The organism is Streptomyces sp. RGM 3693 (genome assembly GCF_050471125.1).
Classification (GTDB): Bacteria; Actinomycetota; Actinomycetes; order Streptomycetales; family Streptomycetaceae; genus Streptomyces.
Genome location: NZ_JBMPPQ010000001.1, coordinates 1 through 57,671, shown reverse-complemented (window position 1 = coordinate 57,671; position 57,671 = coordinate 1). Strand labels below are relative to the sequence as shown.

Sequence of the window (57,671 nt, the reverse complement as noted above, 5' to 3'; positions counted from 1 at the left end):
CAGCCCGTACTCGGTGTCGTTGGCGAGCGCGACGGCCTCGTCCTCGGTGGCGAAGGTCTCGACGGTGAGGATCGGCCCGAAGGTCTCCTCCCGGACGACCTTCATCCCGCGGTGGCAGCCGTCCAGCACGGTCGGCAGGTAGAAGTAGCCGCCGGCCGGCCGGACGTCATTGGGCTCGGGGCGGGCACCGCCGCAGCGCAGGTCGGCACCCTCGGCCAGCGCGGAGGCGACGTACGCCTCGACCTTGTCCAGCTGCTGCTGGGAGACCAGCGGGCCGCACTCCACGCCCTGCTCGGTCCCCCGGCCCAGCTTGATCTTCTCGGCGCGGCGGGCGAGTTCGGCGACGAAGCGGTCCCGCACCGACTCCTCGATGATCAGCCGTGCGCCGGCCGAGCAGACCTGCCCGCTGTGGATGAACGCCGCGTTCAGCGCCTGGTCGACGGCGGTGTCGAAGCCCTCGTCGGTCGCGCAGGCGTCGGCGAAGACCACGTTGGGGTTCTTGCCGCCCAGTTCCAGGGCGATCTTCTTGGCGCCGGAGACCGCGGCCGCGCCCGCCTTCGTACCGCTGGCCAGCCCACCGGTGAACGAGAAGAGGTCCACGTCCGGGTGCTCGGCCAGCCGCTGGCCGACGGGCAGCCCGGCGCCCGTGACGATGTTGGCGACCCCCTCCGGCAGACCCGCCTCGACCAGCAGCCGGATCAGGTACACCGTCGAGAGCGGGGTGACCTCACTCGGCTTGATCACGAAGGTGTTGCCGGTCGCCAGCGCCGGGGCGACCTTCCAACTCGCCTGGAGCAGCGGGTAGTTCCACGGGGTGATCAGCGCGCACACGCCGACCGGCTCGTGCACCACGACGCTGTGCACGTCCGCGGAGCCGGCATCCACCACCCGGCCGCCGGTCTCGTTCACCACGAGGTCGGCGAAGTACCGGAAGGCGTTGGTGACGTCGTCGACGTCGACCCGGCCCTCCTCCAGGGTCTTGCCGGTGTCCCGGCTCTCGATCAGCGCGATCTGCTCGCGGTCACGCTGGAGCAGGTCGGCGACCCGGCGCAGCAGCGCCGCCCGCTCGACCGCCGGCGTACGGGGCCACACCCCGGCGCCGCCGTCGAAGGCCCCCTTGGCCGCCGCGACCGCCGCGTCGGCGTCCTCGGCACCGCCCTCGGCGACCACCTGGAGGGTCGTGGCGTCGGCGGGGTCCAGGACCTCGCGCGTGGCCCCGGATGCAGCCGCCCGCCACACCCCGGCTACGTGAATGGTCTCGCTTGTCTCGGTTGCCGACACGACGTCCTTCTGCCTTCCGCTTACCGGTGTCTTCCGTGGCGGGCCGGGCCGGGCCGATATTCCTCATGGGTTCGACCATTGGCCAGCCAGCAACGGGGACCCCTAACCCAAAGCCGCGGTCCTATGCCCAAACATTCATCGAAAGTGACCCGAGTCACCCAAAGGTGCCCGACAGCTCCACATGCGCCCGAATAGACCGGAAAGTACGCTGAATAGCCGTATGCCCACCGGGAGCCTTCCGGAGGGCCCGCCGCGGTCCCCGGGGAGCCCCTCCCGACCGGAGGTGCCGAGATGCTCCGCAGACGCCGCTCCCTCACCGCGCTGACCTGCGGTGCGGCAGGTGTGGTCCTGGCCGCCACCTGCGCCGCCGTCGCCCCGGCCGACGACCCGGGCGACGAGGGCGACCTCGCCGGCAAGTCGGCCCAGCAGATCTCCGACGACGCCCTGCACGCCCTCCTCGGCGCGAAATCGCTGCGGCTGCGCACCGAGACCTCCACCGACGCCACCAAGCTCGACCTCACCCTCGACCGGGCAGGGAACTGCACCGGCAACATCAGCAAGGGCGAGCAAGGCCGGGTCGACCTGATCAAACGCGGCAAGGACGTCTGGTTGAAGCCCGACGCCGCCTACTGGAAGAGCCAGCTACCCGGCGACGAGGGCAGCACCGCGGCCCGGAACTACCAGGACCGCTACCTCCACGGCACCACCGACGACACCTTCCTCCAGAGCCTCGCCACCGCCTGCGACCTCACCGCCTTCCAGAAGTCGGTGGCGCCGCCGTCCCCCGCCCCCCAGGAACCGTCGTCCCCCTCCGTCACCCTCACCAAGGGCCACCCCACCACCCACGAGGGCACCCGGGTCCTGCCGATCATCAAGAAGGCCCGGGACGCCACCCAGACCGTCTACGTCGCCATCAAGGGCAAGCACTACCCGCTGAAGCTCACCACCAAGGTCGACGACGAGACCAGCACCGTCCTGCTCAGCGACTACGACCACCCGGTCGTCACGCACACCCCACCCCCCGGCCAGACCTCCGACATCTCCGTCCTGGAAAGCGGCCTCCAGGCCGCCTGACCAGACGACCCGAGCATCCGCACCCACGTGACGCTCGTACATACGTATCGTTGAACCGTGCGGCTCCCCGCATCCCGAGGCGGAGCAGGGAGGAGCGGCACGATGACCATCAGCCTTGAACGGACCGACAGGATCGAGATGGCCGAGCCCGGTGAACTGACGTTGGACCAGTGGTTCGAACGCCTGGAGCAGATGCCCGTCCCCGAGGGATACAAGGTCGAGATCGTCGAGGGGACCGTATTCATGACGCCGCAGCGCGACGTCCACTGGCAGACCATTCGCAGGCTTCTGTGGGCGCTCGAAGACCACTTCGGTCGCGACGCCGAGGTGGTGTCGGACGTGAGGATCGACTTCCCGGGCAAAAGCAACGGCTTCTGCCCAGATATCGCCAAGCTCTCTGACGACGCCAAGAAGACGAACGGCTGCTGGCGCTATCAGGACGTCGAGTTCGTGGCAGAGGTCATCTCCCGGGGGACCGCCATGAATGACTACGGCCCCAAAGAGACGGCCTACGCAATCGCCGAAATCCCCGTCTACCTCATCGCCGACCCCTACCTCGGCCGCTGCCGCGTCTTCACCCACCCCCAGGACGGCGCGTACAAGCGTGACCTCACCCTCGCCTACGGCGAACCGATCGACCTCACCGACACCGTCCTCGGCATGACCCTCTCGACGGAGGATTTCCCCCGGGACTGAACGCCGGTCCCCGGCGAGCCGTCCCGGGCCGCCGTACCGTGCGCGAGACACTGCCGCCATGGCGAGCAAGGCACCCAAGGCAGTTCTCCAGGGCGGTCCCGAGGGGATCACCGAGCGGATCGTCGAGGTGGATCCCGGAGGGGGCGACCTGAAGGTCCCGTACCGCGGCGGCTACGAGCACTTCCGGCCGACCCCACGGGAGTGGGACACCGCCGGCGGCCGGCTGCCGGTGTACGAGTGGTGGGAGCGCACCGAGCTGCCCGGATAGCGGCGGCGGTGCGGCCCGGCGCGACCGGGCCGCACCTCAGGCCCTGGGGTCGAACGCCGCCAGGGCGACCCGCTGGATCGCCTCCTGCCGGGGCCAGTCGGATTCCGGACCCAGCACGAGGACCGCGAACTGCCGGCCGTCGGGGACGGTGAACGCGCAGTCGACGGCCTGGACGCGGATGCCCAGCCGGTCGCTGTCGTAGGCGTAGGTGAGTTGGGCGCCGCTCGGGCCGGGCGGGCCCTGGCGCGGCGCGATGCCGAGTTCCTTGTAACCGGGGTTGCCGGCCAGTCCCTTGGACGCCTGCTCCAGGGCCTGCTGCGGGGCGAGGTCGGGCTCGGTGATCTGGAAGATCTGGAGCAGGCTGCGGGTGTCCGGCGAGGTGTAGAAGACCCCGGTGGAGCGGAGTTCGCGCTGCCAGCCGTCGGGGACGGCGAGGGTGAAGCCCTTCTCGTCGTGCACGAGGTGGTAGCCGCTGGGGACGGTCGTGGCGGAGGCTTCCGTGGTGGGCGTCGCGGAGGACGGGCCGGTGCCGGTCGGCGCGGTGGTCGGGGCGGTGCTCACCGAGGCCGTCGGGCGGGCGGCGGACGGGGTGTCCGGGCCGCGGCCCCACAGGAGGTAGGCCCCGCCGGCGCCGGCCGCGACGACGGCGGTCACCGCGGCGGCAATCAGGATCCGGGTCCGACGGCCGGTGTCCGCGGCGGGCACCGGCGCCCCCGCGGTGTCGGCTCCCGGGGGGTACGGCGGCCCGGGAGCGTACTCGGGCACCGCGGGACCGGCCGGGGCCGGGCCGGGGGCGTCCGACGGCGGGGGCGCGGCCGGGCGGGGCGGCATCGGGCCGGTGTACGGGCAGGTGGGACGCGGGGGGCCGGTCTCCCAGGACTGGGTGTCCGGGTTCCAGCGCGGTTCGGGGCCTTGGGGCACGGCCGGTCAGCCCCCCAGGAGGGCGGCGACCGCCTGGACCACCGCCGCACCGGACGCCAGCAGCCCCACCACGGAACCGGCGTCGGAGAGCGCACCGCGCAGCCGGGCCAGCCGGCCGGGGGCGGCGGCGCCGGTGCCGGTGATCTCCTCCTCGGTGTCGGTGAGTTCGGTGGCCAGCGCCCGGACCTCGGGGCTCTCCACGGCCCGGCGGAGGTCCTCGCGCAGGGTGCGGACGGCCTGGAGGAGCTCCTCGTGGGCCGGGTCGACGGCGGGCCCGCCCTGGCCGGCGGCGTTGTTGGTGACGGTGTTGTGGTCGCCGATGGCGAAGGCGCCCTGGACGCTGCCGATGTGGATGCCGTTGCCGGATGCGTCAGCTGAGGCCACGTCAGGACCTGCCCTTCGGGGATGCGGAGTCGCTCGGGGAAGTGGAATCGCCGTTGTTGGTGATCGTGTTGTGGTCGCCGATGCCGATGGCGCCCTGGGCGGACTCGACGTAGACCCCGCCGTCGGCGACGTGCACGATCCGCTGCTCGAACTCGGCGGTCTGGTACCCCGCGTCGTGCAGGGCGCTCTTCACCCCGGCCGCCACCCGCTGCTGAACGGTCTTCAGATAGCGGGCCACGTCCATGTACTGGAAGAGCGACGCCTCATCGTCCGAGCCCAGCTGCCGGACGGACGTGGCGGGGCCCTCCGGGAGGGCGGCGCCGTGCCCCTCGGTGGCCAGGCGCCACCCGCCGCCCAGCCCGCGCAGCAGGGTGAGCAGTGCCTCGCCGGCGGAGCGGGGGCTGTGGGTCAGCGCCCAGACCGCCTTGCCGAAGTGGTGGTGGTGGCGGTACTGGTAGGCGATCCGGTCGGCGTCCTGGAAGAGCGGGCGCAGCGGCCACAGCACGTGCGGGGCCACCTCCATCATCAGCATGCCGCCCTGGGTGTGGACCCGGACGAAGACGGTGGTGACCACGCCTTCGCGCCATCCGCCGACCCGGATCCGCAGGAAGTGCCGGCGGGTCTCCCCGCCCTCCTCCAGGGCGGCGGCGCGGTGCGCCTCGAAGGCGGCGGGGTCGTACGGCGCGGCGGCGCGGGTCGGCAGGCCGTCGACGGGCAGGAAGACGCACTGGTCGATTTCGAGGGCGCGCAGGCGGTCGCGGACCGCGTCCGCCGTCGCCGGTGAGCCGGACGGCACCCGCAGCGCCTCGACCAGCGGGACGATCCGGGCGAGGATCTCGGCGTTGTCCAACGGCACCGCGGCGCCGTCGTCCCGCGGGACCAGCTCCACCGACAGCGACCAGGGCTTGAACGGCTCCCCCGCGCCGCAGAACGGATCGCCGGGGCGGTACATCACCAGCGGCCCGTGCTGCTCGATCCGCACCCGGTCGCGCAGCCGTTGGAAGCGGATGCCCTCGGCCCGCTCGGCCGGGTCGGACATCACGTCGGGGAACCGCTCCCGGGACAGCTCGCGAGCCAGTACGCGGGCGAACTGGCCCCGCTGGAGCGCGACCAGCACGGCCACCAGCACCGGCAGCAGCAGCGCCACCCAGACCGCGAACAGCATGGCGAAGCCCAGGTCCGGGGTGGTGAGGGAGCCGCCCGCTTCGCCCAGATCGCTGCCGTAGGACGACTGGGTGAGGCCGGCGTCCGCGAGGAGCGACTCGATCAGGGCGAGCGGCGACAACGCCGGCAGGATCTTCGGCAGGGTCGAGGAGAAGGCCATCAGCGCCAGTCCCGCCACGAAGACCGCCAGCGAGATCCGGGCGTACCAGCGCAGGAGGAAGGAGAAGGACCGGGCCGGCCAGGCGGTCGCCGACAGCCCGCGGACGAAACGGGCCAGGCCCAGCAGGACGACCGGGGCGAGGTAGCCCCACGCCAGCCCCCGGGACAGCAGGCCGGCCACCAGCCACACCAGCAGGATCGCCGACGACCAGGCGAGTTCGAGCCGGCGGGCGCGCAGGGCGTGGGCGAGCACCCGGGCCGCGTCGATGCCCAGGGACGGCGCGGCGAACCGCTCCTCGTGGACGTACAGCTCGTCGATGACGGCGTCGCGGAAGGTGTCGTCGAGATAGGTCCCGGCGCACAGCAGACGGGTGGCGTCGCTGGCCCCGGGCGGGGTCGGGGGGAGCCGTCCGGGCGTCGGTGGGCCCGCTGAGTCCTTGCGCAGCCGTGGCCGTGCGGCCTGCTCCCCCGGCTGCGCGGGCACCTCGTTACCGCTCATCGGCCTCCCCCGTACCTGCCGTCCATCCCAGCGCGTACCCGTCACAACGCGCCGGCGCGGTGGTGCCATTCCGCCAGCACGCACTCTCACCCGGACGTGTGAAGGGTCCGCAGCATAGAGGAGCGGAGGTCGCGCTGTCAGCGCGTTAGCGGAGTCGATCGGTCTCGCAACGGGCCGAGCCCGCACGGCCGTTGGGGCCGTACGGGCTCGGTGGGGTGGTGCGGCTGGCGCCGGCGCAGGCTCAGATCAGGCCGAGCGCACGGACCGCCTCGCGCTCCTCCGCCAGCTCCTTGACGGAGGCGTCGATGCGCGTGCGGGAGAACTCGTTGATCTCCAGGCCCTGGACGATCTCGTACGTGCCGTCCTTGGTGGTGACGGGGAAGGAGGAGATCAGGCCCTCCGGGACGCCGTAGGAGCCGTCCGAGGGGATGCCCATGGAGGTCCAGTTGCCCTCGGCGGTGCCGTTGACCCAGGTGTGGACGTGGTCGATGGCGGCGTTGGCGGCCGAGGCGGCGGAGGAAGCGCCACGGGCCTCGATGATCGCCGCGCCGCGCTTGGCGACGGTCGGGATGAAGGTGTCGGCCAGCCACTTCTCGTCGCCCACGACCTCGGCGGCGTTCTTGCCGGCGACCGTGGCGTGGAAGATGTCCGGGTACTGGGTGGCGGAGTGGTTGCCCCAGATGGTCAGGCGGTGGATCTCGGACACCGGGGTGCCGGTCTTCTGCGCGAGCTGGGTGATCGCGCGGTTGTGGTCCAGGCGGGTCATCGCGGTGAAGCGCTCCCGCGGGACGTCCGGGGCGGCACCCTGGGCGATCAGCGCGTTGGTGTTGGCGGGGTTGCCGACGACCAGGACCTTGATGTCGTCCGCGGCGTGGTCGTTGATGGCCTTGCCCTGCGGCTTGAAGATGCCACCGTTGGCCTCCAGCAGGTCGCCGCGCTCCATGCCCTTGGTGCGGGGGCGGGCGCCTACGAGCAGGGCGACGTTGGCACCGTCGAAGGCCACGTTCGGGTCGTCGGTGATGTCGATGCCCTGGAGCAGCGGGAAGGCGCAGTCGTCCAGCTCCATCGCGGTGCCCTCGGCGGCCTTGAGGCCCTGCGGGATCTCCAGGAGGCGCAGCTTGACCGGCACGTCCGCGCCGAGCAGCTGACCGGAGGCGATGCGGAAGAGGAGGGCGTAACCGATCTGGCCGGCGGCGCCGGTGACGGTGACGTTGACGGGAGTGCGGGTCATGGCGATCTCCTGCGCGGTATTCCGGGGGCAAGCCCCTGGACCACCTTGGGTGGCGGTGGGTGTCCCTGCCCATCTATCGAGGTCTCTTGGTATCGAGAGACCCGGCCGTCAGGCTATCGGACCCCCGCCCGGCCCACGTGACGGGCTGGTGTGGGACACCTCACCGGCCGTCACGCCGTCCCCGGCCGGACCACCTCGGCGGCCGCCGGGCGGGCCACTGCCGGGGCGGTCCGGTCGGGAGGGGCGACGGCCGCCCGCTCTTGGAGGGGGTGCGCGGGCGGCCGGCTGTTGTGCCACACCCGTGGGGGGTGTGGTGCGCATGCCCGGGATCCGGGAGGGCAATCCCCCCTTTTCCGCGCCGACTTTCCGCGGAGGGCGAATCCCGGCCAGGCACGGGGGGCGCGCGGCCCCGGACTCAGGCGGGCGCCATCGCCTTCTGCAGCCCGGCGTCCAGGGCCTCCAGGAACTGGTCGGTGGTGAGCCAGGGCTGCGCCGGGCCGATGAGCAGGGCCAGGTCCTTGGTCATCTGGCCGCCCTCGACGGTCTCCACGCAGACCCGCTCCAGGGTCTGGGCGAAGCGGGTCACCTCGGGGGTGTCGTCGAGCTTGCCGCGGTGCGCCAGGCCACGGGTCCAGGCGAAGACCGAGGCGATGGGGTTGGTGGAGGTGGCCTTGCCCTGCTGGTGCTGCCGGTAGTGGCGGGTGACCGTGCCGTGCGCCGCCTCGGCCTCGATGGTCCGGCCGTCGGGCGTCATCAGCACCGACGTCATCAGGCCGAGCGAGCCGAAGCCCTGGGCGACGATGTCGGACTGGACGTCGCCGTCGTAGTTCTTGCAGGCCCAGACGTAGCCGCCGGGCGACTTCAGGGCGGCCGCCACCATGTCGTCGATCAGCCGGTGCTCGTAGGTCAGCCCGCGGTCCTCGAAAGCGGTCCGGAACTCGCCGTCGAAGACCTCCTGGAAGAGGTCCTTGAAGCGACCGTCGTACTTCTTCAGGATCGTGTTCTTCGTGGACAGGTAGACCGGATAGCCGCGGTCCAGCCCGTACCGGAACGACGCCCGCGCGAAGTCGCGGATCGAGTCGTCGTGGTTGTACATCGCCAGCGCCACACCGGCGCCCGGGAACTCGTGCACCTCCCACTCGGTCGGCTCGCTGCCGTCCGCCGGGGCGAAGGTCAGGGTGAGGGTGCCGGGGCCGGGGACCTTCAGGTCGGTGGCGCGGTACTGGTCGCCGAAGGCGTGGCGGCCGACGACGACGGGCCTGGTCCAGCCGGGGACCAGCCGGGGCACGTTCTCCATGATGATCGGCTCGCGGAAGATCACGCCGCCGAGGATGTTGCGGATGGTGCCGTTCGGCGAGCGGTACATCGCCTTGAGGTTGAACTCCTCGACCCGGGCCTCGTCGGGGGTGATGGTGGCGCACTTCACTCCGACGCCGTACCGCTGGATGGCGTGCGCCGCGTCGACGGTCACCTGGTCATGGGTGGCGTCCCGGTGCTCGATGCCGAGGTCGAAGTACTTCAACTCGACGTCGAGGTACGGGAGGATCAGCCGGTCCCTGATGGACGACCAGATGATGCGGGTCATCTCGTCGCCGTCGATCTCGACGACGGGGTTGGCAACCTTGATCTTGGCCATGAGATGGACGTCCCTCTCGCGGTTGGGGCACCCCCCGGACGTCGCCAAGTTACCCGCGTCACACATGCGCGCGGCGCTACGGCACGAGGTGTGCCGCAGCGCCGCGGGACGCTTCCGAGACCAGCCCCCAGAGCCTGCCCCGTGGAGCAGGGTCGGACCGGCCCTAGCGGAGCGTGAAGTGGACGATGTCGTCCAGGAACGGGAGGTGGATCCACGGCTTGGGCTGCACCATCATCGCCAGCATCACGATCACGAAGCCCAGTCCGCCGTACGTGATCATGTCGGTGAAGCGGGACCGGACGGCCAGCATCCCCACCGACGGCAGCGCCCACCGCAGCACCGCGCCGCCCAGCAGGGACAGCCCGATCACGATCGTGCCGATCCGGAACGCGTCCAACGTGACCAGCAGCAGCCCGAGGGCGACCCCGCCCAGCACGGTGAGCAGCGGCCACTGCCGGGCCGGCGCCGGATAGTCGCCCGAAGCGGCCCGGCCGCCGCCTTCGGGGCGGGCGGTGTCGCGGGTCAGCTGCGGAAAGCGGCGCGAGGTGCGCTGCGGCTCGGACGCACCCTCCGAGTGCGCTTCGGCAGCCATGTCTGGCGGTCAGCCCCTTCCGGTGTCCAGGTCGGTGTCGAGTTTCGTCGGGTGTGCGGGGCCGCGGACGGCGGCCCCCTTCCAGGCTCGCACGGCCCGGCCGGTCAGGCACCGGCCGGCCGGCGTGCGGCCGCTCAGCCCTCGGCCGCGCGCTCCGCCGCCTCGACGACGTTGACCAGCAGCTGGGCGCGGGTCATCGGGCCGACGCCGCCCGGGTTGGGGGCGACCCAGCCGGCGACCTCGGCGACGCCGGGGTGCACATCGCCGACGATCTTGCCGTGCTCGTCCCGGCTGACGCCGACGTCCAGGACGGCCGCGCCGGGCTTGACGTCCTCGGGCTTGATGATGTGCGGCACACCGGCCGCGGCGACGATGATGTCGGCCTGCTTCAGGTGTGCGGACAGGTCGCGGGTGCCGGTGTGGCACTGGGTGACCGTGGCGTTCTCCGACTTGCGGGTCAGCACCAGCGGCATCGGGCGGCCGATGGTGATGCCGCGGCCGACGACCACCACGTGCGCGCCCTTGATCTCCACCTCGTGCCGGCGCAGCAACTGGACGATGCCGTACGGGGTGCAGGGCAGCGGCCCGTCGATGCCGAGGACCAGGCGACCCAGGCTCATCGGGTGCAGCCCGTCGGCGTCCTTGGCCGGATCCATCAGTTCCAGGACGCGGTTGGCGTCGATGCCCTTGGGGAGCGGGAGTTGGACGATGTAGCCGGTGCAGTCCGGGTTCTCGTTGAGCTCCCGGACGACCGCCTCGATCTCCTCCTGGGTGGCGGTCTCGGGCAGTTCGCGCTGGAGGGACGCGATGCCCACCTGGGCGCAGTCCCGGTGCTTGCCGTTGACGTACCAGCGGCTGCCGGGGTCGTCGCCGACCAGCAGGGTGCCCAGGCCGGGGGTGACACCCTTGGCCTTCAGCGCCTCCACGCGGGTGGTGAGCTCGGACTTGATCGCGGCGGCGGTGGCCTTGCCATCCAGAATCTGGGCAGTCATACCCCCATCCTCCCGGATGGAGGCTCCCGTGTTCCAATCAGGGCGCGCGGACGGCAGTTGTCCGGAAATGATCATTGCGGTTGCACAAAGGCTTACCGCCTTGACTGGACAGACGGAATCCTCACCTAGAAGGATTGACGCGCAGTGCCGCAGGCATCGTCGGGGGCGGGCCATGAAACAACCTGTTTTTCCTCCGAGTCACGCCGCGTCGTCCCCCACTGACACCAACGGAGGAAAGCAGCACCATGAGCTTCGGTGACCCGAACAACCCTTACGGCCAGCAGCCGCCGCAGGCCCCCCAGGGCCCGTACGGCCAGCAGCCGCCGGTCCCGCCGCAGGGCGGCCAGCCGGGCTACGGCTACCCGCAGCAGGGCGCCCCGCAGCAGCCCCAGCAGCCGTACGGCTACCCCCAGCAGGGTCAGGTCCCGCCGCAGGGTCAGCCGGGCTACGGCGGCTACCCGCAGCAGCCGGCGGCCCCGTACGGCCAGCCCGGCATGCCGGGGATGCCGGGCATGCCGCAGGGGTACGCGAGCTGGGGCGCGCGCGTCGGAGCGGCCCTCATCGACGGTCTGATCGTGGGCGCGCTGCCGGGCATCCTGTACGTCATCGCGGGCATCATGGCGGCCAGCTCGGTGAGCTCGGCCACGCCGGACTACTCCAGCTGCCAGCCCGGTGACTACTCCTGCATCCAGAACGCGGCCAACACCGCGGTGTCCTCCAGCACGCCGGTCGGTGCCATCGTGCTCACGGGGCTCGCGTGGCTGATCGGCCTGGCGGGCATCATCTTCGTCCTCATCAAGGAGGGCCAGGGCCAGAGCCCGGGCAAGAAGGTCGTGGGCATCCGCCTGGTCAAGGAGACCACCGGTCAGCCGCTCGGCTTCGGCATGGCGCTGGTCCGCAGGATCTGCCACTTCCTCGACAACTTCTGCTTCATCGGCTACCTCTGGCCGCTGTGGGACGAGAAGTCGCAGACGTTCGCTGACAAGATCGTCGGCACCGTGGTCGTGCGCAGCCAGTAAGGACGCACCGGGCCCTACTGACGCCCTGTACAGCACAGCGAAGGCCCCCTCGCAGCAGCGACCGGGGGCCTTCGTGGCGCTCGCTGATACCGCCTCAAGTCGCCTGAAGGACACCGCTCGTGAGCTATCCCAACCAGAACCCCTACGGTCCTCCCCCGGGCCAGCAACCCGGCTACGGCTATCCCCAGCAACCCCCGCAACCACAGCACCCTCAGCAACCCACAGCCCCGTACGGCGCGTACCCGGGCGGTGCGATGCCCGGGATGCAGGCGCCGTACCCGACGGTGATGCCGGGCAGCGTCAAGGCGGCCCGGGCGATGCTGTTCGTCCTCGCCGGCCTGAACCTCATCGGCCTGATCCTGGCGGTGATCGGGCTGGGCGGCGTCAGCAAGGCGTCGCACGACGCCGCGTCCTCGCCCTACGCGGACATGTCGGCGTTCAACGTCGGCAAGGGCCTGCTGATCGTGGCAATCGTGATCATCGTCGTGTTCACCGGGGCCGCGATCACGCTCGCCGCGCAGTTCGGCAACGGCGGCAAGGGCGTCCGCGTCGGCACCATCGTCTTCGGCGTCGGCAACATCCTGGTGAGCTTGGCCAGCTTCCCGCTCGGCCTGGTCCACACGGTGCTGGGCATTCTGGTGCTGGTCTTCGTCTCCAAGGACGAGGGCAACGCCTGGTTCAACCGGCCGCGTTACTGAGGCCGGCCGGAACCGCACACGGCACAGGGCCGCACCCCGGGCAAGGGGTGCGGCCCTTCGCGCTTACCGGTCCGGTCAGTGGAAGAAGTGCCGGGTGCCGGTGAAGTACATCGTCACGCCGGCCTTCTCGGCGGCCTCGATGACGAGTTCATCACGGATCGAACCACCGGGCTGGACGATCGCCTTGACGCCGGCGGCGATCAGGATCTCCGGGCCGTCGGGGAACGGGAAGAAGGCGTCCGACGCCGCGTAGGAGCCGCGGGCCCGCTCCTCGCCGGCGCGCTCCACGGCGAGCTTGCAGGAGTCGACGCGGTTGACCTGGCCCATACCGACGCCCACCGACGCGCTGTCCTTGGCGAGCAGGATCGCGTTGGACTTCACCGCGCGACACGCCTTCCAGGCGAACGCGAGCTCGGCCAACTCGTCCGCGGACAGCGCCTGTCCGGTGGCGAGGGTCCAGGTGGCCGGGTCGTCGCCCTCGGCCTGGAAGACGTCGGTCTGCTGGAGCACCGCGCCGCCCGAGAGCAGCTTGAGGTCACCGGGCTGGTGCGGGGTGCCGTCGACCTTCAGCACCCGGATGTTCTTCTTGCGGGCGAGCACCTCGACGGCGCCGTCCTCGTACGCCGGGGCGGCGATGACCTCGGTGAAGATCTCCGCGACCTGCTCGGCGAGCGCGACGGTCACCGGGCGGTTCACCGCGATCACCCCGCCGTACGCCGACACCGGGTCACAGGCGTGGGCCTTGCGGTGCGCCTCGGCGACGTCCGCGCCGACGGCGATGCCGCACGGGTTGGCGTGCTTGATGATCGCGACGCAGGGCTCGTCGTGGTCGTAGGCGGCGCGGCGGGCGGCCTCGGTGTCCACGTAGTTGTTGAAGGACATCTCCTTGCCGTGCAGCTGCTCGGCGTTGGCGATGCCGCCCGGCTGGCCGTCGACGTAGAGGGCGGCGGCCTGGTGCGGGTTCTCGCCGTAGCGCAGGGTGCTGCGGCGCTCCCAGGTCTCGCCGAGGAACTCGGGCAGCGCGGCGCCGTCCGCCTCCGGCGCGTAGACGTTGGTCATCCAGGAGGAGACGGCCACGTCGTAGGCGGCGGTGTGCTGGAACGCCTCGGCGGCCAGCCGCTTGCGGGCGGTCAGGTCGAAGCCGCCGCCCTGCGCGGCCGCCAGGACGTCGGCGTACCGCTCGGGGCTGGTGACCACGGCGACCGAGGGGTGGTTCTTGGCGGCGGCGCGGACCATCGAGGGGCCGCCGATGTCGATCTGCTCGACGCACTCGTCGGGGGTGGCGCCGGAGGCGACGGTCTCCCGGAACGGGTAGAGGTTGACGACCACCAGGTCGAACGGCTCGACGCCGAGGTCGGCCAGCTGTCGCTGGTGGTCTTCCAGGCGCAGGTCGGCGAGGATGCCGGCGTGGACCTTGGGGTGCAGGGTCTTGACCCGGCCGTCGAGGCACTCCGGGAAACCGGTGAGCTCCTCGACCTTGGTGACCGGCACCCCGGCGGCGGCGATCTTCCCGGCCGTCGACCCGGTCGAGACCAGCTGGACGCCCGCCGCGTGCAGCCCCTGGGCCAGCTCCTCCAGCCCGGACTTGTCGTAGACGCTGACCAGCGCTCTACGAATGGGGCGGACCTGCAAGGTCCCCGGTTGTGGGTGGTGGTGGGTGGCGGGCGGGCGGATGGGCCGCTGCGTACCTTCGGTGGCGGTCACGAGATACGTACCTTTCGTCCCTCTATGCGGTAGCCGTGACGGGCCAGACGCCCCACGACCTCGACGAGCAGCGATCGCTCGACTTCCTTGATGCGCTCATGCAGCGCGGATTCGTCGTCCTCCTCCCGGACCTCGACCACGCCCTGGGCGATGATCGGGCCGGTGTCGACACCGTCGTCGACGAAGTGGACGGTGCAGCCGGTGACCTTCGCGCCGTACGCGAGCGCATCGCGCACGCCGTGGGCACCGGGAAAGCTGGGCAGTAGCGCCGGGTGGGTGTTGAGCGTCCGGCCGCCGAAGCGGGCCAGGAACTCCTTGCCCAGGATCTTCATGAAGCCGGCCGAGACCACGAGGTCGGGGGCGTGCGCGGCGGTCGCCTCGGTGAGCGCCGCGTCCCAGGCCGCCCGGTCCTCGTAGTCCTTGACCCGGCAGACGAACGTCGGCAGACCGGCCCGCTCGGCGCGCTCCAGGCCGACGATCCCGGTCCGGTCGGCGCCCACGGCCACGATCTCGGCGCCGTACGCCGCGGCGCCCTCCTCGGCGATGGCGTCGAGGAGGGCCTGGAGGTTGGTGCCCGATCCGGAGACGAGTACCACGATCCGGGCCGGCGCGGAGCGAGCGGGAAGAGAAGAGGAGGCCACGATGGGGTCTTTCTCGACAGATCTTGCGGGTCAAAGATGCGGTGTGAGGTTTGTGCGGTCGCACAAAGCGAGGGGTTTCGTGAATACGGGGAACCCTACGAAGGCGCCGACCGTCAGCAACGATACCGGCACACCGAGCGGCCCCCGCGGGACGGGGGCGAGCACGGCAGGTAGCGTCGGGCGGGAGAACGCATGCAGTTCACGGTGACCGTCCGCCCGGCCCACCGGCCGGACGGACGCCCACGACAAGGGGAAGACTCACTCCAGATGCCGGACCGACGCCGCCGCGCGGCTCTCCTCCTCCCTCCCCCCGCTGCCGCTGGGAGGGTCCCCCAGCCCGCCACCACCCCCGGGGCGGTCTTCCTGCCGCGCGAGCGCAAGTCGTCCTCCGCCCCGGATTCACCGCCCGCCGGCACCCCGGGCCGGTCCGCCGCCGACGGCCGGGACGACAACCCGTTCGCGCCGCCGCCGGCCGGCACCCCCGACCAGGAGTGGCGCCCGCGTCCCCAGCCCAACGGGCAGGCGCACGGCGACGACGGCAACGGCGGCGGGGACGGGCGGCCGCAGGACCAGCCCCCGGCCTGGGGCAGTCAGTGGAGCGACCGCCAGCCGGGCCGGCAGGGCGGCGACTTCGGCACCCGGCCGGGCCGGGGCGGCGGCCAGGGCGGTTCCGGCGGACCGGGCGGACCGGGCGGCGGCCCCGGTGGGCTGCGCTGGGACCCCACCGACCCGCTCCAGCGGCGGGCCCGCTACGCACTCCTGGCCGGGATGTGGGCGTTCTTCTTCGTGCTCTTCAGCCTGCCGGAGGTGGCGCTGCTGCTGGGCTCGCTCTCCCTCTACTGGGGCATCAGCGCGCTGCGCGGCAAGTCCGACCCGAAGAAGGCGGCCGCCGCGACCCTGGAGGGGCGCCCGGCCGCCGGCGGCACCCCGCCCCCGCCGGGCCGGCCCGGTGGCACCCCCGGCGCGACGGGCCGGCCGCAGACCACCGCCGCGATCGCCGGTCTGGTGACCGCCTCGTTGGCGCTGATGATGGTGGCCGCGACCTTCACCGTCCAGGTCGTCTACCGCGACTACTTCACCTGCGTGAACGACGCGCTGACCCAGGCGGCGGGCAAGTCCTGCGAGAAGCTCCTCCCGCCGCAGCTCCGGCCGCTGCTCAGCCAGCCGGAGCAGCAGTAGCGGAGCGGTAGTGGTCAGGGGTGCGGGGCGGCCGAAGGGCATGCGCCGCACCCCTGATTGCACCCCTGATTGCGCGCTCAGGCGGCGGGCTCCCGGTTCGGCTTCCGGTTCGACTTCCGGCCGGCACCCGGGCTCGGCTCCCCGCGGCCGGCCCGGCGGCGGAACGGGAGGTGGGGCAAATAGCGGCGGCGGCCGGGCGGCCGTCCGTCCGCCGCCAGGCGCGCGGACAGCCGCCGCCAGGCGCGCAGCACCAGCGTCCCGGGCACCCCGGCCAGCCCCGTCCAGCCGGCCGCCGCCAGGCCGGTCCGCCACCAGCTGGGGCCGAACGAGGCGAGGGCCCCCGACCCCAGTGCGCCGCCGGCCAGACCGGCGAGCACCGCCATCGCCACCCCGCACAGGACCGCCGCCAGGGCCGCCGTCCCGGCGGTCCGGCGCCACGACCGGTGGCCGTCACCGGCCGCGTACCGCGCCAGCAGCACCGTCGCGGTCACCGGTACCACCAGCGCCAGCACCACGTCCGGCCAGGACGTGGGCCCCGGCTCCGGCACGCCGCTGAGCAGCGGGAAGTACGGCAGTGGGGGGCGGGGTGAGACGGCCAGCGGGCCGACCGTGGTGCCCACGCCGACGGTGAAGCCGGGCCCCAGGCCGTAGGCGGCGCCCCAGACGGCCGCGTTGGGGAGCAGGGTGAGGCAGAGCAGCAGCACCGTGCAGCCGCCGGCCCAGTCGGCGGCGAGCCGGCCCAGGTCGTCGCCGAACCGGCCGGCGTGCAGGGCCAGCCCGAGGAGGGTGAGCGCGGCGCCGGAGGCGAGCAGGGCGAGGGTGGCGGCGGCCGCGGCCTTGCCTGCGGTGGCGAGGCGGGGCCCGGTGAGGGCGGCGCGGAGGACGGCCGGCAGCGCCGCGAAGGTCCGCACGAACCGGTCCGGCAGCAGGGCCGCGGCGTCCGATCCGAGGGTGTGCCAGGCGGTGGCGGCGAACGTGGCGACCGCGGTGCCGGGGACGGCGAGCAGGGCGGAGAGCGGTGCGGCGGTCAGCCGGCCGGTCGAGGTGTAGAGCAGCGCGCCGAGGGCGACCAGCAGGTATCCGGCGAGCAGGGCGCCGAGCAGGGTGCGCGGGGCGACCGGCCGGCCGGCGGCCGACGCCGCGGGGTCGGAGTCGGTGAGGGCGGCCGTGGCCAGGGTGTCCCGGGCGGCGCGGTGCAGCAGCCAGATCGGCAGGGCGGCGAGCAGCAGGGGGACCACGCCGACCGGTGCCGGAATGCCGGACGGCGTCGCCTCGCGGACCAGGCCCCCGCCGTGTGCCGTGAACCAGAGTCCGGCGGCCAGGTGCAGGGCCCGGGAGGGGCCGCTGTCCGGGTACGGGGAGGCGACCCAGAGCAGCAGGACGGCGACCGCGAGCGCCCCGAGACCGAGGCCGGCGGCGGTCACTCCGCTGACGACGGCGGTGCCGATCGCGGAGGAGCGCCGCGCGGCGGTCCGGCCGTGCGAGGACAACGTGGTGCCGCGTTCGGTCAACTGGCTCACACGGCCATGCTGCCAATAACGTCCGATTCCGCCACGTACCGGGCATCCGTCCGACGTGTCGCGCGAGATCCGCCGCCCGGCGTTTCCAGACTTCCGGTATGAGCGAGCACGACCGGCGGCAGCCTGACCAGCGTTCCGACACCACATCAGAGAGGCGTGGAGTGCGCCTACTTGACTGTCCGTCAGCGGAGTTCGACGCACTGTACGGCGCGCACGCCGGGCCGTTGATCCAGCAGGCGCTGGTGCTCACCGGGCGGGCCCGGCTCGCCCGGCGGGCCGTCGAGCGGGCGTTCCGGACCGCCTGGCAGCGGTGGCCGGAGGTGGCGGCGGCGCCGGATCCGGTGGGGTGGGTGCGGGCGGCCGCCCACGACCACGCGCTGGCGCCGTGGCGACGGCTGTTCCCCGAGCTGCGGTCCGCCGAGCGCCCCGGGCCGGGGACACCCGCGCCGCCGCCGGCCGCGCCGGGGGACCATGCGCTGCTGGTGGCGGTGTTGGCGCTGCCCGCCCCGTACCGCCGTGCGCTGCTGCTGCACGACGGGCTCGGACTGGGGCTGCACGAGACCGCGGTGGAGGTGGAGGCCAGTACGCCGGCGGCGACCGGACGGCTGGCCCACGCCCGGGGGTGCCTGGCCGAGCGGCTGCCGGAGCTGGGGCTGGCGGGGCTGCCGCCGGACCGGCAGGGTGCGGTGCTGCACGCCCGGCTGGGTGCGCTGACGGCGTCCCGCCCGGTGGTGCCACCGCCCGCACGCGACGTCCGGGCCGGCGCTGAGCGGTGGACCCGGCTGACCACCCGCGCGGGGTTCGGGGCGCCCGGGCTGCTGGCGGTGACGGCGCTGGTGGTGGCGCTCACCGCGCCGGACGGCTCGCACCCGCCGCCGCGGCCGGCCGTGGCGATCCCGTCCGCACCGTCCGCGCGGGCGGCGGCAGCACCGGCGGTCCAGCCGGCGCATCGGACCCGGCGCCACCGGGCGGCGGTGCGCCGGACGCCGCCGCCCGGTGCCCGGCTCGCCCCCGACGTCCGGTGAGCCCGGCGCACTTCGGTGTGCGCACGAACGGCCGTGGGCCCGCACCCGGGAAGGGTGCGGGCCCACGGCCGTCATGCGGTGCTGCCGCCGCCGGACAGGACCGGCGGCAGCAGCGAGGAGTCGCGTCAGCCGCCCAGGATCTCGCGGGCCAGCAGCGCGGTCTCGGACGGGGTCTTGCCGACCTTCACGCCCGCGGCCTCCAGGGCCTCCTTCTTCGCCTGGGCGGTGCCGGACGAGCCGGACACGATGGCGCCGGCGTGGCCCATCGTCTTGCCCTCGGGCGCGGTGAAGCCCGCCACGTAGCCGACGACCGGCTTGGTGACGTTGGCCTTGATGTAGTCGGCCGCACGCTCCTCGGCGTCGCCGCCGATCTCGCCGATCATCACGATCAGGTCGGTGTCGGGGTCGGCCTGGAACGCCTCCAGGGCGTCGATGTGCGTGGTGCCGATGACCGGGTCGCCACCGATGCCGACGGCCGACGAGAAGCCGATGTCCCGCAGCTCGTACATCATCTGGTAGGTCAGCGTGCCGGACTTCGACACCAGGCCGATGCGGCCGGGCTTGGTGATGTCGCCCGGGATGATGCCGGCGTTGGACTGACCGGGGGTGATCAGGCCGGGGCAGTTCGGGCCGATGATCCGGGTCTTGTTGCCCTTGGCCTTGGCGTACGCCCAGAAGGCGGCGGAGTCGTGCACCGCGATGCCCTCGGTGATGACGACGGCCAGCGGGATCTCGGCGTCGATGGCCTCGACGACGGCGGCCTTGGCGAAGGCCGGCGGGACGAAGAGGACGGAGACGTTGGCGCCCGTCTTCTCCATCGCTTCCTTGACGGAGCCGAAGACCGGGACCTCGGCGCCGTCGAAGTCGACGCTGGTGCCGGCCTTGCGCGGGTTGACACCGCCGACGATGTTGGTGCCGTCGCCCAGCATGAGCTTGGTGTGCTTCATGCCGGTGGCGCCGGTCATCCCCTGGACGATGACCTTGCTGTCCTTGGTGAGGAAGATAGCCATGGTTGTTGGAGTCCTCGTCCCTTACTTGGCCGCGGCCAGCTCGGCGGCCTTGTCGGCCGCACCGTCCATCGTGTCCACGCGCTGCACCAGCGGGTGGTTGGCGTCCGAGAGGATCTTGCGACCCAGCTCCGCGTTGTTGCCGTCGAGGCGGACGACCAGCGGCTTGGTGACGTTCTCGCCCTTGGACTTCAGCAGCTCCAGGGCCTGCACGATGCCGTTGGCGACCTCGTCGCACGCGGTGATACCGCCGAAGACGTTGACGAACACGGACTTCACGTCCGGGTCGCCGAGGATGATCTCCAGGCCGTTCGCCATGACCTCGGCGGAGGCGCCGCCGCCGATGTCGAGGAAGTTGGCGGGCTTGACGCCGCCGTGGTTCTCGCCGGCGTAGGCGACGACGTCCAGGGTGCTCATGACGAGACCCGCGCCGTTGCCGATGATGCCGACCTGGCCGTCGAGCTTGACGTAGTTCAGGCCCTTGGCCTTGGCCGCGGCTTCGAGCGGGTTAGCCGCGTCCTTGTCCTCCAGGGCGTCGTGCTCCGGCTGGCGGAACTCGGCGTTGGCGTCCAGGGAGACCTTGCCGTCGAGGGCGAGGACCTCACCGGAGGCGACCTTGGCCAGCGGGTTGACCTCGACCAGGAGGGCGTCCTCCTTGACGAAGGTCTGCCACAGGGTGACCAGCACCTCGGCGACCTGCTCGGCGACCTCGGCCGGGAACTTCGCCTGGGCGACGATCTCGCGGGCCTTCTCGATGGAGACGCCCTCGTTGGCGTCGACCGGGACCTTGGCCAGGGCCTCCGGCTTGGTGGCCGCGACCTCCTCGATGTCCATGCCGCCCTCGACGGAGGCCATGGCGAGGAAGGTGCGGTTGGTGCGGTCGAGGAGGTACGAGACGTAGTACTCCTCGGCGATCTCCGGCGCGGTCTCGGCGATCATCACCTTGTGGACCGTGTGGCCCTTGATGTCCATGCCGAGGATGTCCGTCGCGCGGGCGACGGCCTCGTCCGGCGTGGCGGCCAGCTTCACGCCACCGGCCTTGCCACGGCCGCCGACCTTCACCTGCGCCTTGACGACCGACTTGCCGCCAAGGCGCTCGGTCGCCGCGCGGGCCGCCTCAGGCGTGTCGATGACTTCACCGGCCAGCACCGGTACACCGTGCTTGGCGAAGAGGTCCCTCGCCTGGTACTCGAACAGGTCCACGCGCGTCCGTCCCTTGTCTTCTCAGAATCGCCGTAGTGATCGCGGTTCGTTCGTCTGCGATGGGCGTGCCGCGAAGGGCAACGTGACGGCGCTGTCACTGGGGAGGCGTATACACGGTGTCCGGATACGCGGCATGTCCGTCTCGCAGGGTATCGCCGCTGGACATGCGTCCCTAAATCGCAGATCACACTCCGGCGGTGATTACGGTCACAGATCTTTTGGCCAACGTACTTCGCCGCCCCTTTTCCGCAGGGCCGCCCCGGCGCGCCGGAGGCATTTCGCAGGGCCGACCGGGCACGGGGGCGGCCGCGCCGTCATCCGCCGTGCACTCCGTCGCGGTGCGCCGTTCGGGCGCCGGGTCCCGATGACCCCGTGCGCCCGGGCGGCCGCGGCCCTTCCGGTTCCGGTTGCGGGGAGGTGGGAAACCGTTGGGGGAGAACGCGCGACGCGCCCACACAAGACCTCCGCAGGGGGTGTCCGGAAAGCTCCTTGACCCTCAACTCCCCCCAGAACAGACTGCGTTGAGCACTTACGCATCAGGAGTCACAAGCCGGAGTCGCACCTGTCCGGGCTTGATCCCGTGCAGGTCGGACCGCAGATCACGGACCGCCTCGCACCGGATGCAGACGGGGGAACTTGATGGGTAGCGGGGGGACGCACGACCACGATCGGCACGGGGTGCGGTCGCGGGCTCTTCCGCACCCGCCGCCCCTCCCCCTTCTTCCCGCCCATCCCTCCCGGTTTTCTCGATTTCTTGGTGTCCTCACACTCGGTGCCTGAAGGGATTGGAGGGGGAATGCCGACACATACGACCTATCCCGGCGTCTATGTCGAAGAGCTTCCCAGCAGCATCCGCAGCATCACCACCGTGACGACTTCCGTGACCGCGTTCGTCGGTCACACCCGGCGCGGTCCACTCAATGAGCCGGTCCGGATCACCAGCTTCGCCGATTTCGAACGCCGCTTCGGCGGCCTGACCTCGCGCAGCCCGGTCGCCTACGCCGTACACCAGTTCTTCGGCAACGGCGGCGCCGACGCGGTGATCGTCCGGGTCGCCAAGGCCGGCACCGGCAAGGAGGCCCAGGTCACCCTGGAGTCCACCGAGGGCCGCAGCCAGTGCCCAGTCCTGGAGGTGCACGCCAAGGAGCCCGGCATCTGGGGCGACGGCCTGCGGGTCGCCGTGGACCACGACACGCCTGCCTGTCGCCCGACCGCCACCCCGGCAGGAGGCGCTGCGGGCCGCCCCTCCCCTTCGGAGGGGACCTTCAACCTCCAGGTCCTCGACGCGCACGGCACGGCCCGCGAGTCCTTCACCGGCCTGTCCATGGACCCCGGCGACGGCCGGTTCGTCGAGACGGTGGTCAACGCCGGCTCGACGCTGATCCGGGTGGTCGCGGTCGGCGAGGACCGCCCGGACCCGTCCGGCACCGTCTCCAAGCCGTTCCACCACGAACTCCCGGATCTGAACGTGGAGTTGACGGTGAAGATCGGCGAGGTGGAGCGGGAGTTCACGCTCTACGACCCGGACTGCGACGGCGAGCCGCCGTGTGACGTCACCGAGCTGGCGCTGCTGCTGGAGCACAAACTGCGGGCCCTGCCGGACGCCCCCGGCAAGCACGCCTTCGCCGGTGCGCAGGTGATCGCCTTCGGGCGCCGTATCCAGGTCGTGGCCGGCTCCGCCGACCCCGGTGACGTGGTCCGCTTCGTCGGCGAGTGCGCCAACGACCTGGGGCTGGAGGCATCGGTCAACCCGCCGGTCTTCCCGCTGTGCGGCGGCGAGGACGGCGACCCGCCGGGACCGCGCGACCTCATCGGCAGCGAGGCCCGCAAGAGCGGCCTCCAGGCGCTGCGCGACATCCCCGACGTCAATCTGCTCGCCCTGCCCGAGCTGGCCTCGTACCCGTCCACCGACGACATGGTCACGGTGATCTCGGCGGCCCAGCGGCTGTGCGAGGAGCGGCGGATGTTCCTGCTCGTCGACGCGCCCGCGGCCTGGGGCAGCGTGGACGCCGCCCGGGCCGGGATCGGCGCCTTCGACGCGGTCCGCGGCAACCACGCCGCCCTGTACTTCCCGCACCTCCAGCTCACCGACCCGCTCACCGGCCGGCTGCGCTCCTTCCCGCCGTCCGGCGCGCTGGCCGGCGTGATCGCCCGCACCGACGGCGAGCGCGGAGTGTGGAAGGCCCCTGCGGGCACCGAGGCGCGGCTGGCCGGCGTGCACGGGCTGACCGTCAAGCTCACCGACCGCGAGAACGGCCTGCTGAACCCGCTCGGCATCAACTCCCTGCGGACCTTCCCGATGGTCGGCCCGCTGGTGTGGGGCGCCCGCACGCTCCAGGGCTCGGACGCCCTGGACAGCGAGTGGAAGTACGTCCCGGTGCGGCGGCTGGCCCTGCACGTCGAGGAGAGCCTGCTGCGCGGTCTCCAATGGGTGGTCTTCGAGCCCAACAACGAGCAGCTGTGGCAGCAGATCCGGCTCAACGCCTCGGCGTACCTGCACACGCTCTTCGAGAAGGGCGCCTTCAAGGGCGGCACCCCTCGGCAGGCGTACTTCGTCAAGTGCGACAAGGACACCACGACCGAGGCGGACATCGAGAACGGGATCGTGAACGTCGTGGTCGGCATCGCGCCCGTCAGGCCGGCCGAGTTCGTGATCGTCAAGATCCAGCAGCTGGCCGGGCAGTTCGACCTCTAGGGCGCGGGGCGCCGTGGCGCGGCGCGCGGCGCCGAGCCGCGCCACGGTGCCGGCGCGCCGGAATGCGACGTGAAGGAATCCGACGTGAAGGAATCCGATGGCTGAGTTCAAGATCAACGCCCATCGCTTCGACCCGTACAAGAACTTCAAGTTCCTGGTCCTGTGGGACGGCCGGACGGTCGCGGGGGTCAGCAAGATCAGTCCGCTCAAGCGCACCACCGAGGTCGTCAAGCACCGCAACGGCGGCGACCCCAGCTCCCCGCGCAAGTCCCCGGGCCGCTCCGAGTTCGAGGGCATCACCCTGGAGCGCGGGGTCACCCACGACCCGGAGTTCGACCGCTGGGCCAACAAGGTCTGGCAGGTCGGCGCCGGCCTCGGCTCGGAGGTCTCGCTCGCCGACTTCCGCAAGGACATCATCATCCAGGTCCTCAACGAGGCCGGCCAGGTCGCCGTCTCGCACAAGATCTACCGGTCCTGGCCGAGCGAGTACCAGGTCCTGGGCGAGATGGACGCCAACGCCAACGCGGTGGCCATCCAGAGCCTCAAGCTCGAATGCGAGGGCTGGGAACGCGACTACGAGGTCCCCGAACCCGAGGAGCCCTCGTTCACCAACCCGGCCTGAGCAGCGGCGCCGGGGTGGTGGGGCAACGGGGTAACGCATGACGGTCACCGGGCCGGCGGAACTGCTGGCCACCTGGGAGGCCGGGCTGGCCGAGCAGGGCGCCGCCCGGGCCCTTCTGCTGCACCGGGCGGCCCGGCCCGAAGCGGCTCCCGACGCCCTGCTGGCGGTGCCGCTCGGGGAGCGGGCGGCCGACCTCTTCGCCCTGCGCCGGGCGCTGTTCGGCGACCGGCTGGAGGTCACGCTCGCCTGCACGGTGCCGGCGTGCGGTGCGGCGATGGAGTTCGAGCTGGACGCCGGGGAGTTCGCGGCCACCCGCCCGCGGCCGCCCGAGGGCGGACTGCGGGTGACGGAGGGCGAGTGGACGCTGCGTTTCCGGTTGCCCGCCGCCGCGGACCTGGCCGCCGTGGCCGCCGCCCGACCAACGGACGGCACGGACGCCCGGCGGCTGCTCGCGGCACGCTGCGCGCTCGCCGCACAGCGGGCCGGCCGGGAGGCCACCGGCGAGGAGGTCGCCCAGCTGCCCGATCCGGTGCTCAAGCGCTTCGCCGAGGCCGCCGAGGCCGCCGACCCCGGCGCGGAACTGACGCTGGAGATCGCCTGCCCGGAGTGCGGCGCGGCCACCCCGGCGGAGCTGGACATCGCCGCGTACCTGTGGACCGAACTGGACGCCTGGGCCCGGGACCTCCTCCTCGACGTCCATCTGCTCGCCTCGGCCTACGGCTGGAGCGAGCCCGAGATCCTGGCGCTCAGCCCGCTGCGGCGCCGCTACTACCTGGAGCTGTGCGCGGATGCCTGAGATGCCCGAGCGGACGCCCACCGCGTCCGGCGACTACCTCGGCCGGCTGCTGGCGCGGCACGCCCCCGCGCCGCCCGCCGATCCCTTCGGCGCGCCCGACGGCAGCGACGTCCCGGCGCGACGCACCCTCGTCCGGCCGCGGCTGCCGGGCCCGTTCGAGCGGGTGGAGGCAGTGCGCGGACCGGCCGTCGACGATCCGGACGACGCCGGGTCGTCATCCCCGCGGGCGTCCGGGTGGCCCGCCCCGGCACCGTTCGCCGGTGCACCGCCGCGCGCCGCACCGCGGACGGAGATCCGTACCCGGCACGAACGGGAGACGGTGATCCGCACCGCGGCGGCGCCGGAGGCCGAGCGCGGGGCGGCCGACCCGTGGCCGGGGCCGGTCACCGCACCGCTGCTGCGGCCCGCGGCGACGGCCGTGCCCGGGGCCCGGGCGGCCGCCGGCGACGGCGGGGCGCCGCCGGGGCGGTCGGGGGCGCACGGCACGGCGGGGGCGGCGGCCCGGGGGGCATCGCGGTGGGGTGCGGAGGCGGTCGGCCCGGCATCCACCGGCGCCCTGCGGCCGCGGGCCGACGCCGGGCCGGCGCCCCGTGGGCCCGCACCGGCCCGCGCCGCGTCCGCGACCGGTCGGCGGGGACCGCGCGGCCCCGCCGAGCGGGTGGTGCACGTACAGATCGGCCGACTTGAGGTCAGTGCGACCGGCGCGGCCGGCAGCGAACGGCCCGCGGCGGGCGCCCGCCCGGCGCGACCCGAGCGGCGCGCGCCCGCGCTGAACCTCGCGGACTATCTGGCTTCCCAGCAACGGACTTCAGGGGGACGGTCCACATGAGCAACGCACTCGCCCTCGCGACGGTCACCCAGGCCCTTGCGCTGCTGATCGAGCACAATCTCCACCCCGAGATCGACCTGGCCGTCTCGGTGGAGACCCGCAAACCGCCCGCCGATCCGCCGACCGACCCGACGATCACGGTCTTCCTGTACCAGGTCACCCACAACCCCTCGATGCGCAACAACGACCTGGTCACCCGCGCCTCCGACGGCACCCTGCTCAAACGCCCCGCCGCGGCGATCGACCTGCAGTTCCTGATCAGCGCGTACGGCGAGGAGCAGGAGCTGGTCGGGCAGCGGCTGATCGGCAGCGTGGTGCGGACGCTGCACGAAATCCCGGTACTGCCACGGGAGTTGATCGAGGAGGCGGCGGAGCGCCCCTATCTGGCGGGGAGCGATCTCGCCGAGTCGTTGCAGAAGGTCCGCTTCGCGCCGACCCAGATGGACATCGACGAAACCTCCAAGCTCTGGGGCATGCTCAACAACACGCCCTACTCCCTGTCGGTGGCCTACCAGGCGTCGCTGGTGCTGCTGGACGGCCACCAGAAGCCGGCCCCGGCCCGCCCGGTGCGGCGACCGGAGGTGACGGTGGTGCCGGTGGTACCGCCGGAGGTGCCGTTGGGGGGCGCGGGGGGCTCGATATCGGCAGCGGCACCGGACCCGGCATCGGACGCGGCATCGGACGCGGCATCGAACGTGACGTCCGGTCAGGCGGCCTCCGCCCCGAAGACTGCCGCCCCGGCGGCCTCCGCCCCGGCCGCCTCCGCCCCGGCGAAACGGGCCGCGAATAGGGCCGCGGGCGGCACCCCGGCGACGGTCAAGTCCACTGTTGAGCGCGGGAGTTCGGGCGGGGGCCGGGCGGGGGGCCGGCCGCGCACCCGCACCCGTAAGGCGACCGGCGACGGCGCGCGCGACGCGGTCCGCACCGACGAACCAGCCCGCACCGACGACCCGGGCCGGACCGACGACGGTGGGGAGGGCTGAGGCGCGGTGCGGGGAACGGGGGCGGAGGAGGACATGGCGGGCACCGGCGGGAGCGGCCCCGGGGCGGCGGCGCACGGCGGCGCGGACGGGAAAGCGGGCGGGGAAGCGGGCGGGGAGGCGCTGGCCGCCGCCGTCCGGGGCGTGCTCGCGCGCCTGGACGCGCATGCCGCCCGCGCCCACGGAAACGCCCCGACGGGCGAACCCGAGGACGAACAGCAGGACGAACAGCAGGGCGAACAGCAGGGCGGCAACAGGAAAGAGAACGGGAACGGGAAGGGGAGAGGCAACGGGAACAGGAGCGGCAACGAGGGCTCGGGCGCGGGCGGAAACGGCCGGCGTACCGGCGCCCCCCGCGCGCTCGCCACCGGCACCCCCTCCCCCCGGGCCCTCGACACCCTCACCGCCTGCTTCGGGCTGACGCCCTTCGAGCGGCAGGTCGTGCTGCTCGCCGCGGCCGCCGAACTGGACCCGACCACCGCTGTCCGCTGCGCCGCCGCCTGCGGCGATCCGACCCGCCCGTACCCCACGTTCTCGCTCGCCCTGGCGGCGCTCGACGAACCCCACTGGAGCGCCCTGACCCCGGTCGCCCCGCTGCGCCGCTGGCGGCTGGTCGAGGTGGCGGACGAGACCGGGTTGACCACCGGCCGGCTGCGCCTCGACGAGCGGATCCTGCACTTCCTGGCCGGCGCGCCCTACCTGGATGCCCGACTGCACGGCCAACTCCGCCGCACCGGCGCGCCCGAGACCCTGCCGCCCGGGTACGAGGCGGCCGCCCTGCGGGTGGCGGCGGGCTGGGCGGGCGCCGGCCCGGACGCCCCGCTCCGCGTCGAACTGGTCGGCGGCGACCTGCGGACCCGCGGGGAGATCGCGGCCACCGCGGCCCGCCGTTCGGGGCTCGGCCTGTACTCGATGGCCGCCACGGACCTTCCGACCGACCCCGCCGAACGGGACCGGCTGGCCCGGCTCTGGCAGCGGGAGGCGATCCTGCTGCCGGCCGCGCTGCTAGTCGAGGTCGGCGAGTTGGACCGCGAGCAGTACGCCGCAGCGGACGCCTTCATCGCGGGGGCCGCCGTCCCGCTGGTCGTCTCCAGCCAGGACCCGCGGCAGACCGGCCAGCCGCGCGGCGAGCGGGTCACCGTACCGAAGCTCTCCGACGAGGAGCAGCTGGGGCTCTGGGCGGACGCCTTCACCGACCTCCCCGAGGTAACGGACCGTCATCTTGCTTCGCTGGTCGCCCAGTTCCAGCTCGCGCCGCACGTCATCCGCGCGGCCGCCGCCGCCGTGCGCCGCGACCTGCCGGCCTCCGACACCCTCGACGCCGCCGAGCTGGCCTGGCAGGCCGGCCTCACCGAGGCGCGGATGGGCCTGGACGAGCTGGGCCGCCGGATCGAACCGCGGGCCGACTGGGACGATCTGGTGCTCGCCGACCGCCAGTTGCGCATCCTCCAGGAAGTCGTCGCGCACGTACGCCAGCGCGCCACCGTCTACCAGGACTGGGGCTTCGCGAAGTCGCTGCGCAGCGGTCTGGGCGTCACCGCGCTCTTCGCGGGCGGTTCCGGCACCGGCAAGACGCTGGCCGCCGAGGTGATGGCCAAGGAACTGGGCCTGGACCTCTTCGTCATCGACCTCTCCCAGGTCGTCAGCAAGTACATCGGCGAGACGGAGAAGAACCTCAGCCGGGTCTTCGACGCGGCCGAGCGCGGCGGGGCGCTGCTCCTCTTCGACGAGGCGGACGCGCTGTTCGGCAAGCGCAGCGAGGTCAAGGACAGCCACGACCGCTACGCCAACCTGGAGGTCAGCTACCTGCTGATGCGGATGGAGGCGTACCGCGGCCTGGCCGTCCTCACCACCAACATGAAGAAGGCCCTGGACTCGGCCTTCATGCGGCGGATCCGCTTCGTAGTCGACTTCCCCTTCCCCACCGAACGGGAGCGGGCGGAGATCTGGCGCCGGGTGCTGCCGGCGCAGGCTCCGACGAAGGGCATCGACCCGGCGCTGCTGGCCCAACTCACCGTCGCCGGCGGCTCGATCCGCAACATCGCGCTCTCCGGCGCCTTCCTAGCCGCGGAGGAGGGCGACCGCCTCCAGATGCGCCACATGCTGGCCGCGGCCCGCACCGAGTACCTGAAGTTGGAACGTTCTCTGGCGCCGTCGGAGGTCCACGGATGGGTCTGAACCACGAGGTCGGCAGGAACGTCGCGCGGGCGGCTGGAAGCGGTCCGGGGCAGGGGGGCGGTCGGGGTGCCGTAGCCGGTACCGGTCGGGGTGCCGCAGCCGGTACCGGTCCCGGTGCCGGAGTCGGAATCGGTGCCGCGTCACCGTCACCGTCGCCGTCGCCGTCGCCGGTACCGGGAGCGGCAGCACCGGCGGCCGAGGGGCCGCAGTCCGCCCGTTCCGCCGGCACGTTCCGAATCGAGATCGACGAGTTGGTGCTGGACGGCTTCGACGCCCGGGTGGATCCGAGCCGGGTATCGGCCGCCTTCCAGGCCGAGTTGAGCCGTCTCGTACGCGAGCGGGGCGTACCGCTGGCGGCGGACGGTGGTGGTGCGGGCATCGCGCTCGACGGGCTCGCCGGCCTGCCGCCGCTGCCGGCCACCACCCACCCCGTACGGCTGGGTGAGGCACTGGCCCGTGCGGTGCACGCGGGCCTCGCCGGACGGGGGGAGGCGCGATGAGCAGCTCGGCCCGGTCGGCCGCCCAGGACGGCCAGTCCGCCCGCGACGAACGGCGTCGCAAGCGCAAGGAGCGGTCCGCCAGGTCCGCCGCCCCCGAGCCCAAGCGCATCGTCAGCGGCGCCGGCCAGCCCCTCGACCTGAGCGTCCGCCGTGAGCTGGAGGAACAGCTCGGCCACGACTTCAGCCAGGTCCGCCTGCACACCGACCGCGACTCCGGGCAGCTCGCCGAGCTGATGGGCGCCGACGCGTTCGCCGTCGGCCAGGACATCTTCTTCCGCGCGGGCACCTACCGCCCCGGTACGGCCGACGGCCAGCGCCTCCTCGCCCACGAACTCCTGCACACCGTCCAGAACCCGCACGGCCTGGGCGCGCTGCGTGCCGGCCGCGACCTGGGCGCGGTCAGCCTGCCGCAGGAGACCGTCGAACGGGAGGCGGAGTCGGCGGCGCAGGAGTCCGTCCGGTCCGCCATGCTGGGCGCCGTACGGGCGGCCGAGCCGGCGGCCGAGATCGAACCGGGCCAGGCCACCCCGGGCTGGCTGCGCTACGCCACGGTGGACGCCGACCGCCGCCGCAGGGAGCTGATCGACCCGGCGACGCTGGTGGACCGGCTGGCCAACGGGGTGCTGCGGTCGTTGCGGGGGGATCCGGAGGACCGCTCCAAGCGCGCCCGGATGCAACTGGCGCAGCTGCCCGACGAGTTGCAGGACGCGGTGCTGGAGCGGCTGGAGCGGCGACTGCTCAGCTCGGAGCACGAGCGGGTGCTCGACCTCGTCGCGGAGATCGAGGCCGACGAGGACCTGGAACGCGGTTCGCTCGATGCGCCGGTGATCGAGACGGACCCCGCCGAGGCACTGCGGTTCACCCGCGAGAGCGAGTGGCGGGCGGCGGCCGAACAGCGGGAGCAGGAGCAGAAGCCGGGCCTGGCGCCCGGGCCGGAGAAGGACGAGGACGAGGCGGCGGGCGCCACCGGGAGCACCCCGCGAAACGGCGGGACCCGGGAGGACGGCACCACTCCGCAGGGCGGCGGCACACCGGGCGGGCCCGTCTCGGAGGGCGGGAACGCGGGGCCGGAGCAGCGTCGGGGTGGCGGGGGCTCGTCCCCAGGGCCCGCTGCCGGGGCGCCGGGTGCCGCGCCCGCACAGCAGGCGCCGGAGTCCGCGCCCGCGGCACCGGGCGGTCAGCCGGCGGACCGGGCGGCGGCCGACGGTGGGCAGTCCACCGGGGGGACGTCCGCTGACGGTCAGTCCTCCCGCGGGCAGTCCTCCGACGGGCAGTCCTCCGACAGTGGGCAGGGGGCCGGGCAACAGGCCGGGGGCAAGACGGACGCCGGGGCCGACGGCAAGGAAGGCACCGAACGCGAGGGCACCCCGGTGGCCAGCAAGGAGGAGTCCGCGGCCAAGAACCGTCCGGGCGCCGTCGACGCGCTGGTGGCGGGGAAGCAGCTGAACCCGGCGGACAAGCGGGGGCAGGAGAAGCCTTCGGGTTCGCCGTCTACGGCGGGGGCCGGGGCGCAGCAGCCCGGGGCGGTGAGCACGCTCGACGGGGTCCGCACCCAGGACCTCGAAGGCCCTCAGACGCAGGCCGACGAGGACCCGTTCGGCGCGGGCAGCGAGTCCGAGGTGGACGTCGGGGGCGAGGAGCCGAGCGCCTGGGACGTCACGTTGCAGCCGGACGACTACCTCCCGGCCCAGGACCTGGACGTGTCCGCCGTACCGACCGCGGACCAGCTGGACCCGTCCTCGTCCGGCAGCCCGGCGGCCCCGTCGTTCCCGGCTCCGCCGGTGACCAAGGCCGACAAGGTGCAGGCGGAGCGGGCCGCCGAGGACGCGGAGGATGCGACGGCGGACGCCGGGCCCGAGGAGGACGTCGACGACGGGCCGGTCGGTGCGGGGGCCTCGACCGAGGCGGACGGGGCGGGGCCGGACGACGGGCCGGACGACGGGCTCGCCGCGGACCGGGCCGCCGACGCGCGGACGGCGCCGGGTACCGCGTCGAAGGATCCGAAGAGCGGCGCCGACCCGAAGGCCGGTCCGGTGGCCGCGCAGGTGGCGGTGCAGGTGGCGGTGCAGGAGGCGCCGGGCCGGCCGGAGGGCGGCGGGGCGGCTCAGGAGCAGGCGGCCAAGGAGGAGAAGGGCACGCCGGCCGCGGGCGACGCGTCGGGGGCCGGGCAGGAGAAGAGCTCCCCGCAGGCGGCGGGCGGTGAGTCGGCCGCGGCCGGGGCCGCGGGCGGCGGGGAGCAGCAGAAGGCCGAGGCGGCACCGGCGGACAAGGGCGCCCCGGCGGGCGGCGCCCAGACGTCGTCGCCGGGGCGGGACAGCCATGTCTCCGGCGGGTCCAACGCGGACGCCTCCGGTGGGGCGAGCGCGGACGCGGCCGCCGGGGCGCGGCGCGAGCCGTCGGGCGAGGGGACCGGGGCCCGTACGGAGGAGCCCGCGGCCCGTACGGAGGGGCCGGCGCAGAAGGGTGCCCCGGCGGGCGCGCAGCATGGCGCGGGCGGTGCTGCGCCGTCGGCCAAGGCCGCCCCCGAGGCTCCGGCGGCCGACGCGCCGGCGCCGGCCGCCAAGGAGGAGCGGGCGCCCGAGGCCGCGGCCCGGCCGGCGCCGGCCGCCCAGGGCGCAGGCGGAGGCGGCGGTGGGGGCGGCAGTGCGGCCGTGCCCGTGAAGAAGGCCAAGAAGGACTCCGGGCCGGCACCAAACCTGTCGAACGTCTCCCCCGAGGCCGGCCTGTCGACCGCGTCGAAACTCAAGCCGCACAAGGCACTTGAGGCCATGGGCGGGGTGGGCGGTGCGGTGGACCGCACGGTCGGCGACGAGCACAAGGCGCTGGCCGCGGCGCCGCCCTCGATGCAGCGTCCGGCCGGTGCGCCGCAGACCCTCCAGGGCCAGCCGAAGACCGACGCCCCGGCGCAGTACGACCAGAACCCGGCGCAGAAGAGCGACGCGCCCAACGCCGACAAGGCCGAGGTCACCGGCGCCAAGGAGCCCGAGGGTCAGATCGAGGCGGAGAAGGCCGAGGACCCGAGCGGCTGGCAGACCTTCAAGATGGCCCTGGGATTCGGTCTCGGAACGGTCGCGGGCTGGTTCGGCTTCAAGGTCGACAAGCAGGAACTGGCCGCCAAGTTCGCCGGGTTGCCGACGAAGGACGAGGCGCTGAAGAAGGCCCAGGCGGGCAATGCGCCGGGCGTGCAGATGCAGGGTGCCGCCGGGGCGAAGGCCGACGAGCAGGGCGGCGCCGTCGACGCCAAGGGCCAGGACACCGTCGCGACCGGCCGGGACGACGCGGGCCGGTCGATGGGCGAGGACCAGGTCTACCCGGACGCCCCCAAGGAGCAGATGGCCGCCAAGGTGCCCGGCGCCCAGGGCGGCAAGGGCGGCGGGCCGCAGGGGGCGGCGGACACCGGGGCGGTACCGCCCGACGCGGCTTCGGAGGTGGCGGAGCACGAGCGGGGGCCGCAGTTCCAGGCCGCGTTCGGCGACGGCCAGAAGAGCATGTCCCAGGGCCGCGAGAAGAAGGACCAGGACTTCCGCGACTCCCAGGAGAAGCACAAGAAGCAGGTCGACGCCGAGATCGACGGCAACACCAAGAGCCAGGCCGACGAGCGCGACAAGGCGATGGGCGAGGTCACCGACCACCGCTCCGACTGGCGCAAGGAACAAGACACGGAGCTGAAGAAGCTCGGCGACAAGAAGTCCGACCGGCACGACAAGGTCCGTAAGGACGTCAAGGACAAGGAAGAGAAGACCGACAAGGACACCACCAAAGAAAAGGAGGACGGCGACAAGCAGATCCAGGACAAGAACACCACGGCCGAGAACGACGCGAAGAAGAAGCGCGACGACAGCGTCAACGAGTCGGGGAACTGGCTCTCCGAGGGGTTCGACTGGATCAAGAACAAGGTCATCGAGATCAAGAACGCGATCGTCGATGTCATCAAGCGGGCCCGCGACGCCGTCGTCGGCTTCATCAAGCACTTCAAGGAGACGGTCGAGCGCTGGATCAACGAGGCGCGCCAGTACATCGCGGACGCCATCACGACCCTGATCAACGACCTGATCCAGTTCGCGAAGGACATGGTCCGCGCGGTCATCGAAATCGCCCTGCGCATACGCAAGTTGATCGCCCAACTCATCTCCGACGCGATCGCCCTCGTCAACAAGCTCGCCACGATGCTGAAGAAGGCGCTCAGCGACCTTCTCGACGCCATCGGCAAACTCCTCAGCGGAATTCTCGACATCCTCAAACAGGTCCTCGACGAAGCGGTCAAGCAGGTCATCGGGGCCATCAAGGGGGTCCTGGACTTCGCGTCGAAACTGCTGAGCGCGCTCGGCGACTGGATGCTGATCGCGGTCGACTTCCTCTCCGATCCGGGCGGCTGGCTGAGCGGCGCGAAGAACTCCGCCGTGGACGGCGCCAAGAACCACCTCTTCCGCGAGATTTCCACCGCCGTCAAACAGTGGTTCAAGGACAAGATCCAGGAAATCATCGGCGTCCCGAAGGCCATCCTGGACAAGCTCCTCAACGGCGGCTTCAAACTCGACGACATCGTCAAGGAAGCCTGGGAAGCGGTCCTCCCCCAACTCCCGCTCATCATCGGCGAACTGGTCATGACCAAGATCGTGGCCAAGCTGATCCCCGGGGCCGGCTGGGTGATGGCCGTCATCGACGCCATCCGCACCGCGTGGGGCGCGCTCAGCGCGATCCTGCGCGCGCTGTCCATGGTCCTCGACTGGCTGAAGGCGGTACGCGCGGGCGGCGCCGGCATCCTCTTCGCCAAGGCCGTCGCGGCGGGCGTGGTCGCCCTCCTCGAAACCCTCTACCAGTGGCTCCTGAACGGCATCGGCAAGTACGTCGCCAAGGTCGGCCAACGCCTCAAGGGCGTCGCCGCCCGCCTCGGCAAGGGCTTCGGCAAGGAAGGCCGCGGCGGCCCGAAGGGCGCCGCGGGCGAGGGCGGAGGCGGCAAGGGCGACCGAACCGGCGGCAAGAAGCCCCAGTCCGCCGACGCCCCTTCCAAGGAACCCGCCCCGAAGTCCGCCGGCGCCCCGGCCACCCGCCCGACGACCGCCAAGCCCCACGAGACCACGCCCGGCGAAAAACCGGGCGAGAAGCCGGGGGCCGGCAAGCCCACGTCCAAACCCGGCGAAACCCCGGAACGGCCGACCGCAGGCAAGCCCAAGTCCCCCGCCGACGAGCCCAAGAAGCCCACCGGCAACGACAAGAACGGCAAGCCCAAGACCACGGCCGACGAAAAGCCGGACACGCGCCCCACCCCGTCCCCCAAACCCAAGCCCGAACCGGAGCCCCGCCCCAAGGCCAAGCAGGACCCGGAATCCACACCCAAGCCCAAGGAGGACTCCCCCACCAAGCCCACCGACAAGGAACCCACCAAGCCCAAGGGCAACGAAAACCCGGGCACCAAGCCCAAAGAAGACCCCCACGACCCCAACAAACCCAACAAACCCAACAAACCCAAGGAAGAAGACCCCACCAAGCCCAAGCCCGGCAAGGAGGACGACCACCCCCGCAAACCCGGCGACAAACACCCGAGCGAAGACCCCAAAAAACCGAAGAACAAGCCCGACAAGGACCACGACCCAAAGAAGCCCAAGGAAGGCGACAACAAAAAGCCCAAACACCAGCCCGACGAAAAGGGCCCCCACAAACCCAAGGAAGACCACCCGAAGGGCAAGGACCCCAACAAGGAAAAGCAAGACAAGAAAGACAAGAAAAAGGAAGACGAGAACAAGAAGGACTCAAAGGACGCCCGGCTGGCGAAGATTGTCGCCAAACTGCGACCGCGACTTCAGCGCATGCTTCACAAGGGCACGAAAGGTTCTGCCCACAAGGTGGCCCTGTCGTCGATGCGCCTGTGGTATCGACTCACCGAACTGAACATGCTGGGCTCAAGGACGTTCGAAGACGAGGCCGTCCTCAACCCACGAAAGATGGTCATCAACGGAAAAGAGTTGGATTCAGAGCCGATCCTCCGCTACGTGCGAGACATGGAAAGAATGATCCTCAGCAAGGCAGGACAGCCCGGCCAAACCACAGGGAACGAACTGAATGGGCAAACAGAAACAGGGCCATCCGGATCGGATAGGCGACACTTGGACATCCCAAACCTCGACATTGCACGAGTCGTCGCCCTACTGAAAAAGGAAAAGACAACCACCCAGATATGGAATTGGGGAACTGAGCAGATTCACCGCACAAGGCTCGGCGGGTGGTACTTGCGCAAGTTCCGGGGCGGAAAGACGTTGCCGGAGCAGGGAGAGGGGACAACCACCTACGCGGACATCGAGTCCAGGATCCTGGCTGCCGGCGCCGAAAGGGAAGCCAGTGAAGCACTGGCCAGCACCCCGGGGGCGAACCGAACGCTGGGCCCCCGCCACATCTCCAGCGACATCGCCCTGCACAACTCTCTGTCGTATTTTGTCGAGAGGGATCGAAACCCTGGAAACATGGTCATGTCGACCTTGCAGACCGACTTGTTCGCTCAAAGCCTCAAGCTGAGTGGCGACGCGCGCAGAAAGTGGTTCCGGCAAGTATTCGGCATGAACACGATGTCCCCGCAGGGGGCACCAAAGGGCGGGACCCTACTTAAGAAGAAGAAGTACCTCAACAATGTGGGCACCATCGAGAAAGAGATCGACACTGAAACCAGGAAGGCGAAGAACAGGGGATACAGTTCAGACATCTTGAGCGATCCGCTCAAAATTCGCGCAGACATTGAGCGACAGATTTCGACCGAGATCGCCAAACTGCCGGAAAACCTCCAGGGCAACAAGAAGGGACTAAGTAAGGTCAGGAATCGCGTCGAGCGGAGCAACAAGGATCTCGTCAAGCTGGAAAGCCTGCATCACGGAAACAGCCTCGCGGAGCGCGAAATACGCCTCATCGAAGAATGGGTGAAGATTCAGGCCAGTGATATCGACGTTTCCGACGCCGTGACCGAGGAGCAAGTCCAGGAACAGCTGAAAGCCAAGATACGGGAGCGCCTCGAAATGCGTTACCCCTACATTCGGGAAGTGCCTTGACGAGAGGGGCAATCATGAAATCGCAGCATCCTCCGACGCGTCGGACACGACGCTTCCTGACGCAGGAATCAGAAAGCGAAGAACAGGTAAGTCGACTCGCGGCTACAGAGGGGTGGAGCAAAGTACTCGATGCTCCGACCAAGCGGTTCAGTTCAGATCCTCGACGCATCAGTTGGGAGATGGCGCCAGGAATCCTCTTCAACTATGTGAGCGACCGAAAGCTGCACACATCCTACGTCGTAATCACGAGCACAGAATCGGTCGACCTCAACCAGTACGAATCAGTACTGGTTGGAAGCGGACTCGCCGTATGCACTGATGCCAGCATTCTGGAGTCCATCGCCGAAGCGGCAACGCCCGAAGAGCGAGGGCGAGCACTCGTGCGGGCGGGAATCGGGGCGCCGTTGCTGCCTGACAATCGTTACTCCCGCGCATTCATCAGCGCCGTGCGGGATGCTTCTCCAGACGTACGAAAAAACGGCCTCATGGGGATTGGATACGCCGAGTGGGAACCTTTTCGAGAGCTGCTCGACGCCGTTGCGCAGCAGGACTCCAACGCCCAAGTGAGAAGCCTGGCAAAGCGCATGGCGACCGCCTTCGCCGAAGCTGGGATCGGTGAAGAATGACCCGCTACGCCGATATTCCCAAGCCTATCCGTTCCGGAATTGTTGTTGTCGATCCTGAGCTCGGGATCCCGCAGCGGATCATTGTGTTGCAGTTCAATCCCGACACGTTGGAGCGGCAGGTGGCGCCGCAGGCGGCCGGGGGCGAGGGGGACAGTGGGGGCGGCGGGGGTGGGAGTGGTGGGGATCGGAATGAGGCGTTGCGGCTGAAGGGGCCGGCGCAGGAGACGTGGAAGTTCACGGCTGAGATCGATGCCACCGATCAGTTGGATGTGGCGGCGCCGGACGGGATTCATCCGGAGTTGGCGGTGTTGGAGATGTTGGTGCAGCCGACCACCGCGCAGCTTTTGGCGGCGTCGAAGCTGACCAAGAACGGGACGATCGAGATCAGCCCCATCGAGACGCCGTTGACCCTGTTCACGTGGGGCAGTAAGCGGATCATGCCGGTGCGGTTGACGGAGTTGTCGGTCAACGAGTCGGCGTTCGATGTGAATCTCAATCCGATTCGGGCTTCGCTCAGTATCGGGATGAAGGTGTTGACGGTGAGTGATTTGCCGGCCGGGCATCCCGGGGCCGCGTTGTACCTCGCGCACCTGGCGCAGAAGGAGCAGTTGGCGCGGCGGGCGCGGGGCGGGTCGTTGGCGCAGTTGGGGTTGGGGAGGGGGATCTGAGGCATGGCCATCGAGCCGTATGAGAGTGCGTTGGACGACGTGCCCGGGGCGCATCCGTATCCGCGGAGCAGTCGGTATGCGGGCATCGAGATCGGGGTGCACGGCCTGCCCGATGGGACGGAAGTGCGGTATGCGAAGCGGAGGTTGTTGCCGCCGTTGCAGGATGCGGCCGACGAGGCCGTGCCGCATGTGGTGAGTGCGGGCGAGCGGCCCGATCAGCTCGGGCAGCGGTATTTCGGGGATCCGGGGCAGTGGTGGCGGATCGCGGATGCCAATCCGGTGTTGGAGCCGCGGGAGTTGACGGCGGAGCCCGGGGTGGAGATTGCCGTGCCGTTGCCGGGTGGGTTCGCCGGCGGTGTCGGCGGCGGGCCGGGGGTGCGGCATGGCTGACGGTGATGAGCCGGTCGGGCGGGGGCCGATTCACGTCTCGCTGTATATGGGGCCGAAGTTGGCGCGGTTGGTCCCGCAGGACGTGGTGGAGGCGCTGTTGTCGGCGCAGATCACCAGTACTGCGGGTGAACGGAGCGGGTTCCAGCTGGCGTTCGACCTGACGAAGAAGGGGGCGATCGTCGAGCGGTTGCTGCCGGAGGGGTTTTTTGATCCCAAGACGCGGGTCATCGTCTCCGTTGCGATCAAGGGGACGCCGGTGGTGTTGCTGGACGGGGTGATCGTTCGGCAGGAGGTGGGGAGCAGTAATCACCCGGGGCAGAGCACCCTGACGGTGACCGGGGAAGATCTGACGCTGTTGATGGATCTGGAGGAGCGGACGGATCGGTATCCGAACCTCGCGCCGTCGCAGCGGGTGGAGCGGATTCTGGGGAAGTACGCCGATTACGGGATCGATGCGCGGATCATTCGGGAGCAAATTCCGCAGCCGCCGCGGGAGCAGGTGCGGGTCGACTACCAGACGGGGACCGATCTTCAATACGTGAATGACCTGGCGCGGGCGAACGGGTACACGTTCTACCTGGAGCCGGGGCCGGTGCCGGGGCGGTCGACGGCTTTCTGGGGGCCGGAACAGCGGCTGGGACAGCGGCAGCACGCCCTGAATGTGAATATGGATGCGAACTCGACCGTCGATCAGTTGACGTTCGCCTATGACGGGACGGCGCGGGAAGAGCCGCAGGCGCGGGTACAGGACCCGGTGACGCGGCAGGCGCCGTTGCTGGCGCAGCCCGATATCAGTCCGCTGCGGCCGCCGTTGGGGCTGCGCGGGTCGCCGGCGCTCAAGCGGAAGACGCTGAGCGGTACGGCGAAGATGGACGAGGGGCTGGCGAAGGCCGAGGCGCTCGGTCGGGCCGCCACCAGTGCGGACGCCATTTCGGGGTCGGGGTCGCTGGATGTGACCCGGCATGGATATGTGCTCCGGCCACGGGAGTTGGTGGGGGTGCGGGGCGCCGGGGTCACCTATGACGGCGATTACTACGTGAAGACCGTGACGCACAATCTGCGGATCGGCTCGTACTTGCAGAATTTCACGCTGACGCGGGAGGGGCTGATCGCCCGTAGCGGCACTGTTCGACCCTAGCGCACCGCGTCCTTCGCGCGGAGCGACGCGCCACGGCACGTAAGGAGAGAAGCCCCGCATGGCTGCTGCACCGAACAACCGCTTCCTCGGTAAATTCCGGGGCCGGGTGGCGGCGAACGACGACCCGATGGGAGTCGGGCGGTTGAAGGTCCAGGTTCCGGATGTGTTGGGGGACGAGGTGTCGACCTGGGCCCTGCCGTGTTTCCCGTTCACGGGGGAGAAGGCCGGGCAGGTGGTGGTGCCGTCGGTCGGGGCCGGTGTGTGGGTGGAGTTCGAGCAGGGCGATCCCAGTTTCCCGGTGTGGGTGGGGTGTTGGTACGGCCGGCGGGAGGAATTGCCGGAGGATGCGCAGCGGGATCCGGCGATTTCCCGTCCGGTGGTGATCCAGACGCCCGGGAAGCACAAGATCGTGATGTCCGACGTGCCCACCGAGGGGATTTTGCTGGAGGCGCCGGGTGGGGCGTATGTGCGGATCGATGCCACGGGCGTCCATATCAGTAACGGGCTCGGGGCGTCGATTTCCCTCCGTGGCGAGCAAGTCGACGTGAATGACGGCCGGTTGACCGTGCAGAAGAAGCACTGACGGATTCGGGGGAGGCAGGACAGATGGCGAGCGGGAATCTCCTTCACGGCGGATTAGCCATGGGGTGTCCGCATGGCGGGCGGGTGGTGCCGGTCTCGGCCGGCGGTGGAGTGGGCGCGGCGGTACGGATCGACGGTGCGCCGGTGGCCACCGCCGCGGATCTCTTCGTGGTCAGTGGGTGTGCGCAGGTCGTGGCGGGGCGTCCGCAGCCCTGTACCAGCGTGCGGTGGATGCCGGACGGCGGCGGTCGCCACGTGTGTGTGGACGGCGTGCCGGTGCTGCTGGACACGACGGCGGCGATGTGTTTCAGCGCCGGGCTGGTGCCGCAGGGCCCGCCGATGGTGGTCGCCGTCAACCAGGTGGGCGGAGCGCAGCAGGGGGTGACGAGCCGATGAGGGCGACACGGCAGGTACGGCGTACCGACATCGCCTTTCCGTATCGCGTGGACCGGCGGGGGCGGACCGCCCACGCCCGTTATGACGCGCATGTGCGGGATCTGGTCGAGCAGTTGCTGTTCACCAGTCCTGGTGAGCGGGTGATGCGACCGGATTTCGGGTGTGGGCTGTTGGATCTGGTCTTCACGCCGAACAGTCCGGAGTTGGCCTCCGCCATCGAACTGTCCGTGCAGGCGGCGCTCCAGCGCTGGCTGGGCGAGCTGATCGAGGTGGAGTCGCTGGACGTGGTGAGCGAGGAGAACGTGGTGCGGGTGTCTCTCCAGTACGTGGTGCGCGCCACCGCCAGCCGCCGCGACGAGGTGTTCGAGGGGCGGGGGGCGGAGTGATGGGCAGCGGTACCCGAGCGGCCGGGGTGAGCCGGCGGGAGCGGATCAGGGCGGCGCAGCGCAACGGTGTGGACGCGGTGGAGGTCGCCGAGGACGGGCGGACGCTGACCGTCACCTTCCTGGGGAAGGCGCCGCACGGGCTGCGTCCGGAGAACGTCCGGATCGACGGCGGGCGGCGGATCACCGGCATCGAGGCGCTGGAGATCACGGTCGAGCGGGAGGAGGATCCCGAGCTCGACGACCGGCTGGTGGTGGTACTGGACCGGGCCGGTGACTTCTCGTCGTACCGGCTGTCGGTGGTGGAGACCGATCCGTACGGGCGGCCGGGCACCGAGCCGTTCCCGGGGTTCGACCAGCGGTACTTCTCGGCGGAGTTCTCGTTCCGGCCGAACTGTCCGACGCCGTTCGACTGCCAGGACGGCAACGGCAACGGGGACGGCGGCGACGACGGGGACGGCCACCTCCGTGGGGCCGGGCGACTGCCGGCGGCCTTCCGGTCCGCGCCCGTCATCGACTACACCGCGCGGGACTACGACACCCTCCGGCAGGTCGTCCTGGACCGGCTGCGGCTGACGACCCCGGAGTGGGTGGAGCGGAACCCCGCCGACCTCGGCACCACCCTGGTCGAGCTCCTCGCCTACACCGCCGACCAGATCAGCTACCAGCAGGACGCGGTGGCGACCGAGGCGTATCTGGACACCGCGCGGCGCCGGGTGTCGGTGCGGCGGCACGTGCGGCTGATCGACTACCCGATGCACGACGGCTGCACGGCGCGGGCGTTCGTGTCGGTGGAGGTGGTGGCGCCGCTGACGCTGCTGCCGGGGACCTTCCGGTTCGCCGCCGTCGACTACCGCACTCCCCCGGCCACCGCCGGGAGGTACCCCCACGGGCCGCGGGACCGGCCAGAGATCGGGTCGGTGATCGACGACGGGGAGCTGGCCGTGCTGGCCGAGCACGGGGCGCTGGAGGTGTTCGAGCCGGTGGTGCGGGACGTGCCGCTGCGGCTGCTCCCCCAGCACCACACCATCCGGTTGTGGACGTGGGGCGGGGAGGTCTGCGGACTGCCGAAGGGCGCGACCGCCGCCACCCTCGCCGACGGGTGGGCCGACGAGGACGCCGGGCGGCGGGAGTTGGCGCTGGCCCCCGGTGACCTGCTCCTCTTCGAGGAGGTCAAGGGGGCGCGGACCGGGACGCCGGGCGATCAGGATCCGACCCACCGGCAGGTGGTGCGGCTGACGTCCGTCACCCCGGGCGTCGATCAGCTCGTCGGGCAGCCGGTCCTGGAGGTCACCTGGGCCGCAGAGGACGCGCTGACGTTCCCGTTGCGGCTGACCACCCGCGGCGGCCGGGACTGTGCGCCCGTCGAGGACGTGAGCGTGGCACGCGGCAACGTGGTGCTGGTGGACCACGGGCGGACGCTGGACGGGGACGGAGACGGGGACGGATACGGGGACGGGGGCGGGGGGCAGGTCGTCGAGACCGTGCTCGTTCCGCCCGTGCCCGCCGTCCTGGAGTCCTGCGGCCCGCCGGCGTTCGGTTGTTGGGACGGCGGACACGGCGGAAACGCTGTCGCGCAGTTGGTGAACGACCTCATCGACCGGGCGGAGGGCGGTCGGGAGCTGTCCCCCGACGATGTCCGGCGGCTGTTCGCGACGGTGGGGGAAGAGGCCGCCGAACGGGCCGGCGTCGGGCTGGAGTTGGCGGGGCTGCGCGCCGAGAGGGTGGTTCCGGGGACCGCGTATGCGCAGGCCGCGGTGTTGCGGACGCTCCTGGCGCAGTCGGTGTACCCGGGGATCGTGCCGCGGTTCCGGCCGGTGTTGGGCCGCTCGCCGGTCGTCCAGGCGGTGCCGTTCCCGCAGCCGCGGTACGTCGCGGCCGGGCAGGCGGAGCGGCTGGCGGCGATCCCGGAGCGGGTGCGGGAGCGGCTGGTGGAGCTGTGGCGCAGCGCCCGGGACCGGGACGGGCTGGACGAGCCGGAGATCGCCGAGCTGACCGTGCTGTTCGGGCTCAAGGTGGTGGAGCGCCTGGAGCTGGCCCGGCATCCGGTGCGGGCGCTGCGGGAGTTGCTGCACCGCAGCCCGCAGTTGCTGGACGGCAAGCTGCGCAGGCTGGCGGTGCTTGCGGCGCGAGCCCGGGCGGGAACGGTGCTGGACGGGCGTACCGCGTGGGAGGTCGCGCAGACCTGGGGGCCGGCCTACGCGGTGGGGCTGCATCCGGACGAGCCGGTGCTGCACGGCCCGGCCGCCGCCGTCCTTCAGGACCCGCGGGAGGCCCTGCCGGCGATCCGTCTCCAGGAGGTCACGGACGCCATCGGGGCCGAGGGGGCGGACGGGGCCGGCGGGACCGCGGACGCCACGGGCGGCGCGGTGGCCGGCACCGCTTGGCTCCCCCGTCGCGATCTGCTGCGCAGCGGCCCCCGCGACCGGCACGTCGTGGGCGAGTTGGAGGACGACGGGCGGCTGGCGCTGCGGTTCGGCGACGGGCGCTACGGGGCCCGGCCGACGCCCGGCAGCCGGCTCGCCGTCCACTACCGGATCGGCGGCGGTACGGCCGGGAACGTCGGTGCCGAGTCGATCGGCCATCTGGTGTTGCGGCGCGACCCGGCGGAATCGGAGGCCGCGGATCCGCTACCGGTGGCCGGGGTCCGCAATCCGCTGCCCGCGGTGGGCGGCACGGATCCGGAACCGGTGGAGCAGGTCAGGCAGTTGGCGCCGCTGGACCTGAAGCGGACCCGCCTGCGGGCGGTCACCGCGGAGGACTACGCGGCGTTGGCCGCCGGTCTGCCGGGCGTACAACGCGCGGCGGCGGAGATCCGGTGGACCGGCAGCGTCCATGAGGCGCACGTCGCCCTCGACGCGTACGGGACCGAGGACCCTCCCCCGGCCCTGCTGGACGCCGTCGGTTACGCGCTGGAGAGCTACCGGCGGATCGGGCACGACCTGGTGGTGCAGCCGGCGCGCTGGGTGCCGCTGGACGTGGCGCTGGAGGTGTGTGCCGAGCCGGGACACCAACACGGGCAGATCCTGGCCGAGTTGTACCGGGTGCTGGGCGGCCGGGCGCTGTCCGGCGGTCGGCTGGGCTTCTTCCATCCGGACGCGCTGACGTTCGGGGAGCCGGTGCGGTTGAGCCGGTTGGTGGCGGTGGCCGCGGCGGTGCCGGGCGTCCGGAGTGTGGTGGTGAGCCGGCTGCGCCGGATGTTCCATGAGGACCAAGGGGAACGGGAGGCGGGGGTGCTGCGGCTGGGGCCGTTGGAGATCGCCCGCTGCGACAACGATCCGGACCGGCCCGAGAACGGCCGGCTGGTCATCGAGCTCGGGGGTGGGCGATGACGGAGCACGAGACGGCGGGTGGCGGTACCTCCCGCTGGCGGGGTACCGGGAGTGGCGGCGGGTGCGGCTGCGGCTGCGACGCGGGCGGGGACGGGGGTGGACACGACGAGCGTCGCGCCGATCCCGCGCTCTACAACCCGCCGGGTCGCACCGCCCTCGCCTACCGCGTGGGCGACCACGGTGCGTTCCTGGCCGCGATGCTGGACCGGCTCGCCTCGCCGGCGTATCCGGCGCTGCGCGGGCTGACCGTCCGCACCCCCGACGACCCGTCCATCGGGCTGCTGGACTCGTGGGCCGTGCTCGGTGACCTGTTGACGTTCCACAGCGAGCGGATCGCCGACGAGGGGTATCTGCGGACCGCCAACGAGCACCGTTCGTTGGCGTTGCTGGGCCGGCTGGTGGGGCACCGGCCGCGGCCGGGGGTCGCCGCCGACACCCATCTCGCCTACGTCCTGGACCGTGATCCGCGGGCCGGTGACCTGCCGGTGGTGATCCCGCGCGGGGCGCGCAGCCACAGTGTGCCGGCCGGGTCGGACGAGGAGTCGCAGACCTTCGAGACCGACGAGGACCTGACGGCGCGCTGGGCGTGGAACGAGCTGAAGGTGCGGCACCGCCGGCCCGCGCTGCTGACCGCGGACGATCTGACCAACCGCCCCGAGCTGCTGGTGGCGGGGACGTCCACGGGGCTGACCGTCGGCGACCGGCTGCTGTTCGACTTCGGGGCGCAGCGGGTGCTGCTGCCGGTGGCGTCGGTGCGGTCGGACCGCACGCAGGACGTGACCGGGCTGGGGCTGCCGAAGGCGGCACCGGCGTCGCTGCCGGAGTTGGTCACCGAGCTGCGGGCGTGGATCACCGAGCCGCCGCTGTCCACGGACCCGGACGACCCGGACTATCCGCCGCCGGCCACGCCGCAGGCTCCCAATCCGCGGCCGGTGAGCCGGTTCATCGCGGATTTCGACGGGCAGGTGCTGGCGCCGCTGCGGAAGGACCTGGACGGGATTGCCACCCCGGACGCGTTCACCGCGCGACTGGCCGGGCCGCACGAGCGGCTGGCGGAGGCGCAGGCGGTGGCGGCCGGCTACCCGGAGGTCGCGGCGTGGTTCGAGGAGCTGCAAGCGGTCGTCGGTGAACTGGCGCGGCGCGCCGGCCAGTTGGCTGGGGAGGCGCCGGAGCCGCCCGCTCCGGGGTCGGGGAGCACGGCCCCGGCCGCGGACCCGGCCACGGCCCCCGCCCCGTCCCGCACCCCGTCCCCGGATGCGGCCCCTCCCCCGGTCCCCACCGCCCTCGCCGCCCTCGCCGCCGTCCTGCCGGCGTTGCGCACCCGGGTCGTCCGCCCGCCGTCCGCCGCCCGGGAGGCCGCCGGTGATCCCCGGCGGGCGTTCGGTGCCGGCTCTGACCTGGGCGCGCGGCTGCTCTCCGCGCTCGATCCGCGGGTCGCCGACGGCCTCTACCCGGCGTGGCGGCGGGCCGCCGCGCCGCCCCCGGCGACCGGCGCGGAGACGCCCGGGAAGACCGGGAGCGCCGGGCGGACCAGGCAGACCGCAGCCCCCGCGCAACCACTGCTCCGCGCCCTCCTGGCCATGCGGGTCACCGCCACCCCATTCGGTGCGACGGCGCCGCTCAAGCCTGTACAGGATGACCGGGGCCGGGTCATCAGGACCGCGGACTGGCCGGTGACCGGGGCCGCGCTGACCACCGTACGGGTGGTGTTCGACACCGCGGGGAAGGTCCCGGTCCGGGCCGAGGTGCAGCACGCCGAGACCGGCAGTTCGGACCAGCGGGCGGAGAACCTGCCCGCCGACACCTCCTTCCCGCTCGGCCCGGGCCGGGTCGAGCTGCACACCCGCACCGGCCAGGACCACGACCTGAGTTGGCTGGGCCGTCGTCCGGTGGACTCGCAGGAGCCGGGGGTCACCGCCCGGCTGCTGGCGGGGCTGCCGGAGCGGACGCTGTTCGTCTCCCGGCCGGCGGAGGACGGGCGGATCCACGTCTCGGTGGACAACGGGACCCCGCAGTCGTGGCTGCTGGCGCCCGGCGAGCACCGGCAGGTCACGCAGGGCGAGTACGAGCTGCGGGTGCGGGTGGCGTCCGGTGGTGAGCCGCCGGGCGTGGAGATCGGGATCGCGACGGTGCCGCAGCCGTCCGACCGGCACGCGCTCGCGCTGGACGCGGTGTACGACGGGATCACGGTCGGCAGTTGGGTCGCCATCGAGCGGCCCCGCAAGGGCGCGGACGGCCCGGACGGCATCCCCGGCGACAAGAAGCTGGCGTTCGTCACCACCCGGGTCACCGCGGTCCGCACCGCGGTGCACACCCAGTACGGGATCACCGGGCGGGGCACGGTCCTCACCCTCGCCGACCCGTGGCTGGACGAGCACGACGTCACACTGGACGCCATCCGGGACACCACCGTCCACGCCGCGGGCCAGGACCTGACGCAGGCGGACGACCCGGTGGGCGAGGACGTCCACGGCGACCGGCTGGAACTCGCCGCGCTGTACGACGGGTTGCACCCGGGCCGCTATCTGGTCGTCTCCGGCGAGCGGACCGACATCCCCGGCGTGACCGGGGTGCGGGGCACCGAGCTGGCGGTGATCGCGGGCGTGGAGCAGAGCCTGGATCCGAGCCTGCCCGGGGACCGGGTGCACACCACGCTGACCCTGACCCGCAATCTGTCGCACCGCTACCTGCGGGATTCGGTGCGGGTCCAGGGCAACGTCGTCCCGGCGTCGCACGGCGAGAGCCGCGACGAGGCGATCGGCAGCGGTGACGCGGCGCGCGCCAACCAGACCTTCGCGCTCTGGCAGTCCCCGCTGACCTGGCTGCCGTCCGACAACCCCCTGGGGGCCGTCCCGCAGTTGGAGATCCGGGTGGACGGGCTGCGCTGGCACCCGGTGGACAGCCTGGCCGGCCGCGGCCCCGACGAGCGGGTGTACGTCACCGGTACGGCTGCCGGGGGCACCTCCGGGTCGAGCGGGGCCGGGAAGGGGGGCGGGCAAACGACGGTGACCTTCGGCGACGGGGTGCACGGCGCCCGGCTGCCGACCGGCCACGACAACGTACGGGCCCGCTACCGCTTCGGCACCGGCCGGGCCGCCAACGTGGCGGCGGACCGCATCACCCAGGCCGTCACCCGCCCGCTGGGCGTCACCGGCGTCACCAACCCGCAGCCGGCCACCGGCGGCGCGGACGCGGACGGCCCGGCGCTGACCCGGCGCACCGTTCCGTTGGCGGTCTCCGCCCTGGACCGGCTGGTGTCCCTGGCGGACTACGAGGACTTCGCCCGCTCCCGGGCGGGCATCGGCCGGGCCGCGGCCCGCGAGGTGTTCGACGGGCGGCGGCAGGTGCTGCACGTGACGGTGGCCGGCGTCGACGACATTCCTCCCCCACCCTTCGGCCGGGGGGACCCCCATCTCGCTTCGCTCGCTCCGGACGCGGAGGTGCTGCGGGCGCTGCGGTCGTCGCTGGCGGAGTACGGGGACGGCCGGCTGCCGGTGCGGGTGGACGTCCGGGAGCCGGTGCTGCTGCTGTGCGCCGCGAAGATCAAGGTGGCGCCGGACTACGCGTGGTCGCTGGTGGCACCGCGGGTCCGGGCGGCCCTTTTGGCGCGCCTCGGCTATGACGGGCGGGAGCTGGGGCAGCCGGCCCAGTTGTCGGAGGTGCTGGCCGCCGCCCAGGCGGTGCCCGGGGTGGACTACGTGGACGTGGACGCCTTCACCGGCGTGCCGGCGTCCGTCACCACGGAGGAACTCGCCGCGCTCACCGACGCGTTGGCGGATCCGCCGCGGACGCGGGTGGCGGCCCGGCTCGCCCGGTACGACGAGCGGATCCACGAGGTGTCCGCGGACGGCGTGGAGACCCTGACCTCCGTCGCCGCCCAGTACGGCATCTCGCTGGCCGAGCTCCTGCGCCTGAACCCCGACCTCACCGACACCCGCCCGCTGGCCAAGGGCCGCGCGCTCAGTGTCTTCCGCGGCATCCGGCCGGCGCAGCTCGCGCTGTTCTCACCGCGGGTCGCGGACACGCTGATCCTGACGGAGGAAATCGGATGACCACCAACAGGGAGCCGGACGGGCTCGCGGAGCTGCTCCCGCAGTGGCACCGGCTGCGGGACTCCGAAGACCCCGCGCGGGGCGAGCCGCTGCGGGCGCTGCTGGCGGTGATCGCCGAGCAGGTCGACCGGGTCCGGGACGGCGTCGCCCAGCAGTACGACGACTGGTTCGTGGAGAGCGCCGCCGAGTGGGTGCTGCCCTACCTGGGCGATCTGGTGGGCTACCGTCCGCTGCCCGGGTACGAGCGGGTGCTGGCCACCGGGCTGCGGGACGGCGGGCTGCCGGACGCCTCGCGGCGACGACTGGCGGAGGCCCTGGCACCGCGCCGCGATGTGGCGGCCACGGTCGGCAACCGGCGGCGCAAGGGCACCCTGGCGCTGCTGGAGGAGCTGTCCGAGGGGGTGGCGGGCTGGCCGGCGCGGGCGGTGGAGTTCTCCCGGCTGGTCGCGCACCAGCAGCCGGTGCGGCTCTACGGGGCGGCCACCGAGGCGGCCGACGCGCGGCGGCGCGGAAGCGGCCGGCTGGTGGACGTCCGGGACGGTGCGGCGCTGGACCTGGCCGGTGGGCCGTTCTGTACGGTCGCCCGCTCGGTGGACGTCCGACGCGTCAACTCACGCCGCGCGCAAGGTGGTTACTCGCCGGCCGGGGTCGGCCTGTTCGTCTGGCGGCTGAAACCGTACGCGGTGACCCGGGCGCCGGCGTACTGCATCGACCGGGCCCGCAACCTCTACACCTTCGCGATCCTGGGCAACGACACCCCGCTGATCACCCGCCCGGAGCCGGAGCCGTCGGCGACCCACCTCGCCACGGTCGACAACGTCCCAGCACTGATCACCCGCCGGCAGCTGCACGACCGGCTCGCGGACTACTACGGGCCAGGCAAGAGCTTCGTGATCCGGCGGGACGGCGCGGACCGGCCGGTCCCGCTCGCCGACGTCGTCGTCGCCGACCTGAGCCAGTGGCGCTACCGGCCCAAGCGCGGGCAGGTCGCCGTCGACCCGGAGCTGGGGCGGATCGCGTTCGGGGCCCGGTCGGCGCCACGGCAGGGCGTCTGGGTGGACTACCACTACGGGTTCGGGGACGATCTGGGGGGCGGGGAGTACGCCCGCGAGCGCAACGAGACGGGGGTCCCCTCGGCCGACGGCCGGGGGAGGTCGACCCCGCCGGACGCCGCCGTCTACCGGGTCGGTCCCGACGGGCCGTTCCGGCGGATCATGGACGCCTACACGGCCTGGCAGCACGACCGGCGGGCCGGCCGGTGCGGCCCCGACGGCCTCATCGAGATCACCCACAGCGGCGCCTACCAGGAGCAGCTGGACTTCGACCTGGAGCCGGGCGACCGGTTGGAGCTGCGCGCCGCCGAGGGCACCCGCCCGGTCATCCGGCTGCTGGACTGGTACAGCAACCGGCCGGACGCACTCAACATCCGTGCCGCACAGACCGCGTGCGCGCCCGGTGAACGGCCGCGGATGGTGCTGGACGGGCTGCTGGTCGCCGGCCGCGGCCTCAACGTCACCGGCCCGCTGGGGTCGCTGGTGGTGCGGCACTGCACCCTCGTACCGGGCTGGTCGTTGGAGCCGGAGTGCCACCCGGCCTCCCCCGAGGAGCCGAGTCTGGTCCTGGACCGCACGACGGCCTGTGTGGAGATCGACCGGACGATCCTCGGCACCATCGAGGTGATCGGCGACGAGGTCGGCACCGATCCGCTCCCGATCCACCTGCGCGACAGCATCCTGGACGCCACCGGCACCGACCGCGCGGCACTCTCGGCGCCGGACTGCCGGCATGCGCACGCGGAGCTGTCCGTGCACCGGACCACGGTCCTCGGCGAAGTACACACCCACGCGGTGCGCCTGGCGGAGAACAGCCTCTTCACCGGGCGGCTGCACGTGGCCCGGCGCGGGGTGGGCTGTGTGCGGTTCTGCTACGTCCCGCCCGGGTCGCGGACCCCGCGCCGGTACCGCTGCCAGCCGGACCTGGTGGGCCCCGATGGGGGAGCCGCCCGGGTCCGGCCCCTGCTGCGCAGCGAGCGCTACGGGACGCCGTGGTACGGGCAGTTGGCGGCGGGCTGCGCCGACGAGATCGTCCGCGGTGCGGAGGACGGCGCGGAGCTGGGCGCGTACCACGACCTCTACCTGCCGCAGCGGGCGGACAGCCTGCGGGCCCGGCTCGCGGAGTACACCCCGGCGGGAACCGACGCGGGGATCGTGTTCGTGACATGACCCCTCACCCGCCCCACCGGCCCGCCGAACTCCCGCCCAGCGGCGCCCACTTGTGCACCACCACCGACCACCACCACCGACCGTCGAAGCTTCCGTACGAGGGGGACCCCTTCCATGCACGCTGACCTCTCCCGCATCACCTACCGGCCGGAGCGCCACTATTCCGCGGTGGTGGCGCAGCAGGGCCGGGTCCAGCTGGACGCCGACGCCAACGAACAGACCGCGATCCAGCTGTTCCAGGCCCGCACCCTGGCCGCCGACCTGATCGGACCGCACGGCGGGCCGCAGGGCGCCACCGGCTTCAAGATCGACCTCCGGGGCGGCCCGCGCGAGTTGGACGACCTCGTCATCCGTGGCGGCCGTTACTACGTCGACGGGATCCTGTGCGACGCCACCCGCCCGCAGCCCGGCACGCCGGTACCGACCGCCACCGGCCACAAGGAGGGCGACGAAGAAGCGGGCGCCCCCGTAGGGAACGCGGACGCCCCGGCCGAGCCCGCCGACCACGAAAACTGGACGTACTGGGACCAGCCGGACGGCTTCCGTGACCCGGAATGCCCCGGCGACCGACTGCCCTCCCAGTTCCCCTACCTGGTCTACCTGAAGGTGTGGGAACGACTGGTCACCGCCGCGGAGGACCCGGCGCTGCGCGAAGTGGCACTGGGGGCCGCACTGCCGGACACCGCGGCCCGCACCAAGGTGGTGTGGCAGGTGCTGCCGCTGCCGGCGTCCGCACTGGGCCTGGACGGCGACAACCCGCCGGCCGGCGACATCCGCACCGCCTTCACCAACTGGACGCGGAAGACCGCCACCCCCGACTGCCGGCTGGCGGCCCGCAGCGAACGCCCCGACCACGCCGACGACGACCCCTGCCTGGTCGCCCCCGAGGCCCGCTACCGCGGCCCCGAGAACCAGCTCTACCGCGTCGAGGTGCACGACGGCGGCACCGCCAAGGACGCCACCTTCAAGTGGTCCCGGGAGAACGGCTCGGTCACCTTCCCCGTCGACGAACTGGACGGCACCTGGGTCGAGTTGGCCTCCCTGGGCGGCGACGACAAGCTGTCACTCCAGGTCGGCGACCTGGTCGAGTTCGTGGACACCGGCTACACCAGCCGGGGCGAGGCGGCCCCACTGCTGCGGGTGGAGGAGGTCGACCTGCCCGGCCGCCGGGTGCGCCTCTCGGACGAGCCGGCCCCGCACGTGGGCCGGCGGCCCGAGCTGCATCCGTTCCTGCGCCGCTGGGACCACCAGGAGGCCGGCCGGAAGACGGTCCGCCGCGGCGACCGGGCCGGCCGGCTCCGGCACGGCGCGATCCCGGTGGCGGAGGGCGACTGGCTGCCCCTGGAGGACGGCGTCGAGGTGTACTTCGAGGCCGGCCGCACCTACCGCACCGGCGACTTCTGGCTGATCCCGGCCCGTACCGCCACCGGCGGCGTCGAGTGGCCCACGGACCGGGCGCGCCGCCCACTGCTCCAGCACCCGTCCGGGATCGCCGTGCACTACGCGCCGCTGGCCTGGGTGCACGGCGAACAGGCCGTGCCCGACCTGCGGTTGGCGTTCCGGCGGCTGGCGGCCGACATCCCCGCGGCGGACGACGCGGCGCTGGCCGCCGAGGCCGCGGCGGAGGCGGCGGACCGCGGCGACCTGGGGACGCTGTCGGCCGGCGCGGCAGGCGGAAGCGGCCCGGCACGCCCCCGGTCGCAGACCACGGCGGAGGCCGAGGCGCAGGTGGACGAGACCGGAGAGGCGGGCTGATGGCCACCCCGCTGACCGGAAGCCAGCTGCTGGCCGCGCTGCGCACGGAGGGGCTGGTCATCCACGAGGTCCGCGACTGGCGCCGGCACAACCGGAACACCAAGGGCGCCTGGGGGCCGATGAACGGGGTGGTCGTCCACCACACCGCCACCGAGGGCACCGACACCTCGGTGGACCTCTGCTACGACGGGCGCCCGGACCTGCCGGGGCCGCTCTGCCACGGCGTCATCGACAAGGCCGGCGAGGTGTACCTGGTCGGCAACGGCCGCGCCAACCACGCCGGCCTCGGCGACCGCAACGTCCTCCAGGCGGTGATCGACGAGGAGGAACTCCCCAAGGACCGCCTCGCCGACACCGACGGCAACCGCCACTTCTACGGCTTCGAGTGCATCAACCTCGGCGACGGCCAGGACCCGTGGCCGGAGCCGCAACTGCTGGCGGTGGAGAAGGCCGCGGCGGCGATCTGCCGGGCGCACGGCTGGGGCGAGCGGTCGGTGATCGGACACAAGGAGTGGCAGCCGGGGAAGATCGACCCGCGCGGCTTCACGATGGACCTACTACGGGACCGGATCAAGGACCGCCTGTCCCGTCCCCCCGAGGGCCCGGTACCCCCGGACCCGGCCACCCAGCAGCAGCCTGGCGGCATCACCCAGGACCCGGCGAACGGGGGTGACGGCAGCGGCAGTGGGGTTGGCGGAAGTGGTGGCGGAGGCGGGGCTGGCGGGGCTGGCGGGGCTGCCGGCACCGACGGCGCCGGGGCCTCCCCGGCCGCCCCACCCATGCCGCAACACCCGCCCTACGAGCCCTTCCCCGGCGGCGAGTTCTTCCGGTCCGGCGCCCGCAGCCCGGTGATCGCGGCGATGGGCGAACGCCTGATCGCCGAGGGCTGCGACCATTACCGCCGCGGCTCCGGCCCGGACTGGAACGACGCCCACCGCAAGTCCTACGCCTCCTGGCAACGCAAACTCGGCTTCCACGGCAAGGACGCCGACGGCATCCCCGGCCGCACCACCTGGGACCGCCTCCACGTCCCCAACACCCACTCCACCCCGAACACCTAGACCCTGGCCTGCCGTTAGCTCTGGCCGTGGCCCGTGGCCGTGGCCGTGTGGCCCGTGGCCGCGTGGTCTGCAACCCCAGCCTCTAGCCTCAGCTCGAAGCGCGGCGCCGGGCCCGGTGCCCGGTGCCCGGGTGCTCGGCGCCCGGGTGCTCGGCGCCCGGGTGCTCGGGTGCCGCCCAATGCGTGGTGCACGTCCGGGACTTGGTGCACGTCCGGCACTTGGTGCACGTTCGGTCCGGTCCGTTGCGCCCGTCGTCCACCCGCCCGCCCGGTAACCGGCGTGCACCCAGTACGTCGCGCCCGCCCGCCCGCCAGCTGGCGCACGCCCACCCGTTGCACCCGCCCCGTTCGACCACCAACGCAGAATCGGCCACCAACATCGCACGTTGGTAGCCGAATTGATCGATCTTCACCCAGGACTTCGCCGCAACTTCCCCCTCCGAGACCGCGACCGCGACCGGGGCTGGGGCTGGGGCTGGAACCGAGACCGGGACCGAAACCCGGACCGGAACCGGACCCGGGAATACCTCCCCCCGCCCCACCCGTTGTGGCCCCGCAGGGGGCCCGCGCATCCCCTAGGGAATCCGTTCCCCTCCCACCTACGGGAAAAGGCCCTCCCCCACCCAAGGGAAGCGGCCCGTCCCACCTACGGAAAAGGCCGGGTGACCCTCCCCCACAGAGGGCCACCCGGCGTCTTTCACTGGGCGGGGTGAGGTGATCCCCACATCACCCCGTCCGCCTCATCCGGCATCCCGGGTGCCCGGGTTCCGACCGCCGCCGCGGCCGGTCACCGGTGCACCTCTTGCGGTCTGCCGAACGGTTCAGAGGCCCTGCACGGGGAGGGCGGGCACCGCCGGGACGTTGGCGGCGTTGGTCAGGTCGGCCAGGTTGGCGGGCACGGCCGGGGTCAGGCCCTTGGCGCCGGCGACGGTGGTGGTCGCGGTGCCCTTGCCGTCCATCACCACCACGGTGACCAGGCCCTGCGCGAACGGCACGGCGTCGCTGCCGACACCCTGCGCGAGCCCGGTGGCCTGCCCGGCAACACCCTGCGCGAACGGCACCGCCGAGCCCTGGACGTTCTGGGCGAAGAGCTGGACGCGGCCGCTGACGACGGTCGCGAACGGGGTGGCCTGACCCGCGGCGTCACCGGCGAGCGCACCGACGTTGCCGACCGCGCCCTGGGCGACCGGCAGGACCTTGGCGACCGCCCGACCGGCGACCGGCGGCAGCACGTCGGCGGAGGTGCGGTCGACGACCGGACGCGCGGTGGTCAGGGCGCCCTGGGCCTGCTTGGTCAGCTGCTCGGGACGCAGACCCGCACCGGCGAGACCGGCCAGCAGGTTGTCGACCGAGCCCGGGGCCTTGGGCAGACCGGGGGTCTTGGGCAGCGCCGGGACGCCCGGGAGGCCCTTGGGCAGACCGCCGGGCAGCTTCGCGGCGGGCACGCCCGGGACGGCGGGCAGCTTCGGCAGGGCCGGCAGCTTGCCGTTCACCAGCGCGCCGGCCTTGCCCAGGTCCGCGGTGTTGGCGACCTTGCCGACCTGCTTGACGGCCTTGGTGGCCTGCTTGGTGTCAACGGCCTTCTGGACGTCACCGGTGTTCACGCCGGACAGGCCGGCACCGCCGACGAGCCGACGCACACCGTCCACGACGCCGCCGACCTGCGGCAGCTGACCGGTGGGCAGCTGGTTGGCCGACACCCCGCCGCCGAGCGCCCCGGTCGCCTTGCCGGCCACGCCGGTCACGGTCTTGGTGGCGGTGCCGGCGGCCTTCTGGACGGTGCCGGTGACGGCGCTGGTGGGCAGGTGCTGGGCGGCACCGGTGACCGTGCCGACGGCCGGCAGGTCCGGGGTGGCCGGCAGCTCGGCGGCGTTGGCGGCGACGGAGCCCAGGGCCCACAGGCCGGTGGCGGTGGCGGCGACGGCGATGGAACGGCGGATGTTCGAGCGCATGGTGGTGATGTCCTTCGAATTCGTGAGGTTCAACGGGCAGACCTGTGCCACCCCCGCGCGGCAGGTCTTTCAGACGCGGAGCGGGTCTGCCCTAGCCGGGGAATTCGAGGATTTCTTCGGCCCTGCGGCGCGTCGGAGCGCCATCGGCCGTACGGACGCCACCGGGCAGCAGCCGGAAGCGCGCGGAGTCCGCCGGAACGGCGGCGTGCTGGTCCCCACCACGGGGACCGTGTCCGCCGCCCGCGGTGTGTGCGGGCGGTGCGGCCGGGCCCTGCGGGCCCTGGCCCGGCAGGCCGTGGTGGCCGGCGTCCCGCTGCGGATGGGCAACGGGGCGGGGCTGTGCGGCGGCCGGGTGGTGCGCCGCGTCACCGCAGTGCGCCGGGCGGAACAGGTGCGGCGCACCCGAACCGTCGCCGGTGGGCGCGGCCCCCGGGCCGGTCGCGGCGCCACCGGGCACCCCGCCGTGCGTGGGCGTGCCACCGTCGCCGGGCCGTCCCGGGTGGGTGCCGACGGGGAGGTGGACGGGCAGCGCACCGCTGACCGTGTGCCCGATCCCGCCGATCTCCTTGACCACACCGGTCACGCCGTCCACCGGGCCGGTGAGCCGGCCGGTGACCGGTGCGGCGGCCTGCTCGGCGGGGCGTACCGCGCCCTCGACCTCGGCCGCTGCGGTGTCCGTACGGCGGGCGAGTGCGGTGCCGTCCGCCGCGCCCTGCCGCGCCAACGTGTCCCCGGACTCCGGCAGTCGGCCGGTGTGCTGCGGGGTGGTGGCGTGGTCCGGGGCCTGGGCCCCGGTCAGGGCGGCCGCGGCCGGGTGGCCGTCGGCGGGCGTCCGGTCGGCGGCGTGTGCGCCGGTGCCGTAGGCGACGCCGAGGAGGACGAAGCCGATCAGGAAGAGCCCCGCCAGCAGCGCACGCCGCACGGCCACGGTGCGCGGCAGGCGCACAGCGGCAGGTATGGCGAGCACAGCGGACAAGGAGGGGACCTTCCCAAAGGGACGGGGACAGCCGGGCGCACTGCCTCGGTGTCGCACCCGTCACGGGTGATCGAGCGATGCCCTGATCCTTGCACGACCCGCCAGGTGCCACGCAAGTCCCCCCGGGATTCCTGTCACCGTTGCTCCGCCATGTCCGGTATGGGCAGCGGTCTTTTCTCCAGCGCGGCCGCCATCACCTCCGGGAACAGCTCCGGCGTACAAGCGAACGCCGGAGCTCCCAGGGCCGCGAGGGCCGCCGCATGGTCCCGGTCGTAGGCGGGCGCCCCTTCGTCGGAGAGCGCGAGCAGGGTCACGAACTGCACCCCGGACGCCTTCATCGCGGCGACGCGTCTGAGCATCTCGTCGCGGATCCCGCCCTCGTAGAGGTCGCTGATGAGGACGACCACGGTGTCGGCGGGGCGGCGGATCCGCGACTGGCAGTAGGCCAGCGCCCGGTTGATGTCCGTGCCGCCGCCGAGCTGGGTGCCGAACAGCAGGTCCACGGGGTCGTCCAGGTGGTCCGTCAGGTCGGCGACGGCCGTGTCGAAGACGACCAGGCGGGTGTCGAGGGCCCGCATCGAGGCGAGGACCGCCCCGAACACCGAGGCGTACACCACGGACGCGGCCATCGATCCGGACTGGTCGATGCAGAGCACCACGTCCTTCTTCGTGGACTGCGCGGCGCGCCCGTATCCGATCAGCCGCTCGGGGACGACGGTGCCGTGCTCCGGGAGGTAGTTCTTGAGGTTGGCGCGGATGGTGCGGTTCCAGTCGATGGCGCGGTGTCGTGGGCGGCTGGTCCGCGCGGCGCGGTCCAGCGCTCCGGTGAGCGTGGCCCGGGTGCGGGTGGCCAGCCGCTTCTCCAGCTCCGCGACGACCTTGCGGACGACCGCCCGGGCGGTCTCCTTGGTGGTCTCGGGCATCACTTTGTTCAGGGACAGCAGCGTGCCCACCAGGTGGACGTCGGCCTCGACGGCCTCCAACATCTCGGGCTCCAGCAGCAACGCGGACAGTCCCAGCCGGTCGATGGCGTCCCGCTGCATCACCTGGACCACGGAGGACGGGAAGTACGTCCGGATGTCGCCGAGCCAGCGGGCCACTTGGGGCGCCGACGCGCCGAGCCCGGCCGCCCGGGTGCCGCCGCCGTCGCGCGGCCCGCGGCCCGGCCGCTGGTGCTGGCGCTGTCCGTAGAGCGCCTCCAGTGCTCCGTCCATCGCGGCGTCCTTGCCGCGCAGTTCGCAGCCGGTGCCGTCCGCGCCGGCGCCGCCCAGCACCAGTCGCCAGCGGCGCAGCCGCTCAGCGGCCGGATCGGTCGTGGTGGTCATCCTGTCTCCTTCGTGGATACCCCCACGTTTACGTGGGGGAGGAAGCGGAGCCCCTGCGGAGCAGGGCAAGGAGAGACGAATCGCCGTCGGGCGATTCGTTGTTCACCACCAACAGCCCCCAGTAGGTCACTAGTTGTCGCGTTAGTGTGTGAGCTATGGCTACTTGCGTGAAGCGGGCGTTTAAGTACCGCTTCTCTCCGACGGATGCGCAGGCAGCGGAGCTGTCGCGCACCTTCGGATGCGTGCGCAAGGTCTACAACATGGCGCTCCAGGCGCGTACCGAGGCG

At 72.4% G+C, this 57,671-nt stretch carries 44 protein-coding genes (1 of these 44 running past the window's edge); 28 read left to right on the top strand and 16 right to left on the bottom strand.

Annotation, left to right across the window (positions count from 1 at the left end; all coding sequences use genetic code 11):
- Window positions 1-1,239, bottom strand: partial view of an aldehyde dehydrogenase family protein gene (locus ACO0M4_RS00220; protein ID WP_430371162.1) — the 5' portion only. 237 nt of this gene lie to the left of the window's left edge; only the first 1,239 of its 1,476 coding nucleotides appear in the window; the start codon lies at window positions 1,237-1,239; its stop codon lies off the left edge, out of view.
- Between the two features lie 333 nt (window positions 1,240-1,572).
- Here ACO0M4_RS00220 and ACO0M4_RS00215 point away from each other — a divergent pair, with 333 nt between their 5' ends.
- The 3 genes from ACO0M4_RS00215 (at window position 1,573) to ACO0M4_RS00205 (ending at window position 3,319) form a co-directional block, all read left to right on the top strand.
- Window positions 1,573-2,355 (top strand): hypothetical protein, encoded by a 783-nt coding sequence (locus ACO0M4_RS00215; RefSeq protein ID WP_430367466.1) that lies wholly within the window; start codon window positions 1,573-1,575, stop codon window positions 2,353-2,355.
- Window positions 2,356-2,457: 102 nt separating this feature from the next.
- Window positions 2,458-3,051: a Uma2 family endonuclease gene (locus ACO0M4_RS00210; RefSeq protein WP_430367465.1), complete on the top strand. Its 594-nt coding sequence runs from the start codon at window positions 2,458-2,460 to the stop codon at window positions 3,049-3,051.
- 58 nt (window positions 3,052-3,109) lie between these two features.
- Window positions 3,110-3,319, top strand: a complete 210-nt coding sequence (locus tag ACO0M4_RS00205; protein ID WP_390025425.1) for a DUF5988 family protein — start codon at window positions 3,110-3,112, stop codon at window positions 3,317-3,319.
- 36 nt (window positions 3,320-3,355) lie between these two features.
- Here ACO0M4_RS00205 and ACO0M4_RS00200 read toward each other — a convergent pair whose 3' ends face one another.
- From ACO0M4_RS00200 to ACO0M4_RS00170, 7 genes are all read right to left on the bottom strand, one after another.
- Window positions 3,356-4,240 (bottom strand): hypothetical protein, encoded by an 885-nt coding sequence (locus tag ACO0M4_RS00200; protein WP_430367464.1) that lies wholly within the window; start codon window positions 4,238-4,240, stop codon window positions 3,356-3,358.
- 6 nt (window positions 4,241-4,246) lie between these two features.
- Window positions 4,247-4,624, bottom strand: coding sequence for a hypothetical protein (locus ACO0M4_RS00195; RefSeq protein ID WP_430367463.1), 378 nt, complete (start codon window positions 4,622-4,624; stop codon window positions 4,247-4,249).
- 1 nt (window position 4,625) lies between these two features.
- Window positions 4,626-6,446, bottom strand: a complete 1,821-nt coding sequence (locus tag ACO0M4_RS00190) for a hypothetical protein (protein ID WP_430367462.1) — start codon at window positions 6,444-6,446, stop codon at window positions 4,626-4,628.
- Between the two features lie 241 nt (window positions 6,447-6,687).
- Window positions 6,688-7,677, bottom strand: a complete 990-nt coding sequence (locus tag ACO0M4_RS00185; protein WP_430367461.1) for a malate dehydrogenase — start codon at window positions 7,675-7,677, stop codon at window positions 6,688-6,690.
- Between the two features lie 415 nt (window positions 7,678-8,092).
- Window positions 8,093-9,313: an NADP-dependent isocitrate dehydrogenase gene (locus tag ACO0M4_RS00180; protein WP_430367460.1), complete on the bottom strand. Its 1,221-nt coding sequence runs from the start codon at window positions 9,311-9,313 to the stop codon at window positions 8,093-8,095.
- A 163-nt stretch (window positions 9,314-9,476) separates the two neighbouring features.
- Window positions 9,477-9,905 (bottom strand): DUF3017 domain-containing protein, encoded by a 429-nt coding sequence (locus tag ACO0M4_RS00175; protein ID WP_430367459.1) that lies wholly within the window; start codon window positions 9,903-9,905, stop codon window positions 9,477-9,479.
- A gap of 134 nt (window positions 9,906-10,039) precedes the next feature.
- The gene (locus tag ACO0M4_RS00170; RefSeq protein ID WP_430367458.1) at window positions 10,040-10,897 is read right to left on the bottom strand and encodes a bifunctional methylenetetrahydrofolate dehydrogenase/methenyltetrahydrofolate cyclohydrolase; all 858 of its coding nucleotides are present in this window, start codon (window positions 10,895-10,897) and stop codon (window positions 10,040-10,042) included.
- A gap of 245 nt (window positions 10,898-11,142) precedes the next feature.
- Between ACO0M4_RS00170 and ACO0M4_RS00165 the strand changes: the two genes are divergently transcribed.
- A complete protein-coding gene (locus tag ACO0M4_RS00165; protein WP_430367457.1) occupies window positions 11,143-11,916 on the top strand; it encodes an RDD family protein in 774 nt (257 codons plus the stop codon).
- Between the two features lie 119 nt (window positions 11,917-12,035).
- A complete protein-coding gene (locus ACO0M4_RS00160; RefSeq protein WP_430367456.1) occupies window positions 12,036-12,614 on the top strand; it encodes a hypothetical protein in 579 nt (192 codons plus the stop codon).
- A gap of 75 nt (window positions 12,615-12,689) precedes the next feature.
- Here the strand turns inward: ACO0M4_RS00160 and purH are convergent, their stop codons facing one another.
- A complete protein-coding gene (gene purH / locus ACO0M4_RS00155) occupies window positions 12,690-14,288 on the bottom strand; it encodes a bifunctional phosphoribosylaminoimidazolecarboxamide formyltransferase/IMP cyclohydrolase (RefSeq protein ID WP_430371161.1) in 1,599 nt (532 codons plus the stop codon).
- Between the two features lie 26 nt (window positions 14,289-14,314).
- The gene (gene purN, locus ACO0M4_RS00150; RefSeq protein ID WP_430367455.1) at window positions 14,315-14,959 is read right to left on the bottom strand and encodes a phosphoribosylglycinamide formyltransferase; all 645 of its coding nucleotides are present in this window, start codon (window positions 14,957-14,959) and stop codon (window positions 14,315-14,317) included.
- Window positions 14,960-15,226: 267 nt separating this feature from the next.
- On the opposite strand from purN, the gene ACO0M4_RS00145 reads away from it, so the two are divergent.
- Window positions 15,227-16,138 carry a hypothetical protein gene (locus ACO0M4_RS00145; RefSeq protein ID WP_430367454.1) on the top strand — a complete coding sequence of 304 codons (912 nt, stop codon included), beginning with the start codon at window positions 15,227-15,229 and terminating at the stop codon, window positions 16,136-16,138.
- Between the two features lie 77 nt (window positions 16,139-16,215).
- Here ACO0M4_RS00145 and ACO0M4_RS00140 read toward each other — a convergent pair whose 3' ends face one another.
- Window positions 16,216-17,658 (bottom strand): cell division protein PerM, encoded by a 1,443-nt coding sequence (locus ACO0M4_RS00140; protein ID WP_430367453.1) that lies wholly within the window; start codon window positions 17,656-17,658, stop codon window positions 16,216-16,218.
- Window positions 17,659-17,756: 98 nt separating this feature from the next.
- Between ACO0M4_RS00140 and ACO0M4_RS00135 the strand changes: the two genes are divergently transcribed.
- Entirely contained in the window at window positions 17,757-18,683 is a 927-nt protein-coding gene (locus tag ACO0M4_RS00135; protein WP_430367452.1) for a hypothetical protein, read from the top strand.
- Between the two features lie 125 nt (window positions 18,684-18,808).
- Here ACO0M4_RS00135 and sucD read toward each other — a convergent pair whose 3' ends face one another.
- Together sucD and sucC are read right to left on the bottom strand one after the other, a co-directional pair.
- Window positions 18,809-19,693, bottom strand: a complete 885-nt coding sequence (gene sucD / locus ACO0M4_RS00130; RefSeq protein ID WP_430367451.1) for a succinate--CoA ligase subunit alpha — start codon at window positions 19,691-19,693, stop codon at window positions 18,809-18,811.
- A gap of 21 nt (window positions 19,694-19,714) precedes the next feature.
- A complete protein-coding gene (gene sucC / locus ACO0M4_RS00125) occupies window positions 19,715-20,893 on the bottom strand; it encodes an ADP-forming succinate--CoA ligase subunit beta (protein ID WP_430367450.1) in 1,179 nt (392 codons plus the stop codon).
- A 796-nt stretch (window positions 20,894-21,689) separates the two neighbouring features.
- Between sucC and ACO0M4_RS00120 the strand changes: the two genes are divergently transcribed.
- The 20 genes from ACO0M4_RS00120 to ACO0M4_RS00025 all read left to right on the top strand — a co-directional run bounded on the left by ACO0M4_RS00120 (window position 21,690) and on the right by ACO0M4_RS00025 (window position 53,132).
- Window positions 21,690-23,588 carry a phage tail sheath family protein gene (locus ACO0M4_RS00120; protein ID WP_430367449.1) on the top strand — a complete coding sequence of 633 codons (1,899 nt, stop codon included), beginning with the start codon at window positions 21,690-21,692 and terminating at the stop codon, window positions 23,586-23,588.
- A gap of 97 nt (window positions 23,589-23,685) precedes the next feature.
- Window positions 23,686-24,210 (top strand): phage tail protein, encoded by a 525-nt coding sequence (locus ACO0M4_RS00115; RefSeq protein ID WP_430367448.1) that lies wholly within the window; start codon window positions 23,686-23,688, stop codon window positions 24,208-24,210.
- A 37-nt stretch (window positions 24,211-24,247) separates the two neighbouring features.
- Window positions 24,248-25,006: a hypothetical protein gene (locus ACO0M4_RS00110; protein WP_430367447.1), complete on the top strand. Its 759-nt coding sequence runs from the start codon at window positions 24,248-24,250 to the stop codon at window positions 25,004-25,006.
- A complete protein-coding gene (locus ACO0M4_RS00105) occupies window positions 24,999-25,835 on the top strand; it encodes a hypothetical protein (RefSeq protein ID WP_430367446.1) in 837 nt (278 codons plus the stop codon). Before ACO0M4_RS00110 ends, ACO0M4_RS00105 begins: the two co-directional genes overlap by 8 nt.
- The gene (locus ACO0M4_RS00100) at window positions 25,832-26,818 is read left to right on the top strand and encodes a DUF4255 domain-containing protein (protein ID WP_430367445.1); all 987 of its coding nucleotides are present in this window, start codon (window positions 25,832-25,834) and stop codon (window positions 26,816-26,818) included. Before ACO0M4_RS00105 ends, ACO0M4_RS00100 begins: the two co-directional genes overlap by 4 nt.
- A 33-nt stretch (window positions 26,819-26,851) precedes the next feature.
- Window positions 26,852-28,993, top strand: a complete 2,142-nt coding sequence (locus tag ACO0M4_RS00095; RefSeq protein ID WP_430367444.1) for an ATP-binding protein — start codon at window positions 26,852-26,854, stop codon at window positions 28,991-28,993.
- Between the two features lie 254 nt (window positions 28,994-29,247).
- Complete coding sequence (locus ACO0M4_RS00090; RefSeq protein WP_430367443.1) at window positions 29,248-29,493, top strand: hypothetical protein; 246 nt, start codon at window positions 29,248-29,250, stop codon at window positions 29,491-29,493.
- Complete coding sequence (locus ACO0M4_RS00085; RefSeq protein WP_430367442.1) at window positions 29,490-36,527, top strand: eCIS core domain-containing protein; 7,038 nt, start codon at window positions 29,490-29,492, stop codon at window positions 36,525-36,527. Before ACO0M4_RS00090 ends, ACO0M4_RS00085 begins: the two co-directional genes overlap by 4 nt.
- 14 nt (window positions 36,528-36,541) lie before the next feature.
- Window positions 36,542-37,153: a hypothetical protein gene (locus ACO0M4_RS00080; protein WP_430367441.1), complete on the top strand. Its 612-nt coding sequence runs from the start codon at window positions 36,542-36,544 to the stop codon at window positions 37,151-37,153.
- Entirely contained in the window at window positions 37,150-37,821 is a 672-nt protein-coding gene (locus ACO0M4_RS00075) for a hypothetical protein (protein ID WP_430367440.1), read from the top strand. Before ACO0M4_RS00080 ends, ACO0M4_RS00075 begins: the two co-directional genes overlap by 4 nt.
- A gap of 3 nt (window positions 37,822-37,824) precedes the next feature.
- Complete coding sequence (locus tag ACO0M4_RS00070) at window positions 37,825-38,211, top strand: hypothetical protein (RefSeq protein ID WP_430367439.1); 387 nt, start codon at window positions 37,825-37,827, stop codon at window positions 38,209-38,211.
- Complete coding sequence (locus ACO0M4_RS00065) at window positions 38,204-39,349, top strand: hypothetical protein (RefSeq protein WP_430367438.1); 1,146 nt, start codon at window positions 38,204-38,206, stop codon at window positions 39,347-39,349. Before ACO0M4_RS00070 ends, ACO0M4_RS00065 begins: the two co-directional genes overlap by 8 nt.
- Window positions 39,350-39,407: 58 nt before the next feature.
- Window positions 39,408-39,932, top strand: coding sequence for a phage baseplate assembly protein V (locus ACO0M4_RS00060; RefSeq protein ID WP_430367437.1), 525 nt, complete (start codon window positions 39,408-39,410; stop codon window positions 39,930-39,932).
- A gap of 59 nt (window positions 39,933-39,991) precedes the next feature.
- On the top strand, window positions 39,992-40,327 hold the full coding sequence (locus tag ACO0M4_RS00055) for a hypothetical protein (RefSeq protein WP_430367436.1): 336 nt from the start codon (window positions 39,992-39,994) through the stop codon (window positions 40,325-40,327).
- The gene (locus ACO0M4_RS00050) at window positions 40,324-40,713 is read left to right on the top strand and encodes a GPW/gp25 family protein (protein ID WP_390023648.1); all 390 of its coding nucleotides are present in this window, start codon (window positions 40,324-40,326) and stop codon (window positions 40,711-40,713) included. The genes ACO0M4_RS00055 and ACO0M4_RS00050 overlap by 4 nt, the downstream gene beginning before the upstream one ends.
- Complete coding sequence (locus ACO0M4_RS00045) at window positions 40,713-44,042, top strand: putative baseplate assembly protein (RefSeq protein WP_430367435.1); 3,330 nt, start codon at window positions 40,713-40,715, stop codon at window positions 44,040-44,042. Before ACO0M4_RS00050 ends, ACO0M4_RS00045 begins: the two co-directional genes overlap by 1 nt.
- The gene (locus ACO0M4_RS00040) at window positions 44,039-48,094 is read left to right on the top strand and encodes a putative baseplate assembly protein (protein ID WP_430367434.1); all 4,056 of its coding nucleotides are present in this window, start codon (window positions 44,039-44,041) and stop codon (window positions 48,092-48,094) included. The genes ACO0M4_RS00045 and ACO0M4_RS00040 overlap by 4 nt, the downstream gene beginning before the upstream one ends.
- Complete coding sequence (locus tag ACO0M4_RS00035; protein WP_430367433.1) at window positions 48,091-50,316, top strand: hypothetical protein; 2,226 nt, start codon at window positions 48,091-48,093, stop codon at window positions 50,314-50,316. Before ACO0M4_RS00040 ends, ACO0M4_RS00035 begins: the two co-directional genes overlap by 4 nt.
- A 114-nt stretch (window positions 50,317-50,430) precedes the next feature.
- Complete coding sequence (locus tag ACO0M4_RS00030) at window positions 50,431-52,071, top strand: DUF6519 domain-containing protein (protein WP_430367432.1); 1,641 nt, start codon at window positions 50,431-50,433, stop codon at window positions 52,069-52,071.
- Window positions 52,071-53,132: a peptidoglycan-binding protein gene (locus tag ACO0M4_RS00025; RefSeq protein ID WP_430367431.1), complete on the top strand. Its 1,062-nt coding sequence runs from the start codon at window positions 52,071-52,073 to the stop codon at window positions 53,130-53,132. Before ACO0M4_RS00030 ends, ACO0M4_RS00025 begins: the two co-directional genes overlap by 1 nt.
- 820 nt (window positions 53,133-53,952) lie before the next feature.
- On the opposite strand, the gene ACO0M4_RS00020 is transcribed toward ACO0M4_RS00025, so the two are convergent.
- From ACO0M4_RS00020 to ACO0M4_RS00010, 3 genes are all read right to left on the bottom strand, one after another.
- Window positions 53,953-55,083: a hypothetical protein gene (locus ACO0M4_RS00020; RefSeq protein ID WP_430367430.1), complete on the bottom strand. Its 1,131-nt coding sequence runs from the start codon at window positions 55,081-55,083 to the stop codon at window positions 53,953-53,955.
- Between the two features lie 91 nt (window positions 55,084-55,174).
- Window positions 55,175-56,059, bottom strand: a complete 885-nt coding sequence (locus tag ACO0M4_RS00015; RefSeq protein ID WP_430367429.1) for a hypothetical protein — start codon at window positions 56,057-56,059, stop codon at window positions 55,175-55,177.
- Window positions 56,060-56,193: 134 nt separating this feature from the next.
- The gene (locus tag ACO0M4_RS00010) at window positions 56,194-57,384 is read right to left on the bottom strand and encodes a VWA domain-containing protein (protein ID WP_430367428.1); all 1,191 of its coding nucleotides are present in this window, start codon (window positions 57,382-57,384) and stop codon (window positions 56,194-56,196) included.
- Between the two features lie 155 nt (window positions 57,385-57,539).
- Between ACO0M4_RS00010 and ACO0M4_RS00005 the strand changes: the two genes are divergently transcribed.
- The coding region (locus tag ACO0M4_RS00005) for a helix-turn-helix domain-containing protein (protein ID WP_430371160.1) at window positions 57,540-57,671 on the top strand (132 nt) is incomplete at its 3' end.

Coding starts and splice junctions, on each gene's coding strand:
- ACO0M4_RS00215 (WP_430367466.1), top strand. CDS start 1,573: ATGCTCCGCAGACGCCGCTCCCTCACCGCGCTGACCTGCGGTGCGGCA.
- ACO0M4_RS00210 (WP_430367465.1), top strand. CDS start 2,458: ATGACCATCAGCCTTGAACGGACCGACAGGATCGAGATGGCCGAGCCC.
- ACO0M4_RS00205 (WP_390025425.1), top strand. CDS start 3,110: ATGGCGAGCAAGGCACCCAAGGCAGTTCTCCAGGGCGGTCCCGAGGGG.
- ACO0M4_RS00190 (WP_430367462.1), bottom strand. CDS start 6,446: ATGAGCGGTAACGAGGTGCCCGCGCAGCCGGGGGAGCAGGCCGCACGG.
- ACO0M4_RS00185 (WP_430367461.1), bottom strand. CDS start 7,677: ATGACCCGCACTCCCGTCAACGTCACCGTCACCGGCGCCGCCGGCCAG.
- ACO0M4_RS00180 (WP_430367460.1), bottom strand. CDS start 9,313: ATGGCCAAGATCAAGGTTGCCAACCCCGTCGTCGAGATCGACGGCGAC.
- ACO0M4_RS00175 (WP_430367459.1), bottom strand. CDS start 9,905: ATGGCTGCCGAAGCGCACTCGGAGGGTGCGTCCGAGCCGCAGCGCACC.
- ACO0M4_RS00170 (WP_430367458.1), bottom strand. CDS start 10,897: ATGACTGCCCAGATTCTGGATGGCAAGGCCACCGCCGCCGCGATCAAG.
- ACO0M4_RS00165 (WP_430367457.1), top strand. CDS start 11,143: ATGAGCTTCGGTGACCCGAACAACCCTTACGGCCAGCAGCCGCCGCAG.
- ACO0M4_RS00145 (WP_430367454.1), top strand. CDS start 15,227: ATGCCGGACCGACGCCGCCGCGCGGCTCTCCTCCTCCCTCCCCCCGCT.
- ACO0M4_RS00135 (WP_430367452.1), top strand. CDS start 17,757: ATGAGCGAGCACGACCGGCGGCAGCCTGACCAGCGTTCCGACACCACA.
- sucD (WP_430367451.1), bottom strand. CDS start 19,693: ATGGCTATCTTCCTCACCAAGGACAGCAAGGTCATCGTCCAGGGGATG.
- ACO0M4_RS00120 (WP_430367449.1), top strand. CDS start 21,690: ATGCCGACACATACGACCTATCCCGGCGTCTATGTCGAAGAGCTTCCC.
- ACO0M4_RS00115 (WP_430367448.1), top strand. CDS start 23,686: ATGGCTGAGTTCAAGATCAACGCCCATCGCTTCGACCCGTACAAGAAC.
- ACO0M4_RS00110 (WP_430367447.1), top strand. CDS start 24,248: ATGACGGTCACCGGGCCGGCGGAACTGCTGGCCACCTGGGAGGCCGGG.
- ACO0M4_RS00105 (WP_430367446.1), top strand. CDS start 24,999: ATGCCTGAGATGCCCGAGCGGACGCCCACCGCGTCCGGCGACTACCTC.
- ACO0M4_RS00100 (WP_430367445.1), top strand. CDS start 25,832: ATGAGCAACGCACTCGCCCTCGCGACGGTCACCCAGGCCCTTGCGCTG.
- ACO0M4_RS00095 (WP_430367444.1), top strand. CDS start 26,852: ATGGCGGGCACCGGCGGGAGCGGCCCCGGGGCGGCGGCGCACGGCGGC.
- ACO0M4_RS00085 (WP_430367442.1), top strand. CDS start 29,490: ATGAGCAGCTCGGCCCGGTCGGCCGCCCAGGACGGCCAGTCCGCCCGC.
- ACO0M4_RS00080 (WP_430367441.1), top strand. CDS start 36,542: ATGAAATCGCAGCATCCTCCGACGCGTCGGACACGACGCTTCCTGACG.
- ACO0M4_RS00075 (WP_430367440.1), top strand. CDS start 37,150: ATGACCCGCTACGCCGATATTCCCAAGCCTATCCGTTCCGGAATTGTT.
- ACO0M4_RS00070 (WP_430367439.1), top strand. CDS start 37,825: ATGGCCATCGAGCCGTATGAGAGTGCGTTGGACGACGTGCCCGGGGCG.
- ACO0M4_RS00065 (WP_430367438.1), top strand. CDS start 38,204: ATGGCTGACGGTGATGAGCCGGTCGGGCGGGGGCCGATTCACGTCTCG.
- ACO0M4_RS00060 (WP_430367437.1), top strand. CDS start 39,408: ATGGCTGCTGCACCGAACAACCGCTTCCTCGGTAAATTCCGGGGCCGG.
- ACO0M4_RS00055 (WP_430367436.1), top strand. CDS start 39,992: ATGGGGTGTCCGCATGGCGGGCGGGTGGTGCCGGTCTCGGCCGGCGGT.
- ACO0M4_RS00050 (WP_390023648.1), top strand. CDS start 40,324: ATGAGGGCGACACGGCAGGTACGGCGTACCGACATCGCCTTTCCGTAT.
- ACO0M4_RS00045 (WP_430367435.1), top strand. CDS start 40,713: ATGGGCAGCGGTACCCGAGCGGCCGGGGTGAGCCGGCGGGAGCGGATC.
- ACO0M4_RS00040 (WP_430367434.1), top strand. CDS start 44,039: ATGACGGAGCACGAGACGGCGGGTGGCGGTACCTCCCGCTGGCGGGGT.
- ACO0M4_RS00035 (WP_430367433.1), top strand. CDS start 48,091: ATGACCACCAACAGGGAGCCGGACGGGCTCGCGGAGCTGCTCCCGCAG.
- ACO0M4_RS00030 (WP_430367432.1), top strand. CDS start 50,431: ATGCACGCTGACCTCTCCCGCATCACCTACCGGCCGGAGCGCCACTAT.
- ACO0M4_RS00025 (WP_430367431.1), top strand. CDS start 52,071: ATGGCCACCCCGCTGACCGGAAGCCAGCTGCTGGCCGCGCTGCGCACG.
- ACO0M4_RS00020 (WP_430367430.1), bottom strand. CDS start 55,083: ATGCGCTCGAACATCCGCCGTTCCATCGCCGTCGCCGCCACCGCCACC.
- ACO0M4_RS00010 (WP_430367428.1), bottom strand. CDS start 57,384: ATGACCACCACGACCGATCCGGCCGCTGAGCGGCTGCGCCGCTGGCGA.